This is a genomic window from Ruixingdingia sedimenti (assembly GCF_031432425.1).
In the GTDB taxonomy this organism is placed as follows: domain Bacteria; phylum Pseudomonadota; class Alphaproteobacteria; order Rhodobacterales; family Rhodobacteraceae; genus Ruixingdingia; species Ruixingdingia sedimenti.
The window spans coordinates 1-54,776 of record NZ_JAVKPH010000016.1 but is presented as its reverse complement, the minus strand read 5'-3'; the positions used below and the strand labels follow the sequence as shown (position 1 = coordinate 54,776).

The 54,776-nt window shown below is 69.5% G+C and carries 55 protein-coding genes, 4 tRNA genes and 1 pseudogene (1 of these 60 running past the window's edge); 34 read left to right on the top strand and 26 right to left on the bottom strand.

Going from position 1 to position 54,776, the window contains the following annotated elements; genetic code table 11:
* Positions 1-235, bottom strand: partial view of an omega-aminotransferase AptA gene (aptA, locus tag RGD00_RS13985; RefSeq protein WP_310457957.1) — the 5' portion only. The gene continues 1,091 nt to the left of window position 1, outside the view; only the first 235 of its 1,326 coding nucleotides appear in the window; its start codon is at positions 233-235; its stop codon lies beyond the left edge, outside the window.
* Between the two features lie 203 nt (positions 236-438).
* On the opposite strand from aptA, the gene RGD00_RS13980 reads away from it, so the two are divergent.
* Positions 439-1,047 carry a TetR family transcriptional regulator C-terminal domain-containing protein gene (locus RGD00_RS13980; RefSeq protein WP_310457956.1) on the top strand — a complete coding sequence of 203 codons (609 nt, stop codon included), beginning with the start codon at positions 439-441 and terminating at the stop codon, positions 1,045-1,047.
* A 98-nt stretch (positions 1,048-1,145) separates the two neighbouring features.
* On the opposite strand, the gene RGD00_RS13975 is transcribed toward RGD00_RS13980, so the two are convergent.
* The 4 genes from RGD00_RS13975 to RGD00_RS13960 all read right to left on the bottom strand — a co-directional run bounded on the left by RGD00_RS13975 (position 1,146) and on the right by RGD00_RS13960 (position 5,598).
* On the bottom strand, positions 1,146-2,132 hold the full coding sequence (locus RGD00_RS13975; protein WP_310457955.1) for an LLM class flavin-dependent oxidoreductase: 987 nt from the start codon (positions 2,130-2,132) through the stop codon (positions 1,146-1,148).
* Positions 2,133-2,246: 114 nt separating this feature from the next.
* Entirely contained in the window at positions 2,247-3,548 is a 1,302-nt protein-coding gene (gene preA / locus RGD00_RS13970) for an NAD-dependent dihydropyrimidine dehydrogenase subunit PreA (RefSeq protein ID WP_310457954.1), read from the bottom strand.
* Positions 3,549-3,630: 82 nt separating this feature from the next.
* Entirely contained in the window at positions 3,631-4,170 is a 540-nt protein-coding gene (locus tag RGD00_RS13965) for a DedA family protein (protein ID WP_310457953.1), read from the bottom strand.
* A gap of 84 nt (positions 4,171-4,254) precedes the next feature.
* Positions 4,255-5,598 (bottom strand): NAD(P)-dependent oxidoreductase, encoded by a 1,344-nt coding sequence (locus RGD00_RS13960; RefSeq protein WP_310457952.1) that lies wholly within the window; start codon positions 5,596-5,598, stop codon positions 4,255-4,257.
* Positions 5,599-5,834: 236 nt separating this feature from the next.
* Here RGD00_RS13960 and accB point away from each other — a divergent pair, with 236 nt between their 5' ends.
* From accB to aat, 3 genes are read left to right on the top strand one after another with little or no spacing between them, the layout of a single operon-like run.
* The gene (gene accB / locus RGD00_RS13955; RefSeq protein WP_310457951.1) at positions 5,835-6,320 is read left to right on the top strand and encodes an acetyl-CoA carboxylase biotin carboxyl carrier protein; all 486 of its coding nucleotides are present in this window, start codon (positions 5,835-5,837) and stop codon (positions 6,318-6,320) included.
* Between the two features lie 7 nt (positions 6,321-6,327).
* Positions 6,328-7,674 carry an acetyl-CoA carboxylase biotin carboxylase subunit gene (accC, locus tag RGD00_RS13950; protein ID WP_310457950.1) on the top strand — a complete coding sequence of 449 codons (1,347 nt, stop codon included), beginning with the start codon at positions 6,328-6,330 and terminating at the stop codon, positions 7,672-7,674.
* Positions 7,675-7,696: 22 nt separating this feature from the next.
* Positions 7,697-8,332, top strand: a complete 636-nt coding sequence (aat, locus tag RGD00_RS13945) for a leucyl/phenylalanyl-tRNA--protein transferase (protein WP_310457949.1) — start codon at positions 7,697-7,699, stop codon at positions 8,330-8,332.
* Here the strand turns inward: aat and RGD00_RS13940 are convergent.
* The 5 genes from RGD00_RS13940 to clpP form a co-directional block, all read right to left on the bottom strand.
* On the bottom strand, positions 8,281-8,652 hold the full coding sequence (locus tag RGD00_RS13940) for a DUF2155 domain-containing protein (RefSeq protein WP_310457948.1): 372 nt from the start codon (positions 8,650-8,652) through the stop codon (positions 8,281-8,283). The two genes, aat and RGD00_RS13940, sit on opposite strands and share 52 nt — an antisense overlap.
* Entirely contained in the window at positions 8,649-9,116 is a 468-nt protein-coding gene (gene mlaD, locus RGD00_RS13935; protein ID WP_310457947.1) for an outer membrane lipid asymmetry maintenance protein MlaD, read from the bottom strand. The genes RGD00_RS13940 and mlaD overlap by 4 nt, the downstream gene beginning before the upstream one ends.
* Entirely contained in the window at positions 9,116-9,490 is a 375-nt protein-coding gene (locus tag RGD00_RS13930) for an NADH:ubiquinone oxidoreductase subunit NDUFA12 (RefSeq protein ID WP_310457946.1), read from the bottom strand. The genes mlaD and RGD00_RS13930 overlap by 1 nt, the downstream gene beginning before the upstream one ends.
* A 96-nt stretch (positions 9,491-9,586) precedes the next feature.
* On the bottom strand, positions 9,587-10,849 hold the full coding sequence (gene clpX, locus RGD00_RS13925) for an ATP-dependent Clp protease ATP-binding subunit ClpX (RefSeq protein WP_310457945.1): 1,263 nt from the start codon (positions 10,847-10,849) through the stop codon (positions 9,587-9,589).
* A 124-nt stretch (positions 10,850-10,973) separates the two neighbouring features.
* A complete protein-coding gene (gene clpP / locus RGD00_RS13920; RefSeq protein WP_310457944.1) occupies positions 10,974-11,606 on the bottom strand; it encodes an ATP-dependent Clp endopeptidase proteolytic subunit ClpP in 633 nt (210 codons plus the stop codon).
* Positions 11,607-11,789: 183 nt separating this feature from the next.
* On the opposite strand from clpP, the gene RGD00_RS13915 reads away from it, so the two are divergent.
* The 6 genes from RGD00_RS13915 (at position 11,790) to RGD00_RS13890 (ending at position 14,397) form a co-directional block, all read left to right on the top strand.
* On the top strand, positions 11,790-13,010 hold the full coding sequence (locus tag RGD00_RS13915) for an MFS transporter (protein ID WP_310457943.1): 1,221 nt from the start codon (positions 11,790-11,792) through the stop codon (positions 13,008-13,010).
* Entirely contained in the window at positions 13,010-13,924 is a 915-nt protein-coding gene (locus RGD00_RS13910; protein WP_310457942.1) for an alpha/beta hydrolase, read from the top strand. The genes RGD00_RS13915 and RGD00_RS13910 overlap by 1 nt, the downstream gene beginning before the upstream one ends.
* Positions 13,925-14,001: 77 nt before the next feature.
* Positions 14,002-14,076 (top strand) — tRNA-Gly (locus RGD00_RS13905).
* Between the two features lie 32 nt (positions 14,077-14,108).
* Positions 14,109-14,183 (top strand) — tRNA-Gly (locus tag RGD00_RS13900).
* Between the two features lie 32 nt (positions 14,184-14,215).
* A tRNA-Gly gene (locus RGD00_RS13895) sits at positions 14,216-14,290 on the top strand.
* A 32-nt stretch (positions 14,291-14,322) separates the two neighbouring features.
* Positions 14,323-14,397 (top strand) — tRNA-Gly (locus RGD00_RS13890).
* Between the two features lie 234 nt (positions 14,398-14,631).
* Here the strand turns inward: RGD00_RS13890 and RGD00_RS13885 are convergent.
* Complete coding sequence (locus RGD00_RS13885) at positions 14,632-15,642, bottom strand: NAD(P)/FAD-dependent oxidoreductase (RefSeq protein ID WP_310457941.1); 1,011 nt, start codon at positions 15,640-15,642, stop codon at positions 14,632-14,634.
* Positions 15,643-15,689: 47 nt separating this feature from the next.
* On the opposite strand from RGD00_RS13885, the gene mnmC2 reads away from it, so the two are divergent.
* The 5 genes from mnmC2 (at position 15,690) to RGD00_RS13860 (ending at position 21,161) form a co-directional block, all read left to right on the top strand.
* Entirely contained in the window at positions 15,690-16,382 is a 693-nt protein-coding gene (gene mnmC2 / locus RGD00_RS13880) for a tRNA (5-methylaminomethyl-2-thiouridine)(34)-methyltransferase MnmC2 (RefSeq protein ID WP_425603419.1), read from the top strand.
* Positions 16,379-17,257 (top strand): DMT family transporter, encoded by an 879-nt coding sequence (locus tag RGD00_RS13875; protein WP_310457939.1) that lies wholly within the window; start codon positions 16,379-16,381, stop codon positions 17,255-17,257. Before mnmC2 ends, RGD00_RS13875 begins: the two co-directional genes overlap by 4 nt.
* Before the next feature lie 3 nt (positions 17,258-17,260).
* Positions 17,261-18,130 carry a DMT family transporter gene (locus RGD00_RS13870; protein WP_310457938.1) on the top strand — a complete coding sequence of 290 codons (870 nt, stop codon included), beginning with the start codon at positions 17,261-17,263 and terminating at the stop codon, positions 18,128-18,130.
* Positions 18,131-18,175: 45 nt separating this feature from the next.
* A complete protein-coding gene (uvrB, locus tag RGD00_RS13865; RefSeq protein WP_310457937.1) occupies positions 18,176-20,356 on the top strand; it encodes an excinuclease ABC subunit UvrB in 2,181 nt (726 codons plus the stop codon).
* A 196-nt stretch (positions 20,357-20,552) separates the two neighbouring features.
* Positions 20,553-21,161: a hypothetical protein gene (locus RGD00_RS13860; RefSeq protein ID WP_310457936.1), complete on the top strand. Its 609-nt coding sequence runs from the start codon at positions 20,553-20,555 to the stop codon at positions 21,159-21,161.
* Between the two features lie 32 nt (positions 21,162-21,193).
* Here the strand turns inward: RGD00_RS13860 and RGD00_RS13855 are convergent, their stop codons facing one another.
* Both RGD00_RS13855 and RGD00_RS13850 read right to left on the bottom strand, forming a co-directional pair.
* Positions 21,194-21,532 (bottom strand): antibiotic biosynthesis monooxygenase family protein, encoded by a 339-nt coding sequence (locus tag RGD00_RS13855; protein WP_310457935.1) that lies wholly within the window; start codon positions 21,530-21,532, stop codon positions 21,194-21,196.
* A 149-nt stretch (positions 21,533-21,681) separates the two neighbouring features.
* Positions 21,682-22,668: a 2-hydroxyacid dehydrogenase gene (locus RGD00_RS13850; RefSeq protein ID WP_310457934.1), complete on the bottom strand. Its 987-nt coding sequence runs from the start codon at positions 22,666-22,668 to the stop codon at positions 21,682-21,684.
* 162 nt (positions 22,669-22,830) lie between these two features.
* Here RGD00_RS13850 and RGD00_RS13845 point away from each other — a divergent pair, with 162 nt between their 5' ends.
* Positions 22,831-23,376 (top strand): SH3 domain-containing protein, encoded by a 546-nt coding sequence (locus RGD00_RS13845; protein ID WP_310457933.1) that lies wholly within the window; start codon positions 22,831-22,833, stop codon positions 23,374-23,376.
* A 66-nt stretch (positions 23,377-23,442) separates the two neighbouring features.
* Complete coding sequence (locus RGD00_RS13840) at positions 23,443-24,324, top strand: cation diffusion facilitator family transporter (protein ID WP_310457932.1); 882 nt, start codon at positions 23,443-23,445, stop codon at positions 24,322-24,324.
* Between the two features lie 78 nt (positions 24,325-24,402).
* Here the strand turns inward: RGD00_RS13840 and RGD00_RS13835 are convergent, their stop codons facing one another.
* The 5 genes from RGD00_RS13835 to RGD00_RS13815 form a co-directional block, all read right to left on the bottom strand.
* Positions 24,403-26,424 carry a M3 family metallopeptidase gene (locus tag RGD00_RS13835; RefSeq protein ID WP_310457931.1) on the bottom strand — a complete coding sequence of 674 codons (2,022 nt, stop codon included), beginning with the start codon at positions 26,422-26,424 and terminating at the stop codon, positions 24,403-24,405.
* 23 nt (positions 26,425-26,447) lie between these two features.
* Positions 26,448-27,518 carry a HesA/MoeB/ThiF family protein gene (locus tag RGD00_RS13830; protein ID WP_310457930.1) on the bottom strand — a complete coding sequence of 357 codons (1,071 nt, stop codon included), beginning with the start codon at positions 27,516-27,518 and terminating at the stop codon, positions 26,448-26,450.
* A 2-nt stretch (positions 27,519-27,520) separates the two neighbouring features.
* On the bottom strand, positions 27,521-27,988 hold the full coding sequence (gene dut / locus RGD00_RS13825; RefSeq protein WP_310457929.1) for a dUTP diphosphatase: 468 nt from the start codon (positions 27,986-27,988) through the stop codon (positions 27,521-27,523).
* Complete coding sequence (gene coaBC, locus RGD00_RS13820; protein WP_310457928.1) at positions 27,985-29,181, bottom strand: bifunctional phosphopantothenoylcysteine decarboxylase/phosphopantothenate--cysteine ligase CoaBC; 1,197 nt, start codon at positions 29,179-29,181, stop codon at positions 27,985-27,987. Before coaBC ends, dut begins: the two co-directional genes overlap by 4 nt.
* Positions 29,182-29,242: 61 nt before the next feature.
* The gene (locus RGD00_RS13815) at positions 29,243-30,079 is read right to left on the bottom strand and encodes a ChaN family lipoprotein (RefSeq protein WP_310457927.1); all 837 of its coding nucleotides are present in this window, start codon (positions 30,077-30,079) and stop codon (positions 29,243-29,245) included.
* 62 nt (positions 30,080-30,141) lie between these two features.
* Here RGD00_RS13815 and RGD00_RS13810 point away from each other — a divergent pair, with 62 nt between their 5' ends.
* Both RGD00_RS13810 and RGD00_RS13805 read left to right on the top strand, forming a co-directional pair.
* Entirely contained in the window at positions 30,142-30,732 is a 591-nt protein-coding gene (locus RGD00_RS13810; RefSeq protein ID WP_310457926.1) for a histidine phosphatase family protein, read from the top strand.
* 64 nt (positions 30,733-30,796) lie between these two features.
* Positions 30,797-32,308 (top strand): YifB family Mg chelatase-like AAA ATPase, encoded by a 1,512-nt coding sequence (locus RGD00_RS13805; protein WP_310457925.1) that lies wholly within the window; start codon positions 30,797-30,799, stop codon positions 32,306-32,308.
* Here RGD00_RS13805 and RGD00_RS13800 read toward each other — a convergent pair.
* The 4 genes from RGD00_RS13800 to rsmI all read right to left on the bottom strand — a co-directional run bounded on the left by RGD00_RS13800 (position 32,281) and on the right by rsmI (position 35,408).
* On the bottom strand, positions 32,281-33,183 hold the full coding sequence (locus RGD00_RS13800) for an alpha/beta hydrolase fold domain-containing protein (RefSeq protein ID WP_310457924.1): 903 nt from the start codon (positions 33,181-33,183) through the stop codon (positions 32,281-32,283). The two genes, RGD00_RS13805 and RGD00_RS13800, sit on opposite strands and share 28 nt — an antisense overlap.
* Positions 33,180-34,121 carry a glutathione synthase gene (gene gshB / locus RGD00_RS13795; protein ID WP_310457923.1) on the bottom strand — a complete coding sequence of 314 codons (942 nt, stop codon included), beginning with the start codon at positions 34,119-34,121 and terminating at the stop codon, positions 33,180-33,182. The genes RGD00_RS13800 and gshB overlap by 4 nt, the downstream gene beginning before the upstream one ends.
* Before the next feature lie 64 nt (positions 34,122-34,185).
* Entirely contained in the window at positions 34,186-34,539 is a 354-nt protein-coding gene (locus RGD00_RS13790; RefSeq protein WP_310457922.1) for a YraN family protein, read from the bottom strand.
* A complete protein-coding gene (gene rsmI / locus RGD00_RS13785; RefSeq protein ID WP_310457921.1) occupies positions 34,536-35,408 on the bottom strand; it encodes a 16S rRNA (cytidine(1402)-2'-O)-methyltransferase in 873 nt (290 codons plus the stop codon). The genes RGD00_RS13790 and rsmI overlap by 4 nt, the downstream gene beginning before the upstream one ends.
* Before the next feature lie 91 nt (positions 35,409-35,499).
* On the opposite strand from rsmI, the gene RGD00_RS13780 reads away from it, so the two are divergent.
* From RGD00_RS13780 to murJ, 3 genes are read left to right on the top strand one after another with little or no spacing between them, the layout of a single operon-like run.
* Positions 35,500-36,678, top strand: a complete 1,179-nt coding sequence (locus RGD00_RS13780) for a penicillin-binding protein activator (RefSeq protein ID WP_310457994.1) — start codon at positions 35,500-35,502, stop codon at positions 36,676-36,678.
* A gap of 43 nt (positions 36,679-36,721) precedes the next feature.
* On the top strand, positions 36,722-39,505 hold the full coding sequence (locus RGD00_RS13775) for a [protein-PII] uridylyltransferase (protein WP_310457993.1): 2,784 nt from the start codon (positions 36,722-36,724) through the stop codon (positions 39,503-39,505).
* 1 nt (position 39,506) lies between these two features.
* Positions 39,507-41,048 (top strand): murein biosynthesis integral membrane protein MurJ, encoded by a 1,542-nt coding sequence (murJ, locus tag RGD00_RS13770; RefSeq protein ID WP_310457920.1) that lies wholly within the window; start codon positions 39,507-39,509, stop codon positions 41,046-41,048.
* Between the two features lie 167 nt (positions 41,049-41,215).
* Here murJ and RGD00_RS13765 read toward each other — a convergent pair whose 3' ends face one another.
* Positions 41,216-41,902: a rhomboid family intramembrane serine protease gene (locus RGD00_RS13765; RefSeq protein WP_310457919.1), complete on the bottom strand. Its 687-nt coding sequence runs from the start codon at positions 41,900-41,902 to the stop codon at positions 41,216-41,218.
* 85 nt (positions 41,903-41,987) lie between these two features.
* On the opposite strand from RGD00_RS13765, the gene trpS reads away from it, so the two are divergent.
* From trpS to galE, 4 genes are all read left to right on the top strand, one after another.
* The gene (gene trpS, locus RGD00_RS13760) at positions 41,988-43,031 is read left to right on the top strand and encodes a tryptophan--tRNA ligase (protein WP_310457918.1); all 1,044 of its coding nucleotides are present in this window, start codon (positions 41,988-41,990) and stop codon (positions 43,029-43,031) included.
* Positions 43,032-43,291: 260 nt separating this feature from the next.
* Entirely contained in the window at positions 43,292-43,468 is a 177-nt protein-coding gene (locus RGD00_RS13755) for a hypothetical protein (protein ID WP_310457917.1), read from the top strand.
* A 46-nt stretch (positions 43,469-43,514) separates the two neighbouring features.
* Positions 43,515-45,068 carry an ATP-dependent DNA helicase gene (locus tag RGD00_RS13750; protein ID WP_310457916.1) on the top strand — a complete coding sequence of 518 codons (1,554 nt, stop codon included), beginning with the start codon at positions 43,515-43,517 and terminating at the stop codon, positions 45,066-45,068.
* A gap of 69 nt (positions 45,069-45,137) precedes the next feature.
* Positions 45,138-46,157, top strand: a complete 1,020-nt coding sequence (galE, locus tag RGD00_RS13745) for a UDP-glucose 4-epimerase GalE (RefSeq protein WP_310457915.1) — start codon at positions 45,138-45,140, stop codon at positions 46,155-46,157.
* A 280-nt stretch (positions 46,158-46,437) separates the two neighbouring features.
* Here the strand turns inward: galE and RGD00_RS13740 are convergent, their stop codons facing one another.
* Positions 46,438-47,826 carry a hypothetical protein gene (locus RGD00_RS13740; protein ID WP_310457914.1) on the bottom strand — a complete coding sequence of 463 codons (1,389 nt, stop codon included), beginning with the start codon at positions 47,824-47,826 and terminating at the stop codon, positions 46,438-46,440.
* 340 nt (positions 47,827-48,166) lie between these two features.
* On the opposite strand from RGD00_RS13740, the gene RGD00_RS13735 reads away from it, so the two are divergent.
* From RGD00_RS13735 to RGD00_RS13705, 7 genes are all read left to right on the top strand, one after another.
* Positions 48,167-49,066, top strand: coding sequence for a sulfurtransferase (locus RGD00_RS13735; protein ID WP_310457913.1), 900 nt, complete (start codon positions 48,167-48,169; stop codon positions 49,064-49,066).
* Between the two features lie 85 nt (positions 49,067-49,151).
* Complete coding sequence (locus RGD00_RS13730) at positions 49,152-50,351, top strand: YeeE/YedE family protein (protein WP_310457912.1); 1,200 nt, start codon at positions 49,152-49,154, stop codon at positions 50,349-50,351.
* A 5-nt stretch (positions 50,352-50,356) separates the two neighbouring features.
* Entirely contained in the window at positions 50,357-50,755 is a 399-nt protein-coding gene (locus RGD00_RS13725; RefSeq protein WP_310457911.1) for a hypothetical protein, read from the top strand.
* Position 50,756: 1 nt separating this feature from the next.
* A complete protein-coding gene (locus tag RGD00_RS13720) occupies positions 50,757-51,347 on the top strand; it encodes a DUF6969 family protein (protein WP_310457910.1) in 591 nt (196 codons plus the stop codon).
* Positions 51,348-51,700: 353 nt separating this feature from the next.
* On the top strand, positions 51,701-52,447 hold the full coding sequence (locus tag RGD00_RS13715; protein WP_310457909.1) for an alpha/beta hydrolase: 747 nt from the start codon (positions 51,701-51,703) through the stop codon (positions 52,445-52,447).
* Between the two features lie 386 nt (positions 52,448-52,833).
* Positions 52,834-53,022, top strand: coding sequence for a type II toxin-antitoxin system HicA family toxin (locus RGD00_RS13710; protein ID WP_310457908.1), 189 nt, complete (start codon positions 52,834-52,836; stop codon positions 53,020-53,022).
* 46 nt (positions 53,023-53,068) lie between these two features.
* Entirely contained in the window at positions 53,069-53,464 is a 396-nt protein-coding gene (locus RGD00_RS13705) for a type II toxin-antitoxin system HicB family antitoxin (protein ID WP_310457907.1), read from the top strand.
* Between the two features lie 166 nt (positions 53,465-53,630).
* Here the strand turns inward: RGD00_RS13705 and RGD00_RS13700 are convergent, their stop codons facing one another.
* Together RGD00_RS13700 and RGD00_RS13695 are read right to left on the bottom strand one after the other, a co-directional pair.
* A complete protein-coding gene (locus tag RGD00_RS13700; RefSeq protein ID WP_310457906.1) occupies positions 53,631-53,957 on the bottom strand; it encodes a hypothetical protein in 327 nt (108 codons plus the stop codon).
* 2 nt (positions 53,958-53,959) lie between these two features.
* Positions 53,960-54,595, bottom strand: a complete 636-nt coding sequence (locus RGD00_RS13695) for a peptidoglycan-binding protein (protein ID WP_310457905.1) — start codon at positions 54,593-54,595, stop codon at positions 53,960-53,962.
* Positions 54,596-54,643: 48 nt separating this feature from the next.
* On the opposite strand from RGD00_RS13695, the pseudogene RGD00_RS13690 reads away from it, so the two are divergent.
* A pseudogene (locus tag RGD00_RS13690) lies at positions 54,644-54,776 on the top strand (IS5/IS1182 family transposase); the annotation flags it as partial.

Sequence of the window (54,776 nt, the reverse complement as noted above, 5' to 3'; positions counted from 1 at the left end):
CGAGTTCCGCCGCCTGCCGCTGGATCGCCTCAGTGATCTTCGGGCGGCAGTGGCCCGCGTTGCAGCACCACAGCCCCGCCGTGCCGTCCAGCACCTGCCGGCCATCCTGCGTGGTGTAATGCATGTCCTTTGCGGCCACGAACATCCGCGGCGCCTTCTTGAACTGGCGGTTCGCGGTGAAGGGCATCCAGAACGCGTTCAGATCGTTCGGTGCAAGGTTGCGGTCGAGCGCCATGGGAGACCCCCCGTTCTGCCCCTGCGATGCGCCTTTGACAGGGGCGGTGAAGAATTTTACCGTCTGGTCAGCGAGGCTAGCAGAGCGTCCCGGACAGTCAAGGTCGTCGGCGATCCCGGCACCCGTCCGGGCCGCTTGGCAAGCGGCCCCGCGCAGGGCGCGCGGCATCGGCAGGAACTGCGGAAAGGCAGGAGACGGCAGGCATGACACGACCGCGCACGCGCATTCAGCGGCGGAACCGGGAAACGATCCTCGAAGCCGCGCTCGAGGTCTTTTCGGCGCAGGGGTTCCGGGGGGCGACGCTCGATCAGATCGCAGAGGTGGCGGGGCTGTCGAAGCCCAACCTGCTGTATTATTTCCCCTCGAAAGAGGCGATCCATGCCGCGCTGTTGGGCGACCTGCTGGACATCTGGCTGCAGCCCCTGCGCGAGATGGACCCCGAAGGCGAACCGCTGGCCGAAATCCTGACCTATGTGCGCCGCAAGCTGCAGATGAGCCGCGACATGCCGCGCGAAAGCCGGCTGTTCGCGAACGAGGTGCTTCAGGGCGCGCCGCGGATGGGGGCGGCGATCACCGGCGATCTGGCGGCGCTGGTCGAGACGAAGGCGGCGGTGATCCGCGGCTGGATCGCGGCGGGGCGGCTGGCCGATGTGCACCCCAAGCATCTGATCTTTTCCATCTGGGCGCTGACGCAGCATTACGCCGATTTCGACGTGCAGGTGCGCGGTGTCCTGGGCCCAGCCGAACCCGACCCCTACCCCGAGGCCGAACGCCATCTGGAACGGCTGTTCACGCGGATGCTGGCGGTGTGAAATCAGGCGGGCGTTAACCCGGCCCGGCGCAGGGTCGGGGGATGCGGATTCGCCTTGCCCCCGTTTGTCTGTTCGTCCTGCGCTTGGCCCTGCGCGGGCTACGCCAGATCCTCCATCACCCCCGCCGCGATCTCGAAGGACCGCAGGCGCGCGGCATGGTCGTGGATCTGGCCGGCCAGCATCACCTCGTCGGGTTTCAGGCGCTCGACCAACCGGGCGATGCCGGCGCGCACGGTGTCGCGGCTGCCCGCCACCGAACAGGCCAGCGCCTGGTTCACGCCCGCCAGCACCGCCCGCGGCAGGCGCTGTTCCACGTCATGCACCGGGCGCGGCAGCTTGCCGGGCGTGCCCATGCGCAGCGCGGCGAACTGCTGCATCATCGAGGATTTGAGGTATTCGCCCTCGGCATCCGTATCCGCGGCATAGACCCCGATCGCCATCATGAAATGCGGCCGGTCGAGATAGACCGAGGGGCGGAACTGGTGGCGGTACACCTCTGCCGCCTCGTCCAGCATCTGGGGCGCGAAATGCGACGCGAAAGCATAGGGCAGCCCGGCCCAGGCGGCCAGTTGCGCGCCGTAAAGGCTCGACCCCAGGATCCAGACGGGCACCTGCGTGCCCGTGCCCGGCACGGCCCGGATCTGGCCCTGCACCTCTTCGGGGCCGAAATAGGTCAAGAGTTCCAGCACATCCTGCGGAAAGGTATCCTCTGCCGCCATATGCCGGCGCAGTGCGCGGGCGGTGCCCATGTCGGTGCCCGGCGCGCGCCCGAGCCCGAGGTCGATCCGCCCGGGGAACAGCGTCGCCAGCGTGCCGAACTGTTCGGCGATCACCAGCGGCGCGTGGTTGGGCAGCATGATCCCCCCCGCCCCCACGCGGATCCGCGTCGTCCCCGCCGCGACATGGCCGATCACCACCGCGGTGGCGGCGCTGGCGATCCCGGGCATGTTGTGGTGTTCGGCCAGCCAGAAGCGGTGATAGCCCCAGCCCTCGGCATGGCGGGCGAGGTCGAGCGTGTTGGCCAGCGCCTCGGCGGCGGTAAAGCCGTCGGGGATGGGCGAGAGGTCGAGGATGGAATGGTGCATCGGCGTCTCCTGGGTCCGTGCCGATATAGGCCGGTACGTCCGGCAAGGGAACCGCCGCAACAAAAAACGGGCCCCCGGACCGGGGACCCGCAGTCGGGAGGACATGGCGCGCCGCTATTCGGCCGCGCGCGCCATCGGGTTGTTGGGATGTGTCGTCCAGTTGGCGTAATCGCCGACCGGAATACCGGTGCGCGGATCCACCATGCCCTTGGGCAGCGCCACCATGCTGATGCAGTTTTCCACCGGACAGACGTTGAGGCAGAGGTTGCAGGCCACGCATTCGGCCTCGTCCACCTCGAACCGGCGGCCGGGGTGCATGACGATGGCCTGGTGGCTGGTATCCTCGCAGGCGGCATAGCAGCGGCCGCATTTGATGCAGGCGTCCTCGTCGATGCGGGCCTTGGCGACGTAGTTGAGGTTCAGCTGGTTCCAGTCGGTCACGTTCGGCACCGCGCGGCCCACCAGATCGGCGGTGGAGGCGAAGCCCTTTTCGTCCATGTACTGCGACAGGCCCGAGATCATTTCCTGCACGACCTTGAAACCATAGGTCATCGCCGCGGTGCAGACCTGCACCGTCCCGGCGCCGAGCGCCATGAACTCCGCCGCGTCGCGCCAGGTGGTGACGCCGCCGATGCCGGAAATCGGCAGGCCGCGGGTTTCCGGGCTGCGGGCGATTTCCGCCACCATGTTCAGCGCGATGGGCTTGACCGCCGGGCCGCAATAGCCGCCATGCGCGCCCTTGCCGTCGATCATCGGTTCCGGGCAGAAACTGTCGAGGTTGACCGAGGTGATCGAGTTGATGGTGTTGATCAGGCTCACCGCATCGGCACCGCCGCGTTTCGCGGCCTCGGCGGGCTTGCGGATGTCGGTGATGTTGGGGGTCAGCTTCACGATGCAGGGCATGCGGCTGTACTGTTTGACCCAGCGCGTGACCATCTCGATATATTCCGGCACCTGGCCGACGGCGGACCCCATGCCCCGCTCGCTCATGCCATGGGGGCAGCCGAAGTTCAGTTCCACCCCGTCGGCGCCGGTATCCTCGATCCGGGCCAGGATGTCGCGCCAGCTCTGCTCGTCGCAGGGGACCATCAGGCTGATGACCAGCGCGCGGTCGGGCCAGTCGCGCTTGACCTGCTTGATCTCGCGCAGGTTCACCTCCAGCGGGCGGTCGGTGATCAGCTCGATGTTGTTCAGCCCCAGCACCCGGCGGTCGGCGCCCCAGATCGCGCCATAGCGGGGGCCGTTGACGTTGACGACCGGCGGGCCCTCTGCCCCCAGCGTCTTCCACACCACCCCGCCCCATCCGGCCTCATAGGCCCGGCGGACGTTGTATTCCTTGTCCGTCGGCGGGGCGGAGGCCAGCCAGAACGGGTTGGGCGAACGGATGCCGATGAAATCGGTTTGCAGGTTGGCCATTGTTACCTCCATGTGCCGCCGGCCGGCGGGGCCGGGGGGCCCGCGCCGTCGGGGTCTGTCGTGGGTAGATGGAAAGGACCGTTCAGCCGCCGAAGACCAGCGACCAGATATGGCCGAGCGCGCTTCCGCCCAGTTCGCCCGATTTCGGGATCGCCCAGGCCCAGGCCACCGCGCCCAGCAGGTTGAACGCCTGGAACTGCCACAGCGGCATGCGCGCCATGCCCGACATCAGAAAGACGACGGACCGCAGCGGGCCGAAGAAATGCCCGATCAGCACCGTCACCGCACCCCAGCGGGCAAAGGCGGCGGTGCCGCTGTCGACAAATTCCGGGTAGCGGTTCAGCGGCGGGAGCGCCAGCAGCCGCCCGCCATAGCGCCAGCCGAGCCAGTAGGACAGGTTCGACCCCGCCAGCGCCCCCAGCGCGCCGCCCACCCAGATCGGCGTGAAGTCGAGCCCGCCGGTCGCCACCAGCGCGCCCACCCCGATCAGGATCGCGGTCGAGGGGATGAGGATCGAGATGAAGGCGATCGTCTCGCACAGCGCGAAGACGAAGGCGAGATAGCCCGCCCAGGCCCTGTGCGCGCTGACGAAAGCGACGATTGCGTCCAGGATCTGGTCCATCGGCTCTCCGGGCTGGCTTGGGCGCAGCAAGTGACACCCCCGCCCCGCGGACGCAAGAGGGTGTTGCGGAAAGCCGCCGGGCGGTCATGTCCGTGCCGCCAGCGCCAGATGGATGTCCTCGGCCGCGTCGCGGCCCTCGGCCACCGCGGTCACGGTCAGGTCCTCGCCCCCCGCGGCGCAGTCGCCCCCGGCCCAGACACCGGGCAGGCCGGTGCGGCCGGGGCCGGTGACGGCGATCTTGCCGCCCTGCACCGCCAGCCCGTCGGGCGCGCCTTCCAGCCGCTGGCCGATGGCCTTGAACAACTGGTCGGCCTTGAGGCGGAAGGTTTCCCCGGTCGGGCGCAGGCGGCCATCGGGGCCTTCCTCGGTATAGGCGAATTCGACCTCGGCCACCGCGCCGTTGCCATGCACGGCGACGGGGGCGGCATTGGTGACGATGCGCACCCCGGCGCTGGTCGCGTGATCCTGTTCGTGGCCCGATGCGCTCATCCGCGCCTGATCGCGGCGATAGACGATGGTGACGTTTTCCGCCCCCAGCAGTTTCGACTGCACCGCCGCGTCCACCGCCGTCATGCCGCCGCCCACCACCACCACGTCGCGGCCCACCGGCACGATGGAACGGTCTTCGGCCTGGCGCAGCCGCGCGATGAAATCGACGGCATTGCCGACATGGCCCCGGTCCTCGCCCGGCGCGCCCAGCGCATTGACCCCGGCAAGACCCATGCCCAGGAACACCGCGTCGTATTCGGCCTGCAACCCGGCCAGCGTGATGTCGCGGCCCAGCACCATGCCGTTCCTGATCTCGATCCCGCCGATGGACAAAAGCCATTCCACCTCGCGCTGCGCGAAGCCGCCCGTGGCCTTGTAGGTCGCGATCCCGTATTCGTTGAGGCCCCCGGGCTTGGGCCGCGCGTCATAGATCACGACATCGTGGCCCTTCATCGCCAGCCGGTGCGCACAGGCCAGCCCCGCCGGCCCCGCCCCCACCACCGCCACGCGCCGCCCCGTCACCGGGGCGCGGGCGAAGGGATGGCCGCCGCGGGCCATCGCGGTATCGGTGGCGAACCGTTGCAGCCGGCCGATTTCCACCGGCTTGCCCTCGGCCGCCTCGCGCACGCAGGCTTCCTCGCAGAGCGTCTCTGTCGGGCAGACGCGGGCGCACATGCCGCCGAGGATGTTCGCCGACCAGATCGTGCGCGCCGCCGCCTCGGCCGTGCCGGTGGCGATCTGGCGGACGAACAGCGGAATGTCGATCCCCGTGGGGCAGGCCGTGACGCAGGGCGCGTCATGGCAGAAATAACAGCGGTCCGCAGCCACATGCGCCTCGTGCGCATCCAGCGGCGGTTCGTGATCCGCGAAGTTTTCGGCATAGGCTGCGGCGGGCAAGCGCCCCGGCACCACGCCGGGCGTCAGCTGGCTGTTGGTCAAGGTGGCCTCCCTGTGGCGCTATTTTTAGGGAAAGGCTGCCATGTTCCGGTTTTTTTATCAAACGGTAAATTTTGTGCCGCGACAGGCAGATCGCCCCGCCCGGCCAAGGCAGGGCTGCAACTGGCGCTTTTCAGCCCGGTCGCGGTGACGTATAAGCCACCCGACCCGGGGGTGCGCAGCGGCGCGCCCCGCAGCCCCGCGCCAAGACGGGTGCGCAGAACCGTATCGAGGATGGCATGACCAAGAACACCCATGAGTCCGACGTGGCCTTCATCCAGGCCCTCGCCGAGCTTCTGAACAAGAACGAGCTGACCGAACTGGCGGTGAAGCGCGAATATGGCGAGGACGACAGCCTCGAGGTGCGGGTGGTCAAGCAGGCGACAGTGATCGCGGCCCCGGCGGTGACGCATGTGGCCCCGGCGGCCGGCCCGGCCCCCGCCGCGGCCGCGCCTGCCGCGGCGGCTGCGGCAGAGGACCCGGCCCAGCATCCCGGCGCCGTGACCTCGCCCATGGTCGGCACGGCCTATCTGGCGCCCGAACCCGGCGCGACGGCCTTCGTGGCCGTCGGCCAGCAGGTGAGCGAGGGTCAGACCCTGCTGATCATCGAGGCGATGAAGACCATGAACCACATCCCTGCCCCGCGCGCGGGCACGGTGCGGCGCGTGCTGGTCGCCGATGGCACCCCGGTCGAATACGGCGCACCGCTGATGATCGTCGAGTGAGGCCGCGATGTTCGAAAAGATCCTGATCGCCAACCGCGGCGAGATCGCGCTGCGCGTTATCCGGGCCTGCCGCGAGATGGGCATCAGGTCGGTCGCCGTCCATTCCACCGCCGATTCCGACGCGATGCATGTGCGCATGGCCGACGAATCGGTCTGCATCGGGCCCGCGCCGTCCTCGGCCAGCTATCTGTCGATGCCCGCCATCATTTCCGCCTGCGAAATCACCGGCGCGCAGGCGGTGCATCCGGGCTATGGTTTCCTGTCGGAAAACGCGGGCTTCGTGCAGGCGCTGGAGGATCACGGGATCGCCTTCATCGGCCCGTCGTCCGAACATATCCGCATCATGGGCGACAAGATCACCGCCAAGGACACGGCCAAGGCGCTCGGCATTCCCGTCGTCCCGGGGTCCGACGGCGGGGTGCCCGACCTCGACACCGCGATCCGCGTGGCCGAGGGGATCGGCTATCCGGTGATCATCAAGGCCACCGCCGGCGGCGGCGGGCGCGGGATGAAGGTCGCCCGCAGCCGCGAGGAACTGGAATCCGCCTTCCGCACCGCGCGGGCAGAGGCCAAGGCCGCCTTCGGCAACGAAGAGGTCTATATCGAGAAATACCTCCAGCGGCCCCGGCATATCGAGATCCAGATCTTCGGCGACGGCAAGGGCAACGCGGTGCATCTGGGCGAACGCGACTGTTCGTTGCAGCGCCGCCACCAGAAGGTGTTCGAGGAAGCGCCCGGCCCCGTCATCACGCCGAAGATGCGCGCCGACATCGGCAAGATCTGCGCCGATGCGGTGGCGAAGATCGGCTATGCCGGCGCCGGCACGATCGAATTCCTCTACGAGGACGGCAACTTCTACTTCATCGAGATGAACACCCGCCTTCAGGTGGAACATCCGGTGACGGAGGCGATTTTCGGCGTCGATCTGGTGCGCGAACAGATCCGCGTCGCCGCCGGCCTGCCGATGTCGTTCAGCCAGGACGATCTGGAAATCAACGGCCACGCGATCGAGGTGCGCATCAACGCCGAACGGCTGCCGAACTTCACCCCCTGCCCCGGGCGGGTGAACGTGTTCCACGCGCCGGGGGGGCTTGGCGTGCGGATGGATTCCGCGCTTTACGGCGGCTATGCGATCCCGCCCTATTACGACAGCCTCATTGGCAAGCTGATCGTCCACGGCCGCGACCGGCCCGAGGCGCTGGCGCGGCTGAAACGCGCGCTGTCGGAACTGGTGGTGGACGGGGTGGAAACCACCGTGCCGCTGTTCCACGCCCTTCTGGCGGAACCCGATATCCAGAACGGCGAATACAACATCCACTGGCTGGAAAAATGGCTCGCCGCCCAGTTCGAATGACCCGCCCCGGCGGCGCAGGGCCATGCACCTGACCGCCGGGCACCTGCTGCGCGGCTATGCCGCGGGCATCTTCCCGATGGCCGAGGCGCGCGACGACCCCACCATCCACTGGGTGGATCCCCGCCGCCGCGGGATCCTGCCCATCGGGGGGCTGCATGTCTCGCGCTCGCTGCGCCGGGCGGTGCGGCACAGCGGGTTCATCCTGCGCGTCGATACGGATTTCGAGGGCGTCCTGCGCGGCTGCGCCGACCGGCCGGAAACCTGGATCAACGGCGCGATCTTCACGCTCTACATGGATCTTTTCCGCATGGGCGCCGCCCACAGCCAGGAGGTGTGGGAAGGCGACACCCTTGTCGGCGGGGTCTATGGCGTGGTTCTGGGGCGGGCGTTCTTCGGGGAAAGCATGTTCTCGCGCCGTACCGATGCGTCGAAGATCGCGCTGGTCTGGCTGATGCACCGGCTGCGGGCGGGCGGGTTCACGCTGTTCGACACCCAGTTCCTGACCCCGCATCTGGCAAGCCTCGGGGGCGTGGAAATCGACCGCAGCGCCTATCGCCGGATGCTGGCCGAGGCGCTGGAGGGCAAGGCGGTCTTCGCCCCGCCCGGCTATCGCCCGGATGCCGAATCCGTGCTGCAATGCAGCACCCAGACGTCGTAGCGCGCGTGGTCCATCGCCGACAGGCCGGGGCTCGACGCGATCATCCAGCCGAAAAACACCGGATTGGGCAACAGGCTGTCGCGGATGGTCAGATGCGCCCAGGCTTCGGCCGAAGGGTCGGCGGTGCGATAGCGGCATTCGTCGATCTGGATCGTCAGCCGCCAGATCTGCATCGCCTGCCCGCGGCCGATGTCGATGTCCACCGTCTCGCCCGACACCTTGTCGAGCGCGCGCACCACGCCGCCCGGGGCGCTGGCGATTTCCTGCGCCGACGCGGCGCCGGCGGCCAGCAGGGCCGCCAAGGCCAGCGCCGCCCTCATTCCTCGGCCTTGAGCGCGTCCTCGGCGCCCGAGCCCACGAATTTCATCAGAAGCGCGATCAGGCTGACGGATCCCTGCGTATCCTCGATCTCGCCCCCGGGTTCGAGGTTGAAGGGCGATCCGCCGGGTTGCAGTTCCACGAAATTGCCGCCCAGAAGCCCTTCGGAGGAGATCAGCGCCGTGCTGTCATCGGGCAGTTCCACCCCGGCGCGGATCGCCAGCGTGGCATCGGCGAAATAGCTTTGCGGATTCAGCGCCAGCGCCGTGACCGTGCCGACCTTGACGCCTGCCAGCCGCACATCGGTGCCGACCGTCACCCCCTCGACCGAACGGAAGCTGGCCCGCAGTTCGTAGCTGCCGGATTCGCGCACCAGCCCGACCGACTGCCCGGCATAGATCAGGAACCCGATCGCAACCGCCAGAACCGCGCCGCCGACGATGACCTCTGTGGTGTTTTCCGCCATTACTCGGGCTGCCACGCCTCATAGTCGCGCCGCACCACCGGCTGCACCCGGCGCAGCGACCCCGGGGGCACATAGGCCGCGGGCGTGCCGGTCAGGTTTTCCTGATGCGGTTTTTCCCAGGGCTTGTGGCGCAGCGGCGTGGTGGTCGGCGGGTCGTTCCAGGTGAAATGCAGCCAGCCGTGCCAGTCGGGGGACACACGGCTCGCCTCCATCTCGCCGTTGAAGATGACCCAGCGGCGCTTGTCGTCGCGGGTGCGGTAATAGACGTTGCCCTGCTCGTCCTCGCCCACCTTCACGCCCTTGCGCCAGGTGAAGAATTGGGTGTTGAGCGTCTGGCTGTTCCACCAGGTCAGCAGCCGAAGCAGGAAGTTCATGCGCAGTCCTCCGCAGATTCCGCCATGATATGGACCATCGGCCCGCCAAGGTCCAGTGGGCAGAACGGCGCCCCGGGGGCGCCGCCCGGGCCGGGATCAGCCGGCCGCGGTTTCCTTTTTCTTCTTGGCTTCGGCATAGATCAGCAGCGGTTTCACGTCGGAATTCACCGCCTCTTCGTTCACCACCACCTCTTCCACCCCGGTCATGCCCGGCAGTTCGAACATGGTGTCCAGCAGGATGTCCTCCATGATCGACCGCAGACCGCGCGCGCCGGTCTTGCGCTTGATCGCGCGCTTGGCGATGGCGGACAGCGCGTCGGCGGTGAAGGTCAGCTTCACCCCTTCGATCTCGAACAGGCGCTGGTATTGCTTGACCAGCGCGTTCTTGGGCTCGGTCAGGATCGTGACCAGCGCGGCCTCGTCCAGATCGGTTAGCGTGGCGATCACCGGCAAGCGGCCGACGAATTCGGGGATCAGGCCGAATTTCAGCAGGTCCTCGGGTTCCAGTTCCTTGAACAGCTCGCCCACGCCGCGGCTGTCGGGGTCCTTCACCTCTGCGCCGAAGCCCATGGCGGTGCCCTTGTTGCGCTGCGCGATGATGCGTTCCAGCCCGGCGAAGGCCCCGCCGCAGATGAACAGGATGTTCGTGGTGTCGACTTGCAGGAATTCCTGCTGCGGATGCTTGCGCCCGCCCTGCGGCGGCACGCTGGCGACCGTGCCTTCCATGATCTTCAACAGCGCCTGCTGCACGCCCTCGCCCGACACGTCGCGGGTGATCGAGGGGTTGTCGGACTTGCGGGTGATCTTGTCGACCTCGTCGATATAGACGATGCCGCGCTGCGCCCGTTCGACGTTGTATTCGCTGGCCTGCAACAGCTTGAGGATGATGTTCTCCACATCCTCGCCCACATACCCCGCCTCGGTCAGCGTCGTCGCGTCGGCCATGGTGAAGGGCACGTCGAGGATCCGCGCCAGCGTCTGCGCCAGCAGCGTCTTGCCGCAGCCGGTGGGGCCGATCAGCAGGATGTTCGACTTCGACAGTTCGATGTCGGCCTTGGACGAATGGTTCAACCGCTTGTAGTGGTTGTGCACCGCCACCGACAGCACGCGTTTCGCATGTTCCTGGCCGATCACGTAATCGTCCAGCACCTTGCAGATGTCGCGCGGGGTCGGCACGCCGTCGGTGGATTTCAGGCCGGAGGATTTCGTTTCCTCGCGGATGATGTCCATGCACAACTCGACGCATTCGTCGCAGATGAACACGGTCGGTCCGGCGATCAGCTTGCGGACCTCGTGCTGGCTCTTGCCGCAGAAAGAGCAGTAGAGGGTATTCTTGCTGTCGCCCGAATTCGTCGCCATCGTTCCGTTCCCTGGCCTTCGCCCCATCGGCGGGTCCTGCCCCCCCGCCCGGGCGCCGTATGGCCAAAAGCCTACGGCAGCCCCGCCCGCTTCACAATACCAGAACGGTCCTCTGGCGCAGCCGTTACTTCGCCTCGGGCTCCGCCTTGCCGCGGCTGTCCACGATCTCGTCGATCAGGCCCCAGGCCTTGGCATCCTCGGCGGACATGAAGTTGTCGCGTTCCAGCGCGGCCTCCACCGTCTCGTAGTCCTGGCCGGTATGCTTGACGTAGATCTCGTTCAGGCGGCGCTTGAGTTTCAGCGTTTCCTGCGCGTGGATCCAGATGTCGGTGGCCTGCCCCTGATAGCCGCCCGAGGGCTGGTGCACCATGACCCGGCTGTTCGGCAGGCTGAACCGCATGCCCTTTTCCCCCGCCGTCAGCAGGAGCGAGCCCATCGAGGCCGCCTGCCCGATCACCAGGGTCGACACCTTGGGCTTGATGTACTGCATCGTGTCGTAGATCGACAGACCCGAGGTCACAACGCCGCCGGGGCTGTTGATGTACATCGAGATTTCCTTGGTGGGGTTTTCCGCCTCGAGGAACAGAAGCTGCGCCACGATCAGCGTGGACATGGCGTCATGCACCGGCCCGGCAAGGAAGATGATCCGTTCCTTGAGAAGGCGGGAATAGATGTCATAGGCGCGCTCGCCCCGGCTGGTCTGTTCGACCACCATCGGCACGAGCGTGTTCATGTAGGTGTCGATCGGGTCGCGCATATCCGTCCGCCTGCTGTTTCGCTGATCTATGTCATGTGACCGTTGCCAGAGTCTTAGTGGCGCGCCCCGGGGGCTGCAAGGGGCGGGGGCCGCTTTTGCCGCAGCGCCGCGCCCGGGCGCCCCCCTTGCCGGGGGCGGGCGGGCGGCCTAGGCTCCGCCCCCGCAACAGCCCCGGGGCCCGACATGACCGCATCCCTTACCTCTGCCGATACCGATGCCCGCGCCAGGCGCAATGTCTGGGTGCTGGTGGCGGCGCAGGCGATCCTCGGCGCGCAGATGCCGATCATCTTCACCATCGCGGGGCTGGCGGGCAGTGCGCTGGCCTCCAACCCCTGTTGGGCGACGCTGCCGATTTCGGCGACCGTCGTGGGCTCGATGCTGTCGGCGACGCCGCTTTCGGCGCTGATGCAGCGGTTCGGGCGGCGCGCGGGGTTCGTGGCGGGCGCGGTGGGCGGCATGGTGGGCGCGGGCATCGGGGCATGGGGGCTGCTGGTCAATTCCTTCACCCTGTTCGTCATAGGCGCGCTGTTCACCGGCATGTATATGTCGGCGCAGGGTTTCTACCGCTTCGCCGCCGCCGATACGGCATCCGACGCCTTCCGACCCAAGGCGATTTCCTATGTCATGGCCGGGGGGCTGCTGTCGGCGGTGGTCGGGCCGCAGATCGTGAAGCTGACCGCGGGGGCGATGGTGATCCCCTTCCTCGGCAGCTATCTGGCAGTGATCGCGATCAACGCGGTGGGGATGTTCCTCTTCGCCGCGCTCGACATCCCTCGCCCCAGGCCGCCGGCCGCCGATACCCCCCGCGGGCGCACGCGGTGGGAGATGATCCGCACCCCCCGCATCGCGGTGGCGATGATCTGCGCCACGGTGTCCTATGCGCTGATGAACCTCGTCATGACCTCCTCGCCGCTGGCGGTGGTGGGCTGCGGGTTCGAGACGGCGGATGCCGCGAACGTGGTCACGGCCCATGTGCTCGGCATGTATGCGCCCTCGTTCTTCACCGGCCATGTGATCGCGCGGCTCGGCGCGGAAAAGGTGGTGGGGATCGGGCTCGCGATCCTTGCCGCCGCGGGCGCCGTCGCCATGTCGGGGGTGGAACTGGAACAGTTCTTCATCGCCCTGATCCTGCTGGGTGTCGGCTGGAACTTCGGCTTCATCGGCGCGACGACGATGCTGACCGCCGCCCATGCGCCGCATGAACGCGGGCGGATGCAGGGGCTGAACGACCTGATCGTGTTCGGCGGCGTCTCGGTCGCCTCCTTCGCCTCGGGCGGGCTGATGAACTGTTCGGGCGGCTCGGCGCAGGCGGGGTGGCAGGCGGTGAACATGGCGATGCTGCCCTTCCTCGTGCTGGCCGGGGGGGCGCTGATCTGGCTGGTGGCGCGCCCGAAAGAGGCATGATGCTGCGCGCCCTTGCCGCCGCGCTGCTGATCGCCGGTGCCGCGGGGGCCGGGGAACGGCAGGTCGATGGCCTGTCCGGCACCTGGCTCGCGCCGGATGGCGCGCGGGCCGCGGTGGTGATCCTGCCCGGATCGGGGCCGACCGACCGCGACGGCAACCAGCCGGGGCTGCGGACCGATGCGCTGAAACGGCTGGCAGAGGCGTTGGCCGGCCACGGTATCGCCAGCCTGCGCGCGGACAAGCGCGGCGTGGGCGCCAGTGCCGCCGCCGCGCCGGCCGAGGCCGACCTGCGCTTGGGCACCTATGTCGCCGATGCCGCCGCCTGGGCCCGCGCGGTGGCGGACTGGCACGGCGCCCCGCCCGTTCTTCTGGGCCATAGCGAGGGCGCGCTGGTCGCCACCCTCGCCGCCGGGCAGGCGCCGGTGGCGGGGCTCGTGCTGCTGGCCGGGGCGGGGCATCCGGCGGATGTGCTGATCGCCCGCCAACTGGCCGAGGCCGGGCTGCCCGCCGATCTGGCGGCCGCATCCGCCCGGATCGCCGCCGCGCTGAAATCGGGCCAGCCGGTGGCCGATGTGCCCGCCGTGCTGATGCCGCTCTACCGTCCCTCGGTGCAGCCCTACATGATGTCCTGGCTGCCGCTCGACCCCGCGGCGGAACTCGCCCGCCTTCCCGCCGCGCTGCCGGTGCTGGTGGTGGGCGGGACGACCGACCTGCAGACCGGCGCGGACGAGGCCCGGGTACTGGCCGCCGCCCGCCCCGGCGCGGAACTGGCGCTGATCGGGGGGATGAACCACATCCTGCGCCGGGCCCCCGCCGACCGCGCCGCGAATCTCGCGACCTATGCGCAGCCCGACCTGCCATTGGCCCCCGGCCTTGCCGAAACCCTTGCCCGCTTCATCGCCGCCCTGCCCTGACGGGCCGGCACGGGGCCGCGTTTTTTGCCCTTGCATGTCGCCCCGCGCTTGGCTACATCCCCGCTACCGTAAGGGGCGCGGGCGTAGCTCAGGGGTAGAGCATAACCTTGCCAAGGTTAGGGTCGTGAGTTCGAATCTCATCGCCCGCTCCAATACGGTCAACGATGCCACGGGCATCCGGAGCGCGGGCGTAGCTCAGGGGTAGAGCATAACCTTGCCAAGGTTAGGGTCGTGAGTTCGAATCTCATCGCCCGCTCCAATACGGTCAACGATGCCACGGGCATCCGGAGCGCGGGCGTAGCTCAGGGGTAGAGCATAACCTTGCCAAGGTTAGGGTCGTGAGTTCGAATCTCATCGCCCGCTCCAATACGGTCAACGATGCCACGGGCATCCGGAGCGCGGGCGTAGCTCAGGGGTAGAGCATAACCTTGCCAAGGTTAGGGTCGTGAGTTCGAATCTCATCGCCCGCTCCAATCTTCCATGTAATGGACCAGCTTCCGGCCGTGCCGGGGTGAACCCCGGCCCACGGGCGCAGCGCCTTTTTTCGGGCGGTCGGCCGGACGGATAGATGCGCCTCCGGCGGGGATATTTCTGGACAGAAAATGAAGAGAGGCGCGGCTGATCTTCAGGCTGGATCCAAATATCCCCGCCGGAGGCCCCCGCACTCTCCAATCGGCCCGTCGCCGGGAAGAGGCGCAACAGGCCCCCTACCCCGTGCGGAACCCTTCGGGGATCGCATCGCGCCCGTCCAGCACCAGATCGGCCATGACCTCGCCCACCTTCGGCGCCACGCCGAAGCCGATCTTGAAGCCGCCGTTGGCGACGAAATGCCCCGCCCGGCCCGGCCATGGACCCAAGAGCGGCGCGCGGCTTTTCGCGCGGGGCCGTTCGCCCGCCCAACGCGCGACGACCGGCGCACCGGCGAGGCAGGGCAGCAGCGCCACCGCCCGGGCATGCAGCGCGTCGAGTTGCCCGTCCACCGTGTCGGGCGCGTCATAGACCCGCTCGCTGGTGGATCCGATCGCCACCGTCCCGTCGGCATGGGGCACGATATGCAGGCCATCCGCATAGATCTGCGGCCGGTCCGCGGCGTTGAGGCGCAGCGCCAGCGCCTGCCCCTTCACCCCGTCGCCCGCGCCCATCGCGCGCAGCCCCGCCGCCCCGGTCGCCCAGACCACCGGGCCCGCCGCCGCGCCGTCGGCCAGCACTTCGCCCCCCCGCGCGCGGATCGCCGCGACCAGCGCCGCCACGCCCCGCCGGGGGCTGAGCCGCGCCGACAGCGTATCCTCGACCATCCAGCCCGAGGGGGCGGGCGGCGCCCAACCGCCCTGCGCCGCCGGAACCACACGCCAGTCCGCCGCCCCCCGCCACAGCGCCGCCGCCCCCGCGGCCCGCGCCCGCGCCTGTTCGACCGCCCGGGCATCGGCCAGCGGCTGCCACCGCCCCACCCGGGCATGGCCGGGATCGACGCCCCCCGCCGCCGCGACCCCGGCCCACCAACCCGCCGCCATCAGCAGGCTTTCCAGTTGAAACTGCTTCTTTTCGTTCCACTGTTCGGGCACATGCGGGGCCAGCGCGCCGACGAGGCCGCCGCTCGCCCCCGCCCCCGGGTCATGCGGGTCGATCACCCGCACCCGTGCACCCCGCCGCGCCGCCGCCCAGGCCACCGACAGGCCGAACACGCCCGCCCCCATCACCGTCAGATCCGGCGTTGCCATTCCCCGTCCCCTCGCCCATGATCGCGCCCGAATCAGACCTATTCCAGATGCCCATTCCCTGCCAGAGCCCCGACCTCGACTGGCGCGACACGGTGATCCCGGTGGCGCGGCGGTTCGACGACCCGTATTTCTCGCTGCAAGGCGGGCTTGCCGAAACGCGCCATGTGTTCCTGGCCGGAAACGGCCTGCCCGAACGGTTCCGCGACGGGTTCGCGGTGGCGGAACTGGGCTTCGGCACCGGGCTCAACCTGCTGGCGGTGCAGGCCGCATGGGCCGCCACCGGCCGCCCCGGCCGCCTGCGCTACACCAGTTTCGAGGCCTTCCCCCTGCCCGCCCCCGCCATCGCCCGCGCGCTGTCGGCCTTCCCGGTACTGGCCGGGACGGCGGCGATGCTGGCGGCGCAATGGCCCGTGGCCCCCGCCGGCCGCATCGCCATCGACCTGCCCGGGATCACGGCCGAGATCCTGTTGGGCGACGCCCGCACCCGCCTGCCGGCGTGGGGGGGGCGGGCGGATGCCTGGTTCCTCGACGGCTTTTCCCCCGCCAAGAACCCCGAACTTTGGGGCGAGGCGCTGCTGGCCGAGGTCGCCCGCCACACCGCGCCGGGCGGCACGCTCGCCACCTATACCGCCGCGGGCCATGTCCGCCGGGCGTTGCAGGCCGCGGGCTTTGCCGTCACCCGCGCGCCCGGCTTCGGCAGCAAGCGCCACATGACGCGCGGCATCCTGGACCCGACATGACCCGCCAGAACACCCGCCTCGGCATTCTGCTGATGATCGCCACCACCTTCATCTTCGCCATGCAGGACGGCCTCTCGCGCCATCTGGTCGAGGAATACAACGTCTTCATGGTGGTGATGATCCGCTTCTGGTTCTTCGCGCTGTTCGTCGTGGCGCTGACCGCGCGCCAGCCCGGGGGCCTGCACGCCGCCCTGCGGCCGCGCTATCCGGTGCTGCAATGGCTGCGCGGGATCGTGGTGGTGACAGAGGTCGGCGTGGTGGTCATGGGCTTCGTCCTTCTGGGGCTGATCGAGACGCATTCGATCTTCACCTGCTATCCCCTTCTCGTCGCCGCGCTGTCGGGGCCGATCCTGGGCGAGCGGGTCGGCTGGCGGCGCTGGACGGCGATCGCGATCGGTTTCGCCGGCGTGCTGATCATCCTGCAACCGGGGATGCGGGTGTTCTCGCCCGCCGCGATCTTCCCCCTGCTGGCGGCGCTGCTGTTCGCGCTTTACGGCCTGCTGACCCGCTATGTCGCGCGCGGCGACAGCGCGCAGGTCAGCTTTTTCTGGACCGGGGTTTCCGGCGCCATCACCGCCACGGTGATCGGCATGTGGTTCTGGGAACCGATGGCGCCGCGGGACTGGGGCTGGATGGCGGTGCTGTGTTGCAGCGCGGTGCTGGGCCACTGGCTGCTGATCCGCGCCTACGAAGTGGCGGAGGCCAGCGCCGTGCAGCCCTTTTCCTTCCTGCAACTGGTGTTCATCGCCATCCTCGGCACCACCGTGTTCGGCGAAACCATCGCCCCCAATGTCGCCATCGGCGCGCTGGTGGTGGTCGGCGCGGGCCTTTTCACCCTGCTGCGCACGCGCAAGCTCCAGTCCCGGCGGGGGTAGAGGATGACCGAACAGAACCTGCGCCATGGCATCCTGTTCATGGTCTGCGCCACCTTCATCTTTGCCACGCAGGACGGCATCTCGCGCCATCTGGCCAGCGAATACAACGTCATCATGGTGATGATGCTGCGCTACTGGGGCTTTGCCGCCTTCGTCACCGCGCTGACGGCGCGCCAGCCGGGCGGGCTGCGCGCGGCCGTGCGCTGCGCCTATCCGGTGCTGCAATTCCTGCGCGGCGCGGTGCTGGTGCTGGCGACCTGCATCGCGGTGCAGGGCTTCGTCCTTCTGGGCCTGATCGAAACGCATGCCCTGCTGATGAGCACGCCGCTGATCGTCGTCGCCCTGTCCGGCCCGATCCTGGGCGAACGGGCGACGCCGGTGATCTGGGCGGGGGTCGCCGCGGGGTTCGTCGGCGTGCTGGTCATCCTGCAACCCGGCATGGGCGTCTTTGCGCCGGCCGCGCTGCTGCCGCTGACGGCGGCATGCTGCACCGCAGTCTATGTCATCCTGACCCGGATCGTATCGCGCCGCGACAGCCAGACGATATCGTTCTTCTGGACCGGCATGGGCGGCGGGATCACCATGACGCTGGCGGGGATCTGGTTCATGGAGCCGATGTCGGCGCCCGACTGGGGATGGATGGGCGTTCTCTGCTGCACCACCATCGCCGGGCACTGGCTGATGATCCGGTCCTACGCCGCGGCGCCGCCGAACGCGATCCAGCCCTTCACCTATCTGCAACTGGTGTTCGGCATCGTGATCGGCATCGGCGTGTTCCACGAACGTCCCGGGCTCAACGTCTTTGCCGGGGCGGCGGTGGTCGTCGCGGCGGGATTGACCACCGCGTTGCTCGGCAGGCGCCGGCGCCCTTGAACCTGCCGCCGCAACCCCCATCCTTCTGGGGCCAGAGGAATCGCCATGCCCCACAACACGACCAACGCCCCGCAGCTTCGCCCCGACGTGCTGACGCGCCCCAAGCTGGAGGGCGGCCGGCCCTTCGTCATGCACACGCCCTTCAAGCCCGCAGGCGACCAGCCCACGGCCATCGCCGAACTGGCATCGGGCGTGCGGGGGGGCGAACAGAACCAGGTGCTTCTGGGCGCGACCGGCACCGGCAAGACCTTCACCATGGCCAAGGTGATCGAGGAAACGCAGCGCCCGGCCATCATCCTTGCGCCCAACAAGACGCTGGCGGCGCAACTCTACGGCGAATTCAAGGGCTTCTTCCCCGACAACGCGGTCGAATACTTCGTATCCTACTACGACTACTACCAGCCCGAGGCCTATGTCGCGCGCACCGACACCTATATCGAGAAGGAAAGCCAGATCAACGAACAGATCGACCGGATGCGCCACTCGGCCACACGGGCGCTTCTGGAACGCGACGACGTGATCATCGTCGCCTCGGTCAGCTGCATCTACGGCATCGGCTCGGTCGAGACCTATTCGGCCATGACCCAGGATCTTGCCGTGGGCCGGTTCTACGACCAGCGCGAATTCATCCGCGAACTGGTGGCGCAGCAGTACAAACGCAACGAGGCCGCTTTTCACCGCGGCATGTTCCGGGTGCGCGGCGATGTCGTCGAAGTCTGGCCCGCGCACCTCGAAGACCGCGCATGGCGGTTTTCCTTCTTCGGCGAGGAACTCGAATCCATTACCGAATTCGACCCGCTGACGGGGGCGAAGACCGACAGCTTCCAGCAGATCCGCATCTATGCCAACAGCCACTACGTCACCCCGCGCCCGACGCTGCAACAGGCGATCAAGGGCATCAAGGCGGAACTGTTCCAGCGCCTCAAGCAGTTGAACGAGGAAGGCAAGCTCTTGGAGGCGCAGCGGCTGGAACAGCGCACCAACTTCGATCTGGAAATGCTCGAGGCGACCGGCGTCTGCAACGGGATCGAGAACTATTCGCGCTACCTGACGGGCCGCGCCCCGGGCGAGCCGCCGCCGACGCTGTTCGAGTTCATCCCCGACCACGCCATCGTCTTTGCCGACGAATCCCACGTCACCGTGCCGCAGATCGGCGGCATGTACAAAGGCGACTACCGGCGCAAGTTCACGCTGGCCGAACACGGGTTCCGCCTGCCATCGTGCATGGACAACCGACCCCTCAAGTTCGAGGAATGGGACGCGATGCGCCCGCAATCGGTGTTCGTCTCTGCCACCCCCGCGAAATGGGAACTGGAACAGGCCGGCGGCGTCTTTGCCGAACAGGTGATCCGCCCCACCGGCCTGCTGGACCCCATGGTCGAAATCCGCCCCGTCACCACCCAGGTCGACGACCTGCTGGACGAGGTGCGCCACGTCGCCGCGCGGGGGCTGCGCACGCTCTGCACCACGCTGACCAAGCGGATGGCGGAGGATCTGACCGAATACCTGCACGAACAGGGCATCCGCGTGCGCTACATGCACAGCGACATCGACACGATCGAACGGATCGAGATCCTGCGCGACCTGCGGCTCGGCGCCTTCGACGTGCTGGTGGGCATCAACCTGCTGCGCGAGGGGCTCGACATCCCCGAATGCGGGCTGGTGGCGATCCTCGATGCGGACAAGGAGGGCTTCCTGCGGTCCGAAACCTCGCTGATCCAGACCATCGGGCGCGCCGCGCGCAACGCCGAGGGCCGGGTGATCATGTATGCCGACAGCATCACCGGCAGCATGGAACGCGCCCTGCGCGAAACGAACCGGCGGCGCGAAAAGCAGATCGCCTACAACACCGAACACGGCATCACCCCCGAAACGGTGAAGAAGAATGTCGAGGATGTTCTGGCCGGCCTCTGGCAGGGCGACACCGACATGTCGCGCGTCACCGCAAAGGTCGGGAAACCGCTGGTCGGGGCCAATCTGGCGGCGCATCTGGACGCGCTGAGGTTGGATATGCGCAAGGCGGCCGAGAACCTGGAATTCGAGGAAGCGGCCCACCTGCGCGACGAGATCAAGCGGCTGGAGGCGGTGGAGCTTGCCGTGGCCGACGACCCGCTCGCCCGCCAGTCGGCGGTGGAAGAGGCGGTGGAGGATGCGGTGAAATCCTCCGGCCGCTCGACCGCCGGCCGCGCGGGGCAAAGGGGCGGCAACAAACGGCGGAAACGTTAGGGCGCATGGGCATCCGCCCCCGCTGCCGCGGCTGGCGAAGGTTATCGCCCTCGCGCTGCGATGCCGATTGCACCGCCCCGGGCGGGGTCTTGCGCCCTCGGGGACACGCCACAGCGTCCCGCGGCATCCCGCAACCGGCGTTCATTGACTGTTAACCCCGGCCATGGATACTGGCGGCGAAGTACCGGAGTAAACCATGTTCCTGCGCGCCCTCATCGCCTTCCTGTTCGTGACCTCCGCCCATGCACAGGAAGTCGCTGCCCCCTTCGGTCTGACATGGGGCGCCTCTGCGGCAGAGGTACAGGAGGCGCTCGGAGTCGTCCCGAGTGCCGAACCCCTCTGGGGCCGCCTCAGCAGCTTCCGCGCCACACGCGCGCCGGTCACGCCGCCGGATACGGACGTTCTTCTTGTGGCCGTCGACCCCGATCACGGCATGGGCCGGGTCATCTGGTTCTCCACTCCCATCGAAGGGGATGCCTACGGATCCCGCGGGAAAGAGAAATACGACGAGTTGAAAGCCATTCTGACCGAAAAATACGGCAAGCCTTCGAACAACATGGAACGGACCGGGGTGAAACTCTGGAAAGACCGGGACGAGTTCTACCAGTGCCTCGGCTATGACGGATGCGGTATCTGGATGTCCGTCTGGGATGTCGGCGCCCCTGCCACGACCATCGGGCTACAGATCAAGGGCATCCGCCGGGGCGAGGGTGTTCTGATCATGACCTATGAGGGACCGAACTGGTCCGACATCCTGGCTGCCGTAAAGGCAGGCGAAAACAAGTCCAAGAAAGACGCATTCTGAGTGCTGCGCCGCAACACCGGCAAGCGGCTTCGTCAGCCCGCGCTTTCCGGCGCGCCCACCACCTCGGCCACCTCGTACATCACCGGCTCGAAGCGCGAACAAAGCTCCATGAACCGCCGGTTGCGCACCCGCATCTCGGGGCTGCGCAGCATGGCCTGGAAATCCTCGCGCCGGCGCCAGCGGGAATAGTTGGCGATCCGGGTCTGGGCGTCGTTCACATGCAGCGCGGCCGACAGGAAGCCGGGCTGGTGGCGGATGAAATCCGCATAGGCCTCGACCAGCGCGTCCAGCAGGTCGGCGCACAGGCCGGGCGAGGTCTCGAAGGTGGTGATGACGGTCTGGCCGGGGAAATCGCGGGTGATGTGCAGCATGGCGGGCCCTCCTTGCGCCCATCATCCTGCCACGGATCGCGCCGGCGCCAAAGCGGCACGACGCCTGCGGTTCACCGTGACCCAAATATCCCCGCCGGAGGCCGCCGCCCCATCCGCCCGCACCGCCGCCGGGCGTCAGGGCATCGCGGTCAAAGCATCCCGGGCACCACCAGATCCGGCGGCCGGTGGCCATCGGCGAAGGTCTTGATGTTGAGGATCACCTTTTCCCCCATCTCGACCCGCCCCTCGATCGTGGCCGACCCCATGTGAGGCAGCAAAACCACATTCGGCAGCTCCCTCAGGCGGGGGTTGATCTCGGCCCCATGTTCGAAAACGTCAAGGCCCGCCCCGCCGATCTCGGCCGCGCGCAGGCCGCGGGTCAGGGCGTTCTCGTCGATCACCTCGCCGCGGCTGGTGTTCACGATCACCGCCGTGGGTTTCAGCAGCCGCAGCCGCCGCGCGTTCAGCAGGTGGAAGGTCGAGGGCGTATGCGGGCAGTTGATCGAGATCACGTCCATCCGCGCGATCATCTGGTCGAGGCTTTCCCAATAGGTCGCCTCCAGTTCCTGCTCGATCGCGGCATGCACGCGGCGGCGGTTGTGGTAGTGGATCTGCATGCCGAAAGCACGCGCCCGCCGCGCCACCGCCTGCCCGATCCGCCCCATGCCGAGGATGCCGAGCCGCCGCCCGCCCACGCGATGGCCCAGATGCGCCATCGGCGACCAGCCCCGCCATTCGCCCGCCTGCATTTCCGCCAGCCCCTCGGGGATCCGGCGCAGCACGGCGAGCATCAGCGCCATGGTCATGTCGGCGGTGTCCTCGGTCAGCACGCCGGGGGTGTTAGAGACCAGAATCCCCCGCTGGCGGGCAGAGGCCACGTCGATATGATCCACCCCCGCGCCATAGTTCGCGATCAGCTTGAGCCGCTGGCCCGCCTGCGCCAGCATGCCCGCGTCGATCATGTCGGTCACGCAGGGCACCAGCACATCGGCGCGCTGCATCGCGGCCACCAGATCGTCCCTGCCCATGCGGTCGTCCGGGTCGCGCAGATCGACGTCGAACAATTCCTTCATCCGGGTCTCGACGACCTCGGGCAACCGTCGCGTCACGACAACACTCAGCCGCCTTGCGGGCATCACGCACCTCCCTGCACTTTCCAAACGGGCCTGTTGCTGGCACGTTGGCTCAAGGCCGCGGCGCATACAAGCCGCGGCGGCAGGAAGCGGCGAAAAGACCGTCCTGCCGGGCAGTTTGGCCGGGGCGCAGCGGCACCCCGGCGCGAAGGGACAGGCGTGGACATGCGAATGCCAGTATTCCGGGCGGGCCTGCTGGTGGCCCTTGTCGCCGCGATGACACCGGCGACCGGTGCTTTGGCCGACAGCACGGAAACCGCCGCCCCCGCCGTGATCCTGCGCAGCACCGGGCCGGTGACGGGCCTGCCGCTGCCGCGGTTCGTGTCGCTCAAGACCTCCGAGGGGAATGCGCGGCGCGGCCCGGGGCTGGACCACCGCATCGACTGGGTGTTCACCCGCCCCGGCATGCCGCTGCGAATCACCGCCGAATACGAACACTGGCGCCGGGTCGAGGATGCCGAGGGCGCGGGCGGCTGGGTGCATTATTCGCTGCTGTCGGGCAACCGCACCGTGCTGGTGATAGAGGATCTGGCGGCGATCCATGCCCGGCCCGATCCGCGGTCGGACGTGGTGGCGCGGGCGGAAATCGGCGTGGTCGCCGCGATCCTCGAATGCCTGCCAGACTGGTGCCGCATCTCGCGCGAGGGGCAGCGCGGGTGGATGGCCAAGACCTCGATCTGGGGCGTCGGCGCGGACGAGACCATCGACTGAATTTGCCGTTGCACGCGGGGGCGGGCTGCGCCAGAACGCGCGCAAACCGCCGCCCCGGGGAATGCGATGGCGCCCAAGGATCCCACCCGCCTGAACCTGACCGCCGCCATCGCCTCCCTCTCGGTGGCGCTGGTGCTGGTGGCGGTCAAGCTCTGGGCGCTGTGGGCGACGGGGGCGCTGTCGGTGGCGGCCTCTGCGGCGGACAGCGCGCTCGACCTGCTGGTGTCGGTGGGGGCGATGGCGGCGATCCTTTACGCCGCCCGGCCTGCGGACGAGGATCACGCCTTCGGCCATACATCCGTCGAGGATCTGGCCGCACTCGGGCAGGCGCTGTTCATCGCCGCCGCCGCCGTGGGAATCGCGGTCGGGGCGGTCAGCCGGCTGGCGGCAGGGCGGGCAGAGGCGCTGGCCGCCGAACTGCCCGGGATGGCGGCCATGGCGGTATCGGCGGCGCTGACGCTCGGGCTGGTGATCTGGCAGGGGCGGGTCGCGCGGGCGACCGGCAGCCGCGTGGTGGCGGCGGACCGGTTGCATTATCTGGGCGACCTCTTGCCCACGCTCGGCGCGCTGGCCGCCCTTTTCGCCTCGGCCCGGTGGGGGCTGTGGCAGGTGGACAGCGTGGTGGCGCTGGTGGCGGCGGCGGTCATGCTGCGCGGCGCGGCGGGGATCGGCCGCGGCGCATGGGACGCGCTGATGGACCGCGGCGCGGACCCCGAAACCCTTGCCGGCATCGGCCGCATCGCCGACGGCTGGCCCGGGGTGCGCGGCTGGCACGACCTCAAGACCCGCACCGCGGGAAGCCGCCTTTTCGTCCACCTGCATATCGAACTGGACGGCGAACAGACGCTGGAAGAGGCCCATGCCATCGGCGCCGGCCTGCGCCGCGCGATCATCGCCGCCTATCCGCAGGCCGATGTGATCATCCACAAGGATGTGGCGGGCAGGTAGGGGCACACCATCGCCGGGCCGGGCGGTGATGCCGGGAGAAACGGAGAGGCCATCGCCAGCCCGGCGAAAGGCTTGCCCCTACGCCGCGTCCAACAGCCCCCGGCCCTTCAGCAGCGCCTCGACCCCCGGCATACGGCCCCGGAACGCGGTGTAGAGCGTGTCGGGTTCCTCCGATCCGCCGGCGGACAGGATGTGGCGTTCCAGCCGCGCCGCGACATCCGGCGCGAAGGGGTCGCCCGCCTCGGTGAAGGCGGCGAAGGCGTCGGCGTCCATCACCTCTGACCACATGTAGCTGTAATACCCGGCCGAATAGCCGTCGCCCGAGAACACATGCGCGAAATGCGGCGTCGCGTGGCGCATGCGGATGGCGGGGGGCATGCCGATCCCGGCCAGAACCTCGGCCTGCCGCGCCATCGGATCGGCGGGCGGCGGGCCTTCGTGGAACGCCAGATCCACCAGCGCCGAGGCCACATATTCCACCGTCGCGAACCCCTGATCCCAGGTCGCCGCCGCCAGCAGCCTGTCGCGCAGCCCGGCGGGCATCGGCGCGCCCGTCTGCCAGTGGCGGGCATGGGCATCCAGCACCGCCGGAACCTCCAGCCAGTGTTCGAACAACTGGCTCGGCAGTTCCACGAAATCGCGCGCGACCGAGGTGCCGGACACGAACCCATGCGTCACATCCGACAGCATCTGGTGCAGCGCATGGCCGAATTCGTGGAACAGCGTCGTCGCGTCGTCCCAGCTCAGCAGCGCGGGCGCGCCCTTGGCGAAGTTGCAGACATTGACCACGACGGGCCGCACCTCGCCCCCCAGTTTGCGCTGGCTGCGGAAGGTCGAACACCACGCGCCCGAGCGTTTGGAGGGCCGGGCGAAATAATCCCCGACGAACACCGCCATATGGCGGCCGTTCCGCGTCACCTCCCACGCCCGCGCATCCGCGTGATAGAGCGGCACGTCCAGCGGGCGGAAATCCAGCCCGAACAGCCGGTGCGCCACGTCGAAGGCCGCCGCGATCATCGCATCCAGCGACAGATAGGGCTTCACCGCGGCTTCATCGAGGTCGAATTCCGCCTTGCGCCGGCGGTCGGAATAATAGCGCCAGTCCCAGGGCTCCAGCGCGCCGTTGATGCCGTCGGCATGCAACATCCGTTCCAGCACCGCCGCATCCGCCTCTGCCTTCGCGCGGGCGGGCGCCCAGACCTGCATCAGCAGATCGCGCACCGCCGCCGGGGTCTTGGCCATTTCGGTTTCCAGCTTGTAGCTGGCGAAATCGGGGAACCCGAGCAGCCCCGCCCGTTCGGCCCGCAGCGCAAGGATTTCGGCCGCGATCGCCCGGTTGTCATGGTCGTTCCCGTTCGCGCCCCGCGCCGCCCAGGCGGCATAGGCGCGCTGGCGCAGGTCGCGGCGGGGGGAAAATTGCAAAAACGGTACGATGAGCGAACGGTTCAGCGTCACCACCGCCCCGGGCCGGCCCCGTTCGGCCCCCGCGGCACGGGCGGATTCGATCACGAAATCCGGCAGCCCGTCCAGATCGCCCTCGGCCAGATCCATGAACCAGTCGCGTTCGTCGGCCAGCAGGTTCTGCGCAAAGGTGGTGCCCAGAACCGCCAGCCGTTCCTTCACCGCCTTCATCCGGTCCGCCGCCGCGCCCTGCAAGGCCGCGCCCGCGCGCAGGAACATGCGCCGGTACAGCATCAGCACCCGCGCCTGTTCGGCATCGAGCCCAAGCGCATCGCGCCCGTCCCACAGTGCCGCGATGCGCGCGAAAAGCGCCGGGTTCATGGTGATTTCCGACGAAAACGCCGCCAGCCGGGGCGCAAGGTCGCGCTGCAACGCCTCGCGCGCGGGCGTGCTGTCGGCCCCGGCGAGGTTGTAGAACACCCCCGCCACCCGGTCGAGCGTCTCTTCGGCCAGTTCCAGCGCGGCGATGGTGTTGGCATAGGTCGGCGCATCGGGATTGTCCGCGATGGCGGCGACATTGGCGCGCGCCTCGGCCAGCGCGGCGTCGAAGGCGGGGGCGAAATCGGCGTCGCGGATCGCGTCGAAGGGGGGCAGCGCGAAGGGCGTGGTCCAGGGGGCAAGCAGCGGGTTGTGCGGCATCGGGGTCTCCTTTGCCACCCAAGCTAGGCGCGCACCCCGCCGGGGTCCAGAGGCGCGGGGTGCAGATGGCCGCAGACGGGGCAGCCGGGGCGGGGTTTCGTGGCGATGGTGCGGGTTTCGGCGTAAAGCGCATCGTGGATCACCAGCCGCCCGCGCAGCCCCTGCCCCGCGCCGGTGATATGCTTGACCGCCTCCATCGCCATCATGGACCCGAGCACACCGGGCAGCGGCGCGGCCACACCCGCCTCGGCGCAGGTCGGCACTAGACCGGGGGCGGGGCGCACGGGAAAGACGCAGGCAAGGCAGGGCCCGCCCCGCGCGGGATCGTAAAGGCTCAACTGCCCTTCCCACTGCGCGATGGCCGCCGAGATCAAGGGCTTGCCCGCGGCCACGGCGGCGCGGTTGACCAGTTCGCGGGTGTCGAAATTGTCGGTGCCGTCGAGGATCAGGTCGTAGTCGGCGAAAAGATCCGCCGCGATCGCTGCCGTCAGGCGGCGCTGATAGGGGCGCAGGGTGACGAAGGGGTTCAGCGCGGCGACGGCGGTGGCGGCGGACCGGACCTTGGGCAGGCCGATCCGGGCGTCGGTGTGGATGATCTGGCGTTGCAGGTTGGATCCCTCGACCACATCGTCGTCGATCACGCCGAGCGTGCCGACCCCGGCGGCGGCCAGATACAGCAGAACCGGCGCGCCAAGCCCCCCCGCCCCCACCACCAGCACCCGCGCCGCGCGCAACCGCTGTTGCCCCGGCCCGCCGATCTCGCGCAGCAGGATATGGCGGGCATAGCGGTTGAGTTCGGCCTCGGTAAACCGGGCCGGGTCGGGCGGGGCGGCGGCCGGGGCCGCGCGGGCGCGCAGGCGGGCCAGCGCCGCGCGATACCCCGCGACCAGCAGCACCAGCCCGCCGACGACCAGCCAGTATTCCACCCGCCCGCCGGTGGCCGTGCGCAGCGCATGGCCCGGGGGCAGCGCCACCTGCGCCAGCAGCACCGCGGCGTAAAGGATGCCGATCAGCACCCACCGCCGCCGCGCGGGCGCGCCCATGACATGGCCGATGCCCCAGATCGCCACCGCCGCAGCGAGAACCGCCAGCATCGCTAGCCCCGCCCGGTGGAACCGAAGCCCCCCGCGCCCCGCGCGGTTTCGGTCAGGCTGTCGGCGGGGGCGAAGCGGGCCTGCACCACCGGGGCCACCACCAGCTGCGCGATCCGGTCGCCGTGGCGGATGGTGTAGGGCGCGGCCCCCAGATTGACCATCGGCACGCCGAGCGGCCCGCGATAGTCGCTGTCGATGGTGCCCGGCGTGTTGGGCAGGGTGATGCCGTGTTTCAGCGACAGGCCGGACCTTGGGCGCACCTGCACCTCGAACCCCGGGGGGATGGCGATGCGCAGGCCGGTGGGGATCAGCCGGCGTTCCATCGGCTGCAAGGTCACGCCCGCGGCGCGGTCGGCGGGCGCAAGGTTCGCCCGCACATCCGCCCCGGCGGCGCCCAACGTGGCATAGGCGGGCAGCGGCACATCGGTATCCGCGCCCTCGTCCCACACCACCGCGACGACCGGGATCATGCAAGCACCCCGGCGATGCGCGCGGCAAGGCGGCGGGCGACCTCTGCCTTGGGCAGGCGGGGCCAGACATCGGCGCCGCCCGCGGTGATGATCGTCACGGCGTTTTCGGCCCCGCCCATGATGCCGGTCGCGGGGCTGACGTCATTGGCCACGATCCAGTCGCAGCCCTTGCGCGCGCGTTTCGCGGTGGCATGGGCAATCACGTCATCGGTTTCGGCGGCAAAGCCCACCACCAGCCGGGGCCGCCCCTCGGCCATCTGCGCGACCTGCGCCAGAATGTCGGGGTTTTCGGCGAATTCCAGCGCGGGCAGGCGGCCGGTGCCGTCCTTCTTCATCTTGGACCCGGCGGCATTGGTCACGCGCCAGTCCGCCACCGCCGCCGCCATCACCGCCGCATCGGCGGGCAGCGCGGCCTGAACCGCCGCCAGCATGTCGCGCGCGGTCTCGACCGCCACGACGCTGACCCCCTGCGGCGGCGGCACGCTGGCGGGGCCAGTGACGAAGGTCACGCGCGCGCCCAGATCGGCCAGCGCGGCGGCGATGGCCGTGCCCTGCGCGCCGGACGAACGGTTGGCGATATAGCGCACCGGGTCGATGGGTTCATGCGTGGGGCCGGATGTCACCACCACATGCCGCCCCTTCAGCGGCCCCTCGCCAAGCGCCGCGCCGATGGCCGCCATGATCGCCGCCGGTTCCGCCATCCGCCCCGGGCCGAATTCGCCGCAGGCCATCGCGCCCTCGTCCGGGCCCACCACCAGCACGCCATCGCCGCGCAGCCGCGCCACATTGCGCCGGGTCGCCGGGTGATCCCACATCCGCACGTTCATCGCCGGCGCCACCAGCACCCGCTTGTCCGTCGCCAGCAGCAGCGTCGAGGCCAGATCGTTCGCCTGCCCCCCCGCCATCCGCGCCATCAGATCCGCCGTCGCCGGCGCCACCACCAGCAGGTCGGCCGCGCGCGACAGCTGGATATGGCCCATCTCGGCCTCTTCGGTCAGGTCGAACAGCTCGCGATAGACCTTGTGGCCCGCCAACGCGGCGACCGACAGGGGGGTCACGAACTGTTCGCCCCCCGGGGTCAGCACCGGCACCACCGCCGCGCCCGCATCGCGCAGCCGGCGGATCAGTTCGAGGCATTTGTAGGCGGCGATCCCGCCCCCGATGATCAGAAGTATCCGCCGCCCGGCCAGCATGCCCGCCCCCTCGTGTCGCCGTCCCCAGCTTTAGGCGGCGCGCGGGGCGCTGACAACCGCGTCAGCCGCCGCTGGCGGGCTTTGGCGCGAAGGCCGCGCAGGGATCGGGGCGGGGATGGGGCGGGGTGACGATCCAGTGGTCATAGGGCGCGTCCGCGCCGGGGTCGGCCTCCATCTGGCCGATGCTGACCACGCGCAGGTCGGGCATGACCCGCGCCAGCGGCACCGGCATGCCCTGATCGCGCCGCGCATGGCCGGTGCCGGTGATGACGGCGACCGGCCCGCCGGTGTCCTCCATCGCCTGCACCACCGCACGGGCCAGCGCCGCATCGCGCAGCCGCTGCGCCGCGACCATGCCGGGCAGCATCCCCTCGGGCAGCGCGTTGCAATGGGCCTGTTGCTGATCGGCCTCGCGCTGCGCCTGTTCGGCCTCCGCCAGGGGCTGGTCGAGGCCGAAACGCGCCGCATCGCCCGCGCCGAACACCGCCGCCGCGCCTTCCGTCACCGCGCGGCGGGCCTGATCGCGCGGCACCGCGGCGCCGTAGACCGCGGCCCCGGGCGCCGCGGCGAAGATCGGGGCGTAGAGCGCGAAATCGGGCCAGCCCGACCCCGCCCAGTCCAGCGCCGCGGCCAGTGCCCCGGCATCATGGCGCAGGTCGGGGGTGGCGCGGGCGGCCTGTTCCGGCGTCAGCATCTCGAACACCAGCGCCTTGGGGGCCATCGCCGCCACCGCCGCCGCCTGATGGGCGTGATGCAGCGGATGGTCATGCACCTCGCCCAGAATCGCCACATCGGCCCCGGCGATCGCGCCCGCCAGCGCCTCCGGCCCGATCGGCCCCGCCGCCGCGCCAGAGCCGAGACATATCAACGCCAGCGCCGCACCCCGGATTGCCCGCATGTTCCGCCCTTCCCTTGCCGTTCGGAACCGCTATATCAGATAAAAACCATCGGGAAACCCGCATGCCTACACCGCCCACACGCTTCTGGTGGCTGCGCCACGGGCCGACCCATGCGCCCGGCGTCATCGGCTGGTCCGACCTGCCGGCCGATCTGAGCGACCGGGGCCGGCTCGCGCGGCTCGATGCGGCGCTGCCGGCGGATGCGGTGCTGGTGTCCTCGGACCTGCGCCGCGCGGTGGCGACCGCCGATGCGGTCCAGGCCCGCCGCACCCGCCTGCCCCACGACCCGGCGCTGCGCGAACTGCACTTCGGCACATGGGAAACCCTGACGCGCGAGGAAATCGCCGCCCGCGACGCCGCGGCGCTCTCGGCCTTCTGGGGCACGCCGGGCGATGTGCCCGCCCCGGGGGGCGAAAGCTGGAACCAGTTGGCCGCCCGCGTGGCGGCGGCGACCGACCGGCTGGCGGCGCTGCACCCGGGGCGCGACATCGTGGTGGTGGCGCATCTGGGCGTCATCGTTTCTGCCATCGCCCGCGCCACCGGCCTGCCCCCCGCACAGGCGATGCGCCAGCCGCTGGACAACCTGTCGCTGACCGAAACCACACTGACCGCCGGGCGCTGGCAGGCGGGGCGGATCAACCATTTGCCCTGAGGCGCGTTTACCTTTCCTAAACCAATCCCGCCTACCCGTTAACCAGGGTGAAGCGGAGCGGCAGATGGTGGCAAGGGCCCATACGGTGGCCTTCGAGGGGATCGAGGCGCGGCTGGTCGAGGTGCAATGCGCCGTCACCCCCGGCCTGCCCGGCTTCGCCATCGTGGGACTGCCCGACAAGGCGGTGTCGGAGGCCCGCGAACGGGTGCGCGCCGCGCTCAACGCGATGGCGATCGCGCTGCCGTCGAAACGGATCACGGTGAACCTCGCCCCCGCCGACATGCCCAAGGAAGGCTCGCATTTCGACCTGCCGGTGGCGCTGGCCCTGCTGGCGGAACTGGAAATCCTGCCGCGCGACACCATCGAGGGCACGGTGGCCATCGGCGAATTGTCGCTCGACGGCACATTGGTGCCGGTGATCGGCGCCCTGCCCGCGGCCATGGCGGCGGCAGAGGCGGACCGCACCCTGATCTGCCCCCGCGCCTGCGGGCCCGAGGCCGCATGGGTCGCCGGCACGCAGGTTCTGGGCGCGGGCAGCCTGACCGAGGTCGTGCGCCATTTCACCGGCCAGTCGGTGCTGCCCCCCGCCCGTGCGGGCGAGGTCAGCCAGCCCGCGGGAACCCGCGACCTGCGCGACGTCAAGGGGCAGGAACGCGCCAAGCGCGCGCTGGAAATCGCCGCCGCGGGCCGCCACCATGTGCTGATGACCGGCAGCCCGGGGTCGGGCAAATCCATGCTCGCCGCCCGCATGCCCGGCATCCTGCCGCCCCTGTCGCCGGCCGAGGCGCTGGAAACCTCGATGATCCATTCGCTGGCCGGGCTGCTGGATCAGGGCGGCATCTCGCGCGCGCGGCCCTTCCGCGAACCGCATCACACCGCCTCGATGGCCGCCATCGTCGGCGGCGGACGGGGGGCGAAACCGGGCGAGGTCAGCCTTGCCCACAACGGCGTGCTGTTCATGGACGAATTTCCCGAATTCCCCCGCGCCGTGCTGGAAACCCTCCGCCAGCCGATCGAGACCGGCGAGGTCGTGGTCGCCCGCGCCAATGCCCATGTGCGCTACCCCTGCCGGTTCCTGCTGATGGCGGCGGCGAACCCGTGCAAATGCGGCTACATGACCGACCCGGCACGCGCCTGCGCCCGCGCCCCCACCTGCGGCGAGGATTACATGGGCCGCATCTCGGGCCCGCTGATGGACCGCTTCGACCTGCGGCTCGACGTGCCGCCGGTGGCCTATACCGATCTCGACCTGCCCCCCTCGGGCGACGGGTCCGCCACGGTGGCCGCCCGCGTGGCCGCCGCGCGCGCGGTCCAGGCTACCCGCTTCGCCGCCCACCCCGAGGTCCGGGTGAACGCCGAGGCCGAAGGCGCGCTGCTGGAAGCCATCGCCACCCCGGACGCAGAGGGCCGCGCCCTGCTGCAACGGGTCGCCGAACGCTTCGGCCTGTCGGCGCGCGGCTATCACCGCGTGCTGCGCGTGGCCCGCACCATCGCCGATCTCGACGGGTCGGAAACGGTGCGCCTGCCGCATGTGGCAGAGGCCGTGGGCTATCGGCTCGCCCCCGGGGCCAGTTGACGGGCAAAGGCGGCGGCCTGCCGCAGGGCCGCCCGCGCCTCGGGCAGCCAGCCGTCGAAGATCTGCCAGACATGCGGGGCGCAGGGCCAGACCTCCAGCCGCACCTCGCCCCCGGCGGCGCGCAGGACATCGGCCATGCGGCGCGAATCGTCCAGCAGGATCTCGTCATCGCCCACCTGGATCAACACCGGCGGCGGCGCGTCATAACGCGCGTAAAGCGGCGACAGCCGCGGATCGCCGGGGGGCAGATCGCCCCGGATCATCGCCACCGCCTCCTCCATCCGCGCGGCGGGCAACAGCGGGTCGGCGGCGGCATGGGTGCGCAGGCTGTCGCCCGTCATCGCCAGATCCGTCCAGGGCGAAAAGGCGACCAGCCCCGCCGGCCGCAGCCCCCGCACACAAAGATCGGCCAGCAAGGCCAGCGCCAGCCCCCCGCCCGCGCTGTCGCCGCCCAGGATCACCTGCCCCGGCGCCCAGCCCCCGGCCATCAGCCGGGCATGGGCGGCGCGGGCATCGTCGAAGGCCGCGGGAGCGGGATGTTCGGGCGCCAGCCGGTAGTCGGGCGCGTAAACCTCCAGGCGCGACAGCCGCGACAGACGCCCGAGCATGCCCGCATGCGTCACCGGCCTGCCCGCGACATAGGCCCCGCCGTGAAGCCACAGGATCACGGCATGATCCCCCACCGGCCCGGCGGTGATCCGGTGCAGGTGCGGCGCCTGCCGCCCCGGCAGGTCCAGCAGAAAGGGCGGCGCGGGCAGATGACGCGCGAATCGGTCGAAATCCGCCCGCGCCGCATCCGGCGTCACGACCCGCGCCAGCCGCGGCCGGGCGAACCACCGCAGCACCAGCCGCAGCGCCGCCAGCCGCAGGCTCACCCCGCGGCGCGGCGGGCCTCAATCCGCTCCCATATCCGGGCGGCGGCATTGGTGCCGTCGAACCGCTCCAGCTCCTGAATGCCGGTGGGCGAGGTCACGTTGATCTCTGTCAGCCAGTCGCCGATCACGTCGATGCCGACGAAAACCTGCCCCTTCTCGCGCAGCACGGGGCCGATGCGGGCGCAGATCTCCAGATCGCGGGGGGTGAGGCCCGTGGGCTCGGGCCGGCCGCCGACATGCATGTTGGACCGGGTCTCGCCGCTCTGCGGCACGCGGTTGATCGCGCCCACGGCCTCGCCATCCACGAGGATCACCCGCTTGTCGCCCTGCGCGACGGCGGGCAGGAACTTCTGCACGATCAGGGGTTCGCGGCTGAGGCTGGTGAACAGCTCGTGCAGCGCCGCGAGGTTGCGGTCGTTGGGGTCGAGCCGGAACACCCCCGCCCCGCCGTTGCCGTAGAGCGGCTTGAGGATCACATCGCCATGCACCGCCTTGAACGCCCGGATCGTGTCCAGATCGCGCGCGATCATCGTCGGCGGGATCAGGTCGGGGAAACGCAGCACCAGCAGCTTTTCGGGCGAGTTGCGCACCCAGAACGGATCGTTCACCACCAGCGTCCGGGGGTGGATCAGTTCCAGCAGATGGGTGGTGGTGATATAGCCCATGTCGAAGGGCGGATCCTGCCGCAGCCAGACGACATCGAAATCCGCCAGATCGACCTCGGTCTCTTCGCCGAAGCTGACATGGTTGCCCTTCTCGCGCCGCAGCGTGACCGGCCAGCCCCGCGCCAGCACCCGCCCGTCGGAAAAGGCCAGCCGGTCGGGCGTGTAGTAGAACAGCGAATGCCCGCGCGCCTGCGCCTCCAGCCCGATGCGGAACGTGCTGTCCGCGTCGATGTTCACGGCCCCGATGGGGTCCATCTGCAACGCAACCTTCATCGGCCCTCCACGCGCATGTTCGGCCCTTGATGGCGCAGCCGGGCGGCGGATGCAATCGGGCGGGTCAGGCGGCGAAGGCGTTTTCCAGCACCTCGATCCGGCCCTGGGCATCGACCAGCGCCACATCGAACCGGACCTCGGTCAGGCTGCCCCGGGGTTCGCCTGCCATGAATTCGGAAGCCGAGGCATAGATGCGCGCCATCTGCCGCGCCGACAGCCGTTCGGCCGCCGCCGCATGGCTGCGGCTTTTCTTGACCTCGACGAAGACCAGCACATCGCCTTCGCGCGCCACGATGTCGATTTCGCCCGCCTGCCCGCGCCAGCGGGTGGCGGCGATGCGGCGCCCGCTGCGTTCGTAGTGCCGCGCCACCGATTGTTCGGCGGCCTGACCGGCCAGATAGGATACCATCCCGCTCATTCACGTCCCTCCATGTCCAGCGCCATCTGATAGACCGCCCGTCTGGGCAGGCCGAATCGTTCCGCCACCTCTGCCGCGGCCTGTTTCACCCCCATGCGCGTCAGCGCATCGGCCAGCGCCGCGCCCACCGCCGCCGGATCGGCCGCGCGCGGGCGCGGCCGGTCGACCACCAGCACGATTTCGCCCTTCACCGGCTGGTCGGCAAAGGCCGCCGCCAGATCCTTCAGCGTGCCGCGCCGGATTTCCTCGAATCGCTTTGTCAGTTCCCGGCATACCGCGGCTTCCCTGTCCTCGCCCGCAGTTTCCGCCAGATCGGTTAACAAACGACCAATGCGTTTGGGCGATTCGTACATCACCAGCGTCGCCGGCACGTCGGAGAGTTCGGCCAGCCATGTCCGCCGCGCATTGCCCGAAGGCGGGGGAAACCCCGCGAAAAGAAAGCGGTCGGTGGGCAGGCCCGCCACCGTCAGCGCCGCCAGCACCGCCGAGGGGCCCGGGGCGGCATGGACCGGGTGGCCCGCCGCGATCGCCGCGCGCGCCAGCTGATAGCCCGGGTCGGCGACCAGCGGTGTGCCGGCCTCGGACGCATAGGCGACGGACCGCCCTTCGGCCAGCATCTGAAGGATGCGCGGGCGCATCTGCGCGCCGTTGTGGTCGTGATAGGCCAGAAGCGGCCTTCCGCCCAGGGGCACGCCGTGGATCTCCATCAGGTGGCGCAGGCTGCGCGTGTCCTCGGCCGCCAGCGCATCGGCCCCGGCGAGGATGTCGAGCGCGCGCAGCGTGATGTCGCGCGCGGTGCCGATGGGGGTGGCGATGAAATGGAGGCCCGGGGGCACCGGACGCGAATCCGGTCTGGGGGTGGCGGTCATCGGCCTGTCTGTCCTCTGTCGCGTTTACTTCAAGGCCGGATGCGCATAATGATCGGGGAACATCCGCATTTTCCGGGGGGTCATTCTGGTGATGTTTGCCGTTTTGCACAAAGCCCGCAAGTCCTTGACCGCCCTTGCGGCGACGGCCGGGCTGATCGCGCTGGCCGCTTGCCAGCCCATCCAGACCGCAGGCGGGGGCGGGCCGTCGATCGACCCGCGGGCCCCGGTGGCGGTGGCGCTGCTGGTTCCCGGCGGTTCGGGTCAGGCGACCGACGCGCTGGTCGCGCGCAGTGTCGAGAACGCGGCGCGGCTGGCGATTTCCGATCTCGGCGATGTCAGGATCGACCTGCGCGTCTACAGCACCGCCGGCCAGCCCGCACAGGCCGCGGCGCTGGCGCAGCGCGCGGTGGACGAGGGCGCGCGCATCATCCTCGGCCCCGTCTTCGCGCAGGAGGCGAACGCCGCCGGCCTCGCCGTGGCCGCACGCGGCGTCAACGTGCTGAGCCTGTCGAACAACCCCGACATCGCCGGCGGCAACGTCTTCGTCCTGGGCAACACCTTCGAGAGCACCGCGAACCGGCTGGCCGACTATGCCGCGCGCCAAGGCAAGCGGCGGATCATGATCGTGCACGAACAGAACACCGTGGGCGAGATCGGCCGCACCACGATCGAGCGGGCGGTGTCCCGTTCCGGCGCGACGGTGGTGGGCACGGGATCCTATGCCTTCTCGCAGACCGACATCGTGCAGGCGATCCCGGGTATCGCCGCCGCCGCGCGGTCGGCCGGGGCGGATGCGGTGTTCTTCACCGCCGATACCGCGGGCGCGCTGCCGCTGGTCACGCAGCTGCTGATGGAAAACGGCATCCCGCCCGCCACCACGCAGTATATCGGCCTCACGCGGTGGGACATTCCGCAGGCGACGCTCGGCCTGCCGGGGGTGCAGGGGGGGTGGTTCGCGCTGCCCGACCCGGTGCTGAACGAACGCTTCCAGGCCCGCTATGCCGCCGCCTTCGGCGAGCCGCCGCATATCACCGCGGCGCCGGCCTATGACGGTATCGCCGCCATCGGCGCGCTGATCAAGGCGGGGCGGTCGGATGCGCTGAGCCGCGCGGCGCTGACGCAGGGGGCGGGTTTCGTGGGCGTGGGGGGCATCTTCCGCCTGCGCGGCGACGGCACCAACGAACGCGGCCTCGCCGTCGCCCAGATCCGCAACAACCAGGTGGTCGTGATTGATCCTGCCCCGAAGAGCTTCGGCGGCGCGGGCTTCTGAGCCCCGCCCCGCCGCGCGCCCGCCGCAACCGCAGGTCCTGCCCCTGCCCGCCGCGCAATCGGTGCGGGCGCAGGATCTCATCTGCCCGCCCGTCAGGCTCATCGACCCGCCCGCGGTGCTGGCCGCGATCGGGGCCGACATGGCGGGGCTGGCCCCGGATGCCGACCTCAGGGACCGCCGCGCCGTCGCGGTGCGGCACCTTTCCGCCGCACGGCAGGCGGCGAATGCGCAGCTGAAGGCCGCCTTCGCCGCCGCGCCCCGCCACGCCCGCCCGCTGGTGCGCGCGCAGGCCTATCTGACCGACGGGCTGGTGACGGTGGCGATGGCGGTGGCGCAGACCATGCTCCACCCCGCCACCCCGGGCGGCACCGGCGGCGACGAACGGCTGGCGGTGCTGGCCGTGGGCGGCTATGGCCGGGCGGAAATGGCGCCGCATTCCGATGTGGACCTGCTGTTCCTCGGCGCGCGCAAGATCACCCCGCAGGCCGAAAGCGTGATCGAAAGCATGCTGTACATCCTGTGGGACCTGCGGCTGAAGGTGGGCCATGCCAGCCGCACGGTGAAGGACTGCCTGCGGCTGGCGGCCGAAGACATCACCATCCGCACCGCGCTTCTGGAACACCGTTTCCTCGACGGCGACGCCGCCCTTGCCGCCGAACTGCGCGACCGGCTGCGGCAGGAACTGTTCGCCGCCACCGGCCCCGAATTCGTCGAGGCGAAACTGGCCGAACGCGCCGAACGCCACAAGAAGCAGGGCGGCCAGCGCTACGTGCTGGAACCCAACATCAAGGAGGGCAAGGGCGGCCTGCGCGATCTGCAAACGCTCTACTGGATCGGCAAGTACCTGCACGGCTGCGAAAGCGCCGCCGATCTGGTGGGCCTCGGCCTGATCCGGGCGGAGGAATACGAGCTGTTCCGCACCGCCGAGGATTTCCTCTGGGCCGTGCGCTGCCACCTGCATTACATCGCCGGGCGCGCGATGGACCAGTTGACCTTCGATCTGCAGGTCGAGGTCGCGGCGCGCATGGGTTATGCCGATGCCGGCGGGCGCCGCGCGGTCGAACATTTCATGCAGGACTATTTCCGCCACGCCACCCGCGTGGGCGAACTGACCCGCATCTTCCTGACCGCGCTGGAGGCCCGTCACGCCAAGAAGGCGCCGCAACTGGTGGGGGGCCTTCTGCGGCGGCGCAGGCTCAAGCCCGGGTTCGCGTTTGTCCACGGCCGGCTGGCGATCAAGGATCCCGACAGCTTCCTGCAAGACCCGCTGAACATCCTGCGCACCTTCGAGGAGGGCCTGCGCACCGGCCTGCTGATCCACCCCGACGCGATGCGGCTGATCGCCGCCAACCTGCACCTGATCGACGACGCCTTGCGCGAAAACCCCGAGGCGCGGCGGATCTTCCTCGACCTGCTGCTGAAACACGGCAACCCGGAACGCGCGCTGCGGCGGATGAACGAACTGGGCGTCCTGTCGGCCTTCATCCCGGAATTCGAGCCGATCGTGGCGATGATGCAGTTCAACGTCTACCACCACTACACGGTGGACGAACACACGATCCAGTGCATCAGCACGCTGGCCCAGATCGAACGGGGCGAGTTGCAGGAAGAACTGCCCGTGGTCAGCCGCATCCTGACCGAGGACGTGAACCGCCGCGTGCTGTATGTCGCGCTGCTGCTGCACGACATCGGCAAGGGCCGGCCCGAGGATCATTCGGTCCTGGGTGCACAGATCGCGCGGCGGGTGGCGCCCCGTCTGGGGCTGTCGGCGGATGAATCGGAAACGGTGGAATGGCTGGTGCGCCACCACCTGATGATGTCGGATTTCGCCCAGAAACGCGACATTTCCGACCCCCGCACCGTGCGCGACTTCGCCCGCATGACCAAGACGCGCCGGCGGCTCGACCTGCTGACGGTGCTGACGGTCTGCGACATCCGCGGCGTGGGCCCCGGCACCTGGAACAACTGGAAGGCGATGCTGCTGCGCCAGCTTTACCTCGACACCGCCGAGGCGCTGGAAACGGGGCTGGAGGCCGTGAACCGCGACCGGCGCGAGGACGAGGCCAAGCGCGCCCTGCGCGACGCCCTGCCCGACTGGCCGCGCGCCGATCTGCGCATCGAGGCCGGGCGCCACTACGGCCCCTACTGGCAGGGCCTGCCGACCGAAACCCATGTGGTCTTCGCCCGCCTGCTGCGCGACATCGGCCCCGGCGAGGTGCGCATCGACCTGCATCCCGAAGAGGCCCGCGACGCCACCCGCGCGGCCTTTGCGTTGCAGGATCACCCGGGCATCTTCAGCCGCCTTGCGGGCGCGCTGGCGCTGGTCGGCGCGAACGTGGTGGATGCCCGCACCTATACCTCGAAGGACGGCTATGCCACCGCCGTGTTCTGGGTCCAGGACGCCGACGGCCACCCCTACGAGACCGCCCGCCTGCCGCGCCTGCGCATGATGATCGAAAAGACCCTGCGCGGCGAGATCGTCGCCCGCGACGCGCTCAAGGACCGCGACAAGGTGAAGAAACGGGAACGCGAGTTCCGCTTTCCCACCTCGATCACCTTCGACAACGAGGGGTCGGACATCTACACCATCATCGAGGTCGACACCCGCGACCGGCCCGGCCTGCTGTACGATCTGACGCGCACGCTGGCGGCGAACAACATCTACATCGCCTCTGCCGTGATCGCGACCTTCGGCGCGCAGGTGGTGGACAGCTTCTACGTCAAGGACATGTTCGGCCTGAAACTGCACGCCAAGGCCAAGCAGGAATCGCTGGACCGCAAGCTGCGTCAGGCCATCACCGAAGGCGCCGAAAGGGCCCGGGACTGAGATGCGGCCCATTCGCCTGATCCGGTCCTTCGTCACGGTGGGCGGCTGGACATTGGCCAGCCGCGGCGCGGGGTTCGCGCGCGACGTGATGATGGCCGCCTACCTTGGCGCGGGCCCGGTGGCAGAGGCGTTCCTGGTCGCCTTTTCCCTGCCCAACATGTTCCGCCGCTTTTTCGCCGAAGGGGCGTTCAACATGGCCTTCGTGCCGATGTTCGCCAAGCGGCTGGAATCGGGCGAGGACCCCAAGGGCTTTGCCCGCGACGCCTTCAGCGGCATGGCGGGGCTTCTGGTGGTGTTCTCGGCCATCGGCACGCTGGCGATGCCCTGGCTGGTCTGGGCGATGGCCGCGGGCTTTGCCGGGGACGAACGCTTCGGCCTTGCCGTGCTCTATGGCCGGATCGGGTTCTGCTATATCCTCTTCATCAGTCTGGTGGCGCTTCTGTCCGGGGTGCTGAACGCCTTCGGGCGGTTCACCGAGGCGTCGCTGGTTCCGGTGCTGATGAACCTGATGTTCATCGCCGCGATGGCGCTGGCCGACCGTTTCGGCTGGGACATGGGGCTGACGCTGGCCTGGACGGTGCCGGCGGCGGGGGTGGCGCAATTCGCCTTCACCTGGGTCATGGCGGCGCGGGCGGGCTTTCCCCTGATCCCCCGCCGCCCGCGCCTGACGCCGGAACTGAAACGCCTCGCGGTGATCGCCGCGCCCGCGGTGCTGGCGGGCGGGGTCATGCAGATCAACCTGCTGGTCGGCCGTCAGGTCGCAAGCTTCACCGAGGGCGCGGTGGCCTGGCTCAACTATGCCGACCGGCTTTATCAACTGCCGCTCGGCGTGGTGGGGATCGCCATCGGCACGGTGCTGCTGCCCGACCTCGCCCGCCGCCTGCGGGCGGGCGATACCGAGGGCGGGCGCCATTCCTTCAACCGCGGCACCGAATTCGCGCTGGCCCTGACCCTGCCGGCGGCGGTGGCGCTGGTGGTGATCGCCATGCCGCTGGTGACGGTGCTGTTCCAGCGCGGCGACTTCGGCCCCGACGACAGCGCCAATACCGCGCTGGCGCTGGCGGTCTATGGTCTGGGCCTGCCGGCCTTCGTGCTGCAAAAGGTGCTGCAACCGCTCTATTATGCGCGCGAGGATACGCGGCGCCCCTTCAACTATGCCGTGCTGTCGATGGTGGTGAACGCGGGGCTGGCGGTGGGGCTGATGCCCTTCGTGGGCTTCGTCGCCGCGGCGGTCGGCACCACGCTGTCGGCCTGGGCGATGGTGGCGCAACTGTGGCTGGGCGCGCGCGGGATGGGCGAGGCCGCGCGCTTCGACCCCCGGCTGCGCGCGCGCGCCTGGCGGATCGTGCTGGCGGCGGCGGCGATGGGGGCGGTGCTGTTCTGGGCGGCAACGCTGCTCGGCCCCGCGCTCGGCACCGCCGGGCTGCGCTATCCGGCGCTGGCGGTGCTGGTGGCCATCGGCATCATCGCCTATTTCGGCACCGGCTTCGTGATCGGCGCCTTCCGCCTGGCCGATTTCCGCAGCGCCCTGCGCCGGGGCTGATCCCCGGCGGTTGCGCGGGTGTTCAGGACAGCGCCGGGGGCCAGCCCCCGGACCCCCGGGATATTTAGAGACAGAAAATGAAAAGGGCGGGCGGGATTCACTTTCTGTCCCTAAATATCCCCGCGCGGCGCGCTCCCGCGCTCACCACCCGCGCAACCGCCGCAGCATTACCGCTGCCGCAGCCGCGCGCGCACCCTTGCCACGCCGCCGGGGCTGACCACGAAGGACAGCGCAAAGCCGGTCGCGAAGCCCGCCAGATCCGCGATCCAGTCGCGCCCGCCGCCGCCAAGCAGCCCGAACAGCAACTGGATCGCCATGATCACCCCGATCAGCGAGAATGCGCGATAGCGCGCCGCCCCCGCGCCCGCGAGCCGCATCCACAGAAGAAAGGTGAAGGCCCCGATCAGCCCGTAGACCGCCGGATAGCCGCCGATCAGCACCTGCCCCATGCCGCCCAGGACCGTATAGGCCGCCGCCCCCGCAACCGCGGCGCCGAGGAACACCAGCCCTACCGCCCAGGGGCGGAACACCTCGCCCACCATCTTGCCAAGCGCGAGCAGGAACACCACCACGAACAGCGCATGGGTAAAGCCCGCATGCACGAAGGGATAGGTCACGAACCGCATCAGATGTTCGGCCGGGAAATCGCCCCGCCCCCACATCCAGACCAGGATATCGGGCGAGAACGCGAACCGTTCCACCGCCTGCATGCGCCAGCCCACGCCCCCCGCCCCGCCGACCAGCCCGCGTTCGGCCAGGCTCAGCACGATTTCCATCGCGATCATCGGCAGCGCCAGCAGCCAGACCACGGGCGGCAGCGGATTGAACGGGGCGGCATTCGGTTCGCGGTCCATCGTCCCTCTCTTCAGGCCCGGTGATTGACGGCCCATCCCGCCAGCGATAAGCCCATCCGGCACCTTTTTCCAGACGGAGATCCACATGTCCGAGCCGGTCCAAACGCCTCAGACCTTCACGCCGCGCATCTTCTCGGGGATCCAACCCTCGGGCGGCATGACGCTCGGCAACTATCTCGGCGCGCTCAAGCGGTTCGCCGAACTGCAGGACCGCGGGCAGGAGACGGTCTATTGCGTCGTCGACCTGCATGCGATCACCGTCTGGCAGGACCCCGAAAGGCTGACCCACCAGACGCGGGAAATCGCGGCGGCCTTCCTCGCCTCGGGGATCGACCCGAAACGGTCCATCCTGTTCAACCAGAGCCAGGTCAGCGCGCATGCCGAACTCGCCTGGATCTTCAACTGCGTCGCGCGCATCGGCTGGATGTACCGGATGACGCAATTCAAGGACAAGGCGGGCAAGAACGCGGAAAACTCGTCGCTCGGCCTGCTGGCCTATCCGTCGCTGATGGCGGCGGACATTCTGGCCTACAGGGCGACCCATGTGCCGGTGGGCGAGGACCAGAAGCAGCATCTGGAACTGACCCGCGACATCGCCATCAAGTTCAACCACGACTACGGCGTGAACTTCTTTCCCGTGACCGAGCCGCTGATCGAAGGCGCGGCGACGCGGGTGATGTCGCTGCGCGACGGCACCAAGAAGATGTCGAAATCCGACCCCTCGGACCAGAGCCGCATCAACCTGACCGACGATGCCGATGCCATCGCGCAGAAGATCCGCAAGGCCAAGACCGACCCCGAGCCCCTGCCCGACACGCTCGACGGCCTCAAGGACCGGCCCGAGGCGCGCAATCTGGTGAACATCTATGCCGGTCTGGCGGGGGTGGCGCCCGAGGCGGTGGTGGCGGAATTCGCGGGCGCGCAGTTCGGCACCTTCAAGCCGCGGCTGGCGGAACTGGCGGTGGAAAAGCTGGCCCCCATCACCGCAGAGATGAACCGCCTGATGCAGGACCCGGGCGAGATCGACCGCATCCTGGGCGACGGCGCCGACCGGGCCGATGCGATCGCGCGCCCGGTGCTGGAGGATGTCTATCGCATCACCGGAATGGTCCGTTCGCGCCGCCGTTGAGGGCGGCGCGAGCGGCAGGCGGCGCGCCGGGGGCTTCGCGCCCCCGGTCCCCCGCGGGATATTTAAGGACAGAAAGTGAATGCGAGTGCGCTGTTGCCTGGGGACCTTCACTTTCTGTTCCTAAATATCCCCGCGCGGCGCGCCACCGACCGATGTCACGGGCGCCGCGGGCAGGGTTCCGCGCAAGAGCGGAAGAAAATCCTTTCCCCCGCACCGCAGGCGGATAGGCTGGTTGCAGCCGCCTGCCGCCCGGACCGCCCATGCGCCATGACTGGATCCTCGATGTCCTCGACGACATGAAGACCTATGCCGCCCGCAACGGGCTCGACGCCCTGGCGGCCAAGGTGGACGAGGCGCTGCGCATCGCGCGGGCGGAACTGGCGGCGGCGCGGGGCGAGGGGGCCGGCGGCAAGACCGGCCGGCACGGCCCGAACTGAGCCGCGGCGGCTGGCGCCGCGCGCGCGGGGCGGCTATGGTCCGCCCATGCAGGCATCCGCACCCGCCATCCGCTATTCCGACGACCAGGCCGAGGCGCATGACCGCGTGGCGGCCTTGCTCTATGACGCCGGGATCGACCTCGACGACGGCACCGCCAGCCCGCCCGGGGAAGGACAGGGCGGCGGGGTGCTGGCGATCACCGGCAAGGCGGGATCGGGCAAGACGATGCTGCTGGCGGAACTGGTCAAGGCGCTGACCGCCGCCGGGGTCGATCTGGTCTCGGGCGATTACGAGGGGCGCAAGCGCAAGGACCGCCGGACGCTCGCCATCCTCGCCCCCACCAACAAGGCGGCCAGCGTGCTGCGCAGCCGCGGCGTGCCGGCGACGACGATCCACCGCATCCTCTACACCCCGATCTATGCCCCCGAATACGAACGCATCGCCGACTGGCTGGCCGGCACGGGCGACCGCCCGGCGGTCGACGGGCTGATGGACGGGCTGACCGACATGGCGCTGGACCGTGCGAAGGCGTTCTACGACACCGTGGCCTCGATCCCCGGGGCGCTGGCGGCGGCGGGGCTGCGCGGGTCGGATTTCATCCGCGGCTGGAAGCGGCGCGAGGAACCGCTGGACGTGGGCTTCGTCGACGAAAGTTCCATGCTCGACGAACGCCAGTTCGAGGACCTGAAAGAGATCTTCCCGACGCTGGTCCTGTTCGGCGATCCTGCGCAGCTGGCGCCCGTGGGCGCCTCGGGCGAGATGGTGTTCGAGCGCCTGCCCGACACGCGGCGCCTGAGCCTCGCCCGCATCCACCGGCAGGAGGCCGACAGCCCCATCCTCGACCTCGCCCATGCGCTGGCGGACCCGGGCCTCGATTTCCACGGTTTCGAGCGGATGGTCGAGGATGCCGCCCGCCGCGACGACCGGGTGGTGATGGCGCAGCGGGTGGAGGCCGCGCTGATGGCCCGCAGCCCCGTGCTGGTCTGGCGCAACGCCACCCGCATCCGCCTGATCCAGGCCTTCCGCGCCGCCTATGGCGCGCCGGAAGATGCGTTGCTGCCGGGCGAGCCGCTGATCTGCGACGGGATCGAACTACCGCTCAAGCACCGCAAGCGGCGCATCGACCTCGAGGCGCGGGGGCTGATCAAGGGGGCGCAGGTGGTCTATCTCGGCCCCGGGCGGGGGCAGGGTTTCGCGCGGCTGCATGTGTTCGGGGCGGAGGAACCGCAGGTATCCGTCGCCGCCATCATCAAGATCGAAAAGCCGGACGAGGAAGAACCCTTCATCCCCGCCGCCGCGCGCATGGGGGCGGTGTTCCTGCACGGCGCGGCGGTGACGATCCACAAGGCACAGGGCAGCCAGTGGGAAACGGTGCAGGTCTTTGCCCCCGACCTTTACGCCGCAGCACAGGCCGGGCGGACAGAGGCGGGGGTGGCGCTGTGGAAGCGGCTGGCCTATGTCGCCATCACCCGGGCGGAAAAGCGCCTGCACTGGGTGGTGCGCAACCGGCTGGCCCGCCCCGCCGATCCGCTGACGACCGACGACCTGCGCGCGCCCGCCGCGGCGCTGGCGCTGGTGGCCGAAGAACCCGGCCCCTGACCCCCTGTCGCATCGCGGCATTCTGCGCTATGCAGCGCGGCATTGACGGGCCAACAGGGGATTTCGCGGATGGGCAGCCGGATTTTGCTGACGGGCGGCGCGGGCTATATCGGGTCGCATACCTATGTGGCGCTGGTCGAGGCGGGGCACGAGGTGGTGATCCTCGACAATTTCTCGAACGCCCGCGACGACGTGCCCGCGCGGCTGGAGATGATCACCGGCCACCCCGTCGCCGTGGAACGCGCCGATGTGCTGGACAAGGCGGCGCTGGCGCGGATCTTTGCCGCGCACCGCTTCGACGCGGTGGTGCATTTCGCCGCGCTCAAGGCGGTGGGGGAATCGGTGCAGAAGCCACTGGAATATATCGAAACCAACGTGGCGGGCCTGCTGAACCTTCTGGGCGCGATGCGCGATGCCGGGGTGTTCCGGCTGGTGTTTTCGTCCTCGGCCACGGTCTATGCGGAATCCGAGGTGATGCCGCTGGCCGAGGATGCGCCGCGCGGCTATGCCTCGACCTATGCCTGGACGAAACTGGCGGGGGAACAGATCCTCGAACAGGTGGCGCGGTCGGATGCGCGGTGGGCCTTCGGCGTGCTGCGCTATTTCAACCCGGCGGGGGCGCATGACACCGGCCTGATCGGCGAGGATCCGCAGGACATCCCCAACAACCTGATGCCCTATATCGCCAAGGTCGCGGTGGGCGAACTGCCGGCGCTGAACGTCTTCGGCAACGATTATCCGACGCCCGACGGCACCGGGGTGCGGGATTACATCCATGTGGTCGATCTGGCGCGCGGCCATGCGCTGTCGCTCGCCGCGCTGATCGCGACGGGGCGGGGCCATGTGGTCAACCTCGGCACCGGGCGGGGCTATTCGGTGATGGAGATGCTGGCCGCCTATTCCCGCGCCTGCGGGCGGGATCTGCCGCATGCGGTGGCGCCGCGCCGGGATGGCGATCTGGCCGCCTATTGGGGCGACCCGCGGCTGGCAGAGGCCGAACTGGGTTTTCGCGCGGCGCGGGATCTCGACGACATGTGTTCCACCAGTTGGGGCTGGATCTCGCGCCGGGCGAACGCGCCGCGGGGGTAGCGGGGGCGGGTCGGCGTTCACACCGCAGTTGGGCCGGGCGGGACAAGGAAACGCACCGCGTTTCCCCCGCCCGTTTGCGTGGCGGTGCCATCTGGAACGGTAATGCCGGGAACACCGGTCAGGCCAGCGCCTGCCCCGGCGGGCGAGAAGCGCCCGCCATGGGCGGGGCGGGCGCTGGCCGGGGGCGTGGGGCCCCCGGCCGGGGCAACTCAATGCGCAGGGTTTGGCGAAGGCACGCGCCTTCGCCAGACAGAGCGGCGGGGTTGAAGGTCGATACCCCCTAAAGGATCGTGCGCGCGCGCGGCGGGGCGCGCGGCGGGGCGGCGGGGGCCTCTGCCGCAGCCACGGGCGCACGGTTCACCGCATAGCCGGTCAGCGCCCCCGCCATCAGCCAGGTGAAGGGGATCAGCGTCGCATTCGGCAGCATGTCGACCATATTCGCCGCCAGCAGCAGCGCGACCGTGGCCGCCGCCGGCTCCACCCCGTCGCGCCGCCGGGCCAGCAGCAGCACCGGCAGGCCCAGAAGGCCGAATTCCACGATATAGCCCGTCCAGCCATAGACCCCCATGACGATGATCCAGCGCCCGTCCGGGATCGTCACCAGCTTGCCGTCCCAGGGGTCGTGCAGCAGGTTGCGCCCCCAGCTTCCCCAGCCGAACAGCGCGCGTTCGTTGGCGCGATCCAGCAGCAGTTCCTCGTTCATCACCCGGAAGCGGAGCGAATGCGCGCGTTCCGCATCGAGCGCGCCGACCTGTTCCATCACCCAGTCGAGCGGCACCAGCCCCGCCCCCCGCAGCAGCGGATAGAGAACCGCGATCGCCACCAGAACCAGCGCCAGCCGCACCTGCGCGCGCGGCCCGAACACCAGCACCACCGGCAGCAGGAACGCGGCCATGATCAGCACGCCCATGCTCTTGCACAGGATCAGCACCGCCAGCAGGTAGAAGGCCGCGACCATCCGGCCGAACCGCCCCTCTGCCCCGCCCTGCCGCCAGCGGGCGAAGGCCGCCACCACCGCCATGAAGCCGAAGAACGCGACCCACAGCCCGTGTTCCAGAAACACGATGGGCCGGAAGCCGCCATAGCGCATCATCTGTTCGAAACTGTGCTGGAAGAAGCCATAGACCCAGACGTTGATCTGCGGCGAAAGCCGCACCTCGACCAGCATCGGCAGGGAATAGAGCAGCCCCGCCACCACCAGCGCCAGCACCAGTTCGCGCATCGCCTGCGGGGTGTTCACGAACCGTTGCGCCAGAAAGAACGGGATCAGCAGGAAGAACTGCCGCACCATCATCCCCGCCGCGTCGTAAAGCCCGATCCCCGGCAGCCCGCCCTGGACGAAGCGGATCGGGTCGCCGTTCGTCATCGCGGTGGCCAGCGGGCTGATCACGAACAGCGCCATCAGCACCCGGCCCGCCCCCGTGGCCGGCACCAGCGGCACCCGCGCGCGCAGGACGAAGACACAGCAGGCCCAGGCCGACAGGTTGGGGATCACCGCCTTGTCCAGCGCCGGGATCACCGGGGCGTTGAAGGCCGCGACCGGGGGCAGCAGCAGATACCCCCCGAGAACGGACCAGATCACCGCCCGTTCCGCCGCCATGCGCCGGAACATCGCCAGCGTGACGATGGGCCAGACCAGCAGCATCAGATAGGCAAGCGTGTTCGGCACCGTCCGTTCCCTTTGCCCGCGGCGGGCATGCCGCCGGGCCTGCCATCTGTTATTGGCCGTTTTGCGGCGAATGCCAGCCCTTCCGTGGCCCGGGGCCGCGCGGGCGGGCCGGGCGGCGAATCGGCTACAAGGAACACTGTTCCCATACCTTGGGGATATTCCCCCAACATCAGGACGTATTTACCATTCCATCAGCGAAATACGGCACGTATTCCCTGTTTCACCCCCGCGCCCTGACCGCCATCCTTTTGTTTTCCCGGCCACCCGCCCAAGGCTTGCGACCCGCGCGCAACGGTGCATCTTGCCCGCCAGATCCCCTTCCTTCCGTCTGGAGCCGAAGATGAACCCGCTCTTCCCCGTGCTGACCGCCGCCGCCGTGCTGTTCGCCGGCGCAGCCCAGGCCGAACGCCTGACCGAGGCCCCGCTGGTCGATGCCGCCTGGCTGGCCGGCCATCTGGGCAATGAAAGCCTTGTCGTGATCGACGTGCGCGATCCGGTCAAGAATGCGAACCCCTATGCCGCCGGCCATATCCCCGGCGCGATCAGCGCACCCTATGCCGGTTACGGCTGGCGCGCCAAGGTCGACGGCATCCCCGGCATGCTGCCGCCCGTCGACAACATTTCCGCCCGGATCGGCGCGCTCGGCGTGTCGTCGGACAAGCATGTGGTGATCGTGCCGCAGGGTTCGGATTCCAGCGAGTTCGGCGGCGCGACCCGCGTCTACTGGACGTTCAAGGTGCTCGGCCATGACGCGGTGTCGATCCTCGACGGCGGGCAGAACGCCTGGATCGCCGCGGGCGGCGCGGTGGAAACCGACGCGGTGACGCCGGTCGCCGCGACCTTCACCCCCGCCTTCCGGCCGGAACTGCTGGCCACCACCGAACAGGTCGCCGCCGCCATCGACAACGAGGTCGCGCTGGTCGACGGCCGCCCGCCCAAGCAGTTCCACGGCGAGGAAAAGCCCGCCGTCGCCCGCGTGGCCGGCACGATCCCGACCTCGGTCAACATCGACCAGGGCCAGTTCTACAGCGGCACCTTCGCCAGCGCCGACGCCATCGGCAAGCTGCGTGACGCCGCGGGCCTGACCGGCGAGGAAGAAACGATCGCCTTCTGCAACACCGGCCACTGGGCCTCCATCGCCTGGTTCGGCCTGTCGGAAATCGCCGGGCAGAAGAACGTGTCGATGTATGACGGTTCGATGGCCGAATGGACGCTGGACGAAAAGCGCCCGGTGAAGTGAACTGATACATACACCTTTTCGGGGCGCCGGCTGCATGCGGCAGCCGGCGCCCCTGCCCATGACCGAACCCTGAGAGAGACGCGCGATGTCCATCCCCCTGTCCTCCACCCCCGCCGCCACGCCGCCGCGCCTCAGCCCCGATACCGGGGTGGTGCTGGTGGTCACGGCGCTGTTCGTCACCCTGCCGCTGCTCATCGCCGGGGCGGTCAGCCCGCGGCAGGCGGTGCTGTTCCTGATCGGCGGGCTGATGGGGGCGGCGCTCTATCACGGCGCGTTCGGCTTTACCGGCGGCTGGCGGCGGATGGTGCAGGAACGCCGCGGCCGGGCGATGCGGGCGCAGATGCTGATGGTGGCGGCGGCCACGGTGGTGTTCATCCCCGTTCTGGGCGGGCTGGTGCCCGAGGTGCGCGCGGTCGGCGCGCTGGCGCCGGTGGGCGTGTCGGTTCTGGTCGGCGCGGCGATGTTCGGCCTTGGCATGCAACTCGGCGGCGGCTGCGGGTCCGGCACGCTCTTCACCGTCGGCGGCGGGTCGGCGCGGATGCTGCTGACGCTGGCCTTCTTCTGCATCGGGGCGCTGGCGGGCAGCGCGCATCTGCCCTGGTGGCTGACGCTGCCTTCGATCGGCACGGTGGACCTGGGCAAGACCCTGGGCGTGCCCGGGGCGATTCTGGCCACACTGGCCTTTCTCGGCGCCGTGGCCGCCGTGACGGCGGTGATCGAGCGGCGCGAGCATGGCGCGCTGGAGCGGGTGCCGAGCCCCCCGCGCCGGGGGCTGGCGCGGCTGGTGCACGGACCCTGGCCGCTGGTCGGCGTGGGGCTGGCGCTGGCGGGGCTGAACATCGCCACGCTGTTCGTGGCGGGTCATCCCTGGTCCGTGACCTATGGCTTCGGCCTCTGGGCGGCGAAGGCGGCGGATGCGCTTGGCGCCGGCGTGGCCGAATGGCCGTTCTGGGCCGCGGGCGGCAATGCGCGGGCGCTCAATGCCTCGGTCCTGCAGGACGTGACCTCGGTGATGAACTTCGGCATCATCCTCGGCGCGGCGCTGGCGGCGGCGCTGGCGGGCAGGTTCGCCCCGCGCGCGGCGCTGCCCTGGGGGTCGGCGCTGGCGGCGGTCGTGGGCGGGCTGCTGATGGGATACGGCGCGCGGCTCAGCTTCGGCTGCAATATCGGGGCGCTGTTTTCCGGCATCGCCTCGGGCAGCCTGCATGGCTGGCTGTGGTTCGGGGCCGCCTTCTGCGGTTCGCTGGTAGGCATCCGCGCCCGCCGGCTGTTCGGGATGGAGTGAGCGGGATGAGCGACAAGCGCAACACCTTCCTCTTCGGCGCGGCGCTGGCCGTGGCGGGCGCCGCCGTGGCGGCCGACCATCTGGCCCGCAGCCCGCAGCCCGCCACCGCCCCGCAGCCGGTGGCCGCGGCCCCGGCGGCGAACCCCTGCGCCGCCAATCCCTGTTCGGCCGCCCCCTGTTCCGCGAACCCCTGCGCGGCGGTGCCGGCGGCCGCCAACCCCTGTTCGGTCGCGCCCTGTTCGGCCAGCCCCTGCTCTGCCGTGCCCGCCGCCGCGGCCCCCTGTTCGGTCGCCCCTTGCAGCGTCGCGCCGTGCAGTGTTGCCCCTTGCAGCGTCGCGCCCTGTTCCGTCGCCCCGTGCAGCGTGGCCCCCTGTTCGGTCGCGCCCTGCTCTGTCGGGGGCTGAGATGTCCGCCGCCCGCGACCAGGCCGTGGCAGAGGCGCTGTTCTGTGCCGCGATCCTCGCCAAGACCGGGGATTCGGTCCTGACCGCGACGCTTCAGGGCGCGGACCGGGTGGAACACTGGCAGCATTTCCCCAAGGGCGACGTGTTCGACCCCGAAAGCGGCGCGACATGGTTCTACCACTGCCATCCGCGGGCGGAGGGCAGCACGGAACACGGCCATTTCCACTGCTTCCTGCGCCCCGGGGGCGCGGGCGGGCCGATCCATCATCTGGTGGCCATCGGGGTGGACGCCCATGGGCGGCTGTTGCGGCTTTTCACCGTGAACCACTGGGTGGTGGGCGACGACTGGCTGGATGCGGCGGGCACAGTGCCGCTGCTGGAACGGTTCGACGCCCATCTGGCGCGGCCCTGCTATCTGGTCAACCGCTGGCTGACCGCCGTGATCCGCGCGCATGAGCCGCAGATCGCCGCCCTGATCGCCGAACGCGACCGCACCCTCGCCGCGCACCACCCCGACCCCGCCACGGCCCGCGCCGACCGCGCGCTGGAGGTGACATCGGAATACCGCCCCGACCCCGCGCTTTGGGCCTAGGGTCAATCGACCTTCAGCGCATGGTCTGGCCGGGCGGGATCAGGAAACGCATCGCGTTTCCCCCGCCCGTTCGCGCGGCGGTGCAGCAGGGGCGGAGATGCCGGGAACAATGGGTAGGCCAGCGCCTGCCCCGGCGGGCGAGTAGCGCCCGCCATGGGCGGGGCGGGCGCTGGCCGGGGGCTTGGGGCCCCCGGCCGGGGCAACGCGATCTGAATCCCTATGGCGAAGGCACGCGCCTTCGCCAGCCGGAGCGGCGAGACCGAATCTCGATCCCCCCTGGAGGGCGTATCCGCTTGTCCCCCATCGGGAAATGATCCAGCATCCCGGGGAAACGGGGTGCAAGGGACGAACGGGTGGAGCCAGAGACGACGCTGTTTTCCGGCACGCGGCTGCGGGCCGCGGGGACCGGGCTCGACCGCGCGCGGATCCTTGTGACCTTCGACCGCCGCCGCAAGGGCCGCACCGGGTTCACCGACTATGTACCGGCCCGGCGTGCCCTGCGGCGGGGGTTCGGGCATCTGTCCATCGACGTGGCGCGCAACGACTGGTTCGTGAATGCCGAAACGGCGGCCCTGCGCCGCCATCTGCGCGACTACACGCAGGGCCGGCTGGTGCAGGCCATCGGCTTTTCGATGGGCGGCTATGGCGCGATCCTGTTCGCCGGCGACCTGCGGATCGACTCGATGCTGCTGGTGGCGCCGCAGTATTCCATCTTCGACCACCGCGCGCCCTTCGACGCCCGCTGCCGGACCTATGCGCCCGAGGTCGATCCGCAGTTCGACGACTATGCGCCCCCGGCGGATGGCGGGCCGCGCGGGCTGGTGATCTACGACCCCCGCACCCAGCCGGTCGACCGCCTGCACGCCGACCTGATCTGCCACGACTTTCCCCGCCTGCGCCGCGCGGCCCTGCCCTTCGGCGGGCACCCGCCGCTCAACCATTTCGAGACGGTGCCGGGCTATTCGCGGATGCTGGACGCGTTTCTGGACGATGACCTGTCCCCGGCCCTTGTGCGCAACCTGCACCGCGAGGCGCGCGAGACATCGGACCGCTACGCCCGGTTCGTGACCAAATACATCCGCCGCCGGGCGGGGCGATAGACGAGGATAAGGGAAGATGTGGTGGCGAGGGGGGGACTCGAACCCCCGACCCCGTGATTATGAGGCTCACCTAACCGCATGATACGGCAGGATTTATGCTGTAAACAGGGGCAAAATGCACCCCTGTCAGATCAATGGGTTACAGCGCAGGTGTAAACCGTTGTCACCGCTGCCCCACGCTGATCGAGCCAATCCGGACGGCCTAGAGTAGGCCGATCTGGGCCTGACCGTCGAAATCAAGGAAGTCGAGTACAGCGAGGAAGTCCTTGATCGACCTCGGACCCTCAGGGCGCAGGGAAAAGCAGCGGGGATGAACACTTTCATACACATTTCCGCTTGACGCGGCACAATTCAGTGTGTATATATGTATTCAGAAAGGAGGGGCGATGGAGCTGGAAACGAACTCACGAAAGCTCCTGAAGGTTCTGAAAGACGCGGGGTTCGAGGAAGTGTCCAAGAAGGGATCACACCTCAAGCTTCGGAAGGGGGATCGGATCGTGATCCTGCCGCACCCGAAGAAAGACCTGCCGCTAGGAACCGTCAGGAGCATCTACCAACAGGCCGGGCTTCTATAGCCCGGTCTACCTATCGCCTCTCCGCCCCGCATCATGGAGTAATACCATGCGCTACTACACCGCCATCGTTCATCAGGACGGGGACAGCGCCTTCGGCCTGACCTTCCCCGACCTTCCCGGCTGCTTCGCGGCCGCCGACAGTTGGGACGCCATTCCCGCGGCCGCGACCGAAGCCCTGGACCTCTGGTTCGAGGATCAGCCGGATGTTGCTCCCGCGCCGCTGGACGCCATCCGCCAGCGCGATGACGTGGCCGCGGTACTGGCCACGGGCGGCGTTCTTCTGCCCGTGCCCTATATCCCCGCTGATACGGCGGTGGAGCGCGTCAATGTCACGCTGGAACGCGGCTTGCTGCGCGCGATCGACGAAACCGCGAAGGGCAGAGGAATGACCCGTTCGGCCTTTCTCGCCTCGGCCGCGCGGCGGGAGTTGGTGGGGGCATAGCGTCGGACGGGGCTACTACCCCGCCCACTCCACCAGCCCGGCCAGCCTGCTGCCGCAGGCGCGCAGCGCACCATCAGCATGTGGCGAGCGGGCAGGCGCGTGACCTACGAGCCCGCCCTGCGGATGGCGATGGCTTATTACGATGCCCGGGCCAGCAGCGGCTGAGCTACCGCGCGTCCATGTAGCGCCGCGCGATCTGCTGCAACACGGCCTCTGCCGGGCGCAGCTTGGCCAGCGCGTCCGGCACGCTCTCCTGCGCATAGCCGATGGCGTAGTCCACCGCCGGCTGGCCGGTGAGCCCGCGGCCCAGAGCGGCCCGGATGCCGGTCATCAGCGCCGAGTGCAGCGCCTCGCGGTGGCGGGCCTCGATCTCGATACCCCACCGGCGCTTGGCCTCGATGGCAGCGCGGCCGATGACGGCGGCCAGCACCGCACCGACAAGCTCGATGATATGCGGCTCCAGCAACGCGAGGATGGTGCGGATAACGTCCATGGTCAGATCTCCACAGGGATGAGTGCGCCCCAGGTCAAGGGGCCAATGATGCCGTCGGCCACGAGGGCAGACGAACGCTGGAAGGCGCGGGTTGCCGCCTCGGTCAGGCCGCCGAACACGCCGTCGATGGGACCGGGGTCATAGCCGTGCGCGGCCAGATGCCGCTGCGCCTCGCGCACCACGGCGCCCCAGGACCCCCGGCGGATCGCAGGATAGGCGGGCGCGGGGGTCAGCTGGTGCTCGTATTCGAGGGCGATTGCCGCGATGGCGTCGGCGCGGTCGGTGCCGTTGATCACCCGGCGCGCGCCGACATAATCGGTGCCGCGGGCGTTGATGTAGTGGTCGAGGCGGCGGCCCGTAAACCAGCCATCGCGCGAGCCCACCACGAGGATCTGCGCCGCGATGTCGGGCGACAGGGCAAGCTCGGGGTTGCCGATCAGGTCCTCGCTCACCTCGCGCCCGGCGCGCAGGTAGTTGGCCTCCCACGTCAACTGCACAAAGCCCCGCCCGTACCAGGGGTAATAGCGCAGGCCGCGCCGGTATGCCTCCGCCTTGGCGCCGAGATAATAGGCCTCCTCGACCGGCAGCATCGTGCGGGCCGTCTCCCAATAGGCCGTCGCCAGGGCTCTGTTGCACAAATCGCGTGAGGGATTCATCTCGTGAATCCAGCGTGGTAGCTTGACTGCATGAGCAGACCGACACCCCCGATCTACAAGACCAGGAACTGGCCCGCCTATAACCCAGCGCTCAAGCGCCGCGGCTCTCTGACGATCTGGTTCGACCCCGCCATGACGTGGAAGGCCGCGCCGACTGGCAAGC

Excerpts from the sequence above, each read along its gene's own strand:
- RGD00_RS13980 (WP_310457956.1), top strand. The coding sequence starts at position 439 with ATGACACGACCGCGCACGCGCATTCAGCGGCGGAACCGGGAAACGATC.
- RGD00_RS13975 (WP_310457955.1), bottom strand. The coding sequence starts at position 2,132 with ATGCACCATTCCATCCTCGACCTCTCGCCCATCCCCGACGGCTTTACC.
- preA (WP_310457954.1), bottom strand. The coding sequence starts at position 3,548 with ATGGCCAACCTGCAAACCGATTTCATCGGCATCCGTTCGCCCAACCCG.
- RGD00_RS13965 (WP_310457953.1), bottom strand. The coding sequence starts at position 4,170 with ATGGACCAGATCCTGGACGCAATCGTCGCTTTCGTCAGCGCGCACAGG.
- accB (WP_310457951.1), top strand. The coding sequence starts at position 5,835 with ATGACCAAGAACACCCATGAGTCCGACGTGGCCTTCATCCAGGCCCTC.
- accC (WP_310457950.1), top strand. The coding sequence starts at position 6,328 with ATGTTCGAAAAGATCCTGATCGCCAACCGCGGCGAGATCGCGCTGCGC.
- aat (WP_310457949.1), top strand. The coding sequence starts at position 7,697 with ATGCACCTGACCGCCGGGCACCTGCTGCGCGGCTATGCCGCGGGCATC.
- RGD00_RS13940 (WP_310457948.1), bottom strand. The coding sequence starts at position 8,652 with ATGAGGGCGGCGCTGGCCTTGGCGGCCCTGCTGGCCGCCGGCGCCGCG.
- mlaD (WP_310457947.1), bottom strand. The coding sequence starts at position 9,116 with ATGGCGGAAAACACCACAGAGGTCATCGTCGGCGGCGCGGTTCTGGCG.
- RGD00_RS13930 (WP_310457946.1), bottom strand. The coding sequence starts at position 9,490 with ATGAACTTCCTGCTTCGGCTGCTGACCTGGTGGAACAGCCAGACGCTC.
- clpX (WP_310457945.1), bottom strand. The coding sequence starts at position 10,849 with ATGGCGACGAATTCGGGCGACAGCAAGAATACCCTCTACTGCTCTTTC.
- clpP (WP_310457944.1), bottom strand. The coding sequence starts at position 11,606 with ATGCGCGACCCGATCGACACCTACATGAACACGCTCGTGCCGATGGTG.
- RGD00_RS13915 (WP_310457943.1), top strand. The coding sequence starts at position 11,790 with ATGACCGCATCCCTTACCTCTGCCGATACCGATGCCCGCGCCAGGCGC.
- RGD00_RS13910 (WP_310457942.1), top strand. The coding sequence starts at position 13,010 with ATGCTGCGCGCCCTTGCCGCCGCGCTGCTGATCGCCGGTGCCGCGGGG.
- RGD00_RS13885 (WP_310457941.1), bottom strand. The coding sequence starts at position 15,642 with ATGGCAACGCCGGATCTGACGGTGATGGGGGCGGGCGTGTTCGGCCTG.
- mnmC2 (WP_425603419.1), top strand. The coding sequence starts at position 15,690 with ATGCCCATTCCCTGCCAGAGCCCCGACCTCGACTGGCGCGACACGGTG.
- RGD00_RS13875 (WP_310457939.1), top strand. The coding sequence starts at position 16,379 with ATGACCCGCCAGAACACCCGCCTCGGCATTCTGCTGATGATCGCCACC.
- RGD00_RS13870 (WP_310457938.1), top strand. The coding sequence starts at position 17,261 with ATGACCGAACAGAACCTGCGCCATGGCATCCTGTTCATGGTCTGCGCC.
- uvrB (WP_310457937.1), top strand. The coding sequence starts at position 18,176 with ATGCCCCACAACACGACCAACGCCCCGCAGCTTCGCCCCGACGTGCTG.
- RGD00_RS13860 (WP_310457936.1), top strand. The coding sequence starts at position 20,553 with ATGTTCCTGCGCGCCCTCATCGCCTTCCTGTTCGTGACCTCCGCCCAT.
- RGD00_RS13855 (WP_310457935.1), bottom strand. The coding sequence starts at position 21,532 with ATGCTGCACATCACCCGCGATTTCCCCGGCCAGACCGTCATCACCACC.
- RGD00_RS13850 (WP_310457934.1), bottom strand. The coding sequence starts at position 22,668 with ATGCCCGCAAGGCGGCTGAGTGTTGTCGTGACGCGACGGTTGCCCGAG.
- RGD00_RS13845 (WP_310457933.1), top strand. The coding sequence starts at position 22,831 with ATGCGAATGCCAGTATTCCGGGCGGGCCTGCTGGTGGCCCTTGTCGCC.
- RGD00_RS13840 (WP_310457932.1), top strand. The coding sequence starts at position 23,443 with ATGGCGCCCAAGGATCCCACCCGCCTGAACCTGACCGCCGCCATCGCC.
- RGD00_RS13835 (WP_310457931.1), bottom strand. The coding sequence starts at position 26,424 with ATGCCGCACAACCCGCTGCTTGCCCCCTGGACCACGCCCTTCGCGCTG.
- RGD00_RS13830 (WP_310457930.1), bottom strand. The coding sequence starts at position 27,518 with ATGCTGGCGGTTCTCGCTGCGGCGGTGGCGATCTGGGGCATCGGCCAT.
- dut (WP_310457929.1), bottom strand. The coding sequence starts at position 27,988 with ATGATCCCGGTCGTCGCGGTGGTGTGGGACGAGGGCGCGGATACCGAT.
- coaBC (WP_310457928.1), bottom strand. The coding sequence starts at position 29,181 with ATGCTGGCCGGGCGGCGGATACTTCTGATCATCGGGGGCGGGATCGCC.
- RGD00_RS13815 (WP_310457927.1), bottom strand. The coding sequence starts at position 30,079 with ATGCGGGCAATCCGGGGTGCGGCGCTGGCGTTGATATGTCTCGGCTCT.
- RGD00_RS13810 (WP_310457926.1), top strand. The coding sequence starts at position 30,142 with ATGCCTACACCGCCCACACGCTTCTGGTGGCTGCGCCACGGGCCGACC.
- RGD00_RS13805 (WP_310457925.1), top strand. The coding sequence starts at position 30,797 with ATGGTGGCAAGGGCCCATACGGTGGCCTTCGAGGGGATCGAGGCGCGG.
- gshB (WP_310457923.1), bottom strand. The coding sequence starts at position 34,121 with ATGAAGGTTGCGTTGCAGATGGACCCCATCGGGGCCGTGAACATCGAC.
- RGD00_RS13790 (WP_310457922.1), bottom strand. The coding sequence starts at position 34,539 with ATGAGCGGGATGGTATCCTATCTGGCCGGTCAGGCCGCCGAACAATCG.
- rsmI (WP_310457921.1), bottom strand. The coding sequence starts at position 35,408 with ATGACCGCCACCCCCAGACCGGATTCGCGTCCGGTGCCCCCGGGCCTC.
- RGD00_RS13780 (WP_310457994.1), top strand. The coding sequence starts at position 35,500 with ATGTTTGCCGTTTTGCACAAAGCCCGCAAGTCCTTGACCGCCCTTGCG.
- murJ (WP_310457920.1), top strand. The coding sequence starts at position 39,507 with ATGCGGCCCATTCGCCTGATCCGGTCCTTCGTCACGGTGGGCGGCTGG.
- RGD00_RS13765 (WP_310457919.1), bottom strand. The coding sequence starts at position 41,902 with ATGGACCGCGAACCGAATGCCGCCCCGTTCAATCCGCTGCCGCCCGTG.
- trpS (WP_310457918.1), top strand. The coding sequence starts at position 41,988 with ATGTCCGAGCCGGTCCAAACGCCTCAGACCTTCACGCCGCGCATCTTC.
- RGD00_RS13755 (WP_310457917.1), top strand. The coding sequence starts at position 43,292 with ATGCGCCATGACTGGATCCTCGATGTCCTCGACGACATGAAGACCTAT.
- RGD00_RS13750 (WP_310457916.1), top strand. The coding sequence starts at position 43,515 with ATGCAGGCATCCGCACCCGCCATCCGCTATTCCGACGACCAGGCCGAG.
- galE (WP_310457915.1), top strand. The coding sequence starts at position 45,138 with ATGGGCAGCCGGATTTTGCTGACGGGCGGCGCGGGCTATATCGGGTCG.
- RGD00_RS13735 (WP_310457913.1), top strand. The coding sequence starts at position 48,167 with ATGAACCCGCTCTTCCCCGTGCTGACCGCCGCCGCCGTGCTGTTCGCC.
- RGD00_RS13730 (WP_310457912.1), top strand. The coding sequence starts at position 49,152 with ATGTCCATCCCCCTGTCCTCCACCCCCGCCGCCACGCCGCCGCGCCTC.
- RGD00_RS13725 (WP_310457911.1), top strand. The coding sequence starts at position 50,357 with ATGAGCGACAAGCGCAACACCTTCCTCTTCGGCGCGGCGCTGGCCGTG.
- RGD00_RS13720 (WP_310457910.1), top strand. The coding sequence starts at position 50,757 with ATGTCCGCCGCCCGCGACCAGGCCGTGGCAGAGGCGCTGTTCTGTGCC.
- RGD00_RS13710 (WP_310457908.1), top strand. The coding sequence starts at position 52,834 with ATGGAGCTGGAAACGAACTCACGAAAGCTCCTGAAGGTTCTGAAAGAC.
- RGD00_RS13705 (WP_310457907.1), top strand. The coding sequence starts at position 53,069 with ATGCGCTACTACACCGCCATCGTTCATCAGGACGGGGACAGCGCCTTC.
- RGD00_RS13700 (WP_310457906.1), bottom strand. The coding sequence starts at position 53,957 with ATGGACGTTATCCGCACCATCCTCGCGTTGCTGGAGCCGCATATCATC.